This is a genomic window from Streptomyces sp. NPDC054849, assembly GCF_053610945.1.
The window spans coordinates 1-56,467 of sequence record NZ_JBSGZI010000034.1; the positions used below are offsets into that span (position 1 = coordinate 1).

Consider the following 56,467-nt stretch of genomic DNA (forward strand, 5'->3'; position numbering starts at 1 on the left):
GGGAGGGGCCGGACCTTTCGCGTTCGTACCGGGGCGGCTAGCGGCCGGTCAGGCCTCCGAAGAAGCCGCCGCCGCCGTTGTTGCCGCCGTTGTTGCCGCCCTGGCCCGCGATGGTGCCGACGTTGACGGCCTGGCCCGAGATGGCCGGGGTGCCGGGCTGCGGGTCTGTGGCCACCACGAGCGCGTTGTCGTCCGTCGGACCGCCGACGATGCCGACCCTCAGGTTGGCGCGCCGGAGATCGTCCTTGTACTGGCCGAGGGTCCGGCCCGCGAAGTTCGGCACCGCGGTCGGCGTCGTGGTCTTGGCGATGCTGATGTTCACCGTCTTGTTCAGCTCGAGCTGCTGCCCGGCCTCGAACTGCTGCTGAACGACCGTGCCCGGCACGGCTCCGGGCGAGTCGATCTCCGTCACGCTGCCGAGCCGGAGGTTGACGGCCTTGAGGGCCTTCTCCGCTTCGTCCTTCTTCTTGCCCTTGAGCTCCGGGACCTCGGCCTTGGAGAGTTCCTTCGCGACGGTCAGCGTGATGACGGTGTTCTTCTCCGCCTCGCCGCCCTTGGGGCTCTGATCGAGGACCGTTCCGGCGGCGCGCGCGGATTCCTGGAGCTTGCGGTCGACCTGGAAGCCCTTCTCCTTCAGCGCCTTCTCGGCCTGCTCGTACGTGAGGTCGACGACGTTGGGGACCGGCGCCTTGGGCGCGCCCGCGGAGATCGTCACCGTGACCGTGGAGCCCTCTTCGACCTTCACATCGGCTGCCGGGTCCTGCTTGCAGACGTTGCCCTTGGGCTGGTCCTCGCAGGGTGCGTCGGAGCCCTTGACCACCTTGAGGCCGACGTTGTCGCCGCTCTTCTGCGCCTGTTCGAGGGTCTGGCCGACGAGCCTGGGCACGGCGGGGCGGTTGTCGGCGGTTTCGCCGAAGAGGGAGCGGCCGATCAGGATCGCGCCCACCAGGACGAGGATGCCGGCCGCGACGAGCAGGATCGTGGAGGCCTTGCTCTTCTTCTGCTGGCGGCGGTTCGCACCCTGGTCGTAGCCGCCGTGGCCCTGGTCGCCGTAGCCGTACCCGCCGTCGCCAGGGGGCATCGGCGGCATCATCGCGGTCTGGCCGGCATCGGTGGTGCGCAGGGCGGTGGTGGGCTGGTCGTAGCCGGGCTGCCCGTAACCGTGGCCCTGGTCGGGGTAGCCGTAGCCGGCCGCGCCCATGGCGGCGGTGGCGGCGACGGGCTGGCCGTCGAGGCAGGCCTCGATGTCGGCGCGCATCTCGTCGGCCGACTGATAGCGGTAGTCGGGGTCCTTGACCAGGGCCTTGAGGACGATGGCGTCCATCACGGGCGTGATCTCGGGGTCGAAGTTCGACGGAGGCTGCGGCTCTTCCCGTACGTGCTGGTAGGCGACGGCCACGGGGGAGTCGCCGACGAACGGGGGCCGGACGCTGAGCAGCTCGTAGAGCAGGCAGCCCGCGGAGTAGAGGTCGGAGCGCGCGTCGACCTGCTCGCCCTTGGCCTGCTCGGGCGAGAGGTACTGGGCGGTGCCGATGACGGCGGCCGTCTGCGTCATGGTCATGCCGGAGTCGCCCATGGCGCGGGCGATGCCGAAGTCCATGACCTTGACCTGGCCGGTGCGGGTCAGCATCACGTTGGCGGGCTTGATGTCGCGGTGCACGATGCCGGCGCGGTGCGAGTACTCGAGGGCCTGGAGGATGCCGATGCACATCTCGAGCGTGCGCTCGGGCAGCAGCTTGCGGCCGGAGTGCAGCAGCTCGCGCAGGGTGGAGCCGTCGACGTACTCCATCACGATGTACGGGATGGAGATGTTGTCGACGTAGTCCTCGCCGGTGTCGTAGACGGCGACGATCGCCGGGTGGTTCAGCGACGCGGCCGACTGGGCCTCGCGCCGGAACCGGGCCTGGAAGGACGGGTCACGGGCGAGATCGGCACGCAGGGTCTTGACGGCGACGGTACGGCCGAGCCGGGTGTCGTGGGCGAGGTAGACCTCGGCCATGCCACCACGGCCGAGCACGTGGCTCAGCTCGTACCGGCCGCCGAGGCGACGCGGCTCTTCCATAACGTTGCAGCCCTCTCCGTCAGTCCCGACCGCACCTGTGTGTGGTCCGGCGGTGTGCTGTTCGCGCAAAGGCTACCGGCCGATCGTCCGTGATCGGTTCGTGGCCACAGGCTGATACTGGACCGGTACCGTACGCTCGGATCCAGGCGGAGTTCAGTGATGTGCGTCACTCCGCACCGCCCGTCATCCGTTGGTCACTTCTGGCTCTTGAGCACCGCGTCCATCACGGCCTTGGCGACGGGAGCGGCGAGACCGCCACCGCTGATGTCCTCTCGGGCCGCGCCGCTGTCCTCGATGACGACGGCGACGGCGACGGGCGAGGTGCCGTCCGCGTTCTCCGCGTAGGAGATGAACCAGGCGTAGGGGCGCTTCTTGTTGCCCTCGCCGTGCTGGGCGGTACCCGTCTTGCCGCCGACCCTCACGCCGTTGATCTGGGCCTTCTGGCCCGTGCCCTTCTCGACGACGTTGACCATCATCTGCTGGACCTTCTGGGCGTTGCCGGCGGACAGGGGCCGGCTCATCTCCGACGGGTCGTGCTTCTCGATGATGTCCAGGTTGGGGGCCGTGAGGTGGTCGACCATGTAAGGCTTCATCAGCTTGCCGTCGTTGGCGATCGCGGCGGTGACCATGGCCATCTGCAGCGGGGTGGCGGCGGTGTTGAACTGGCCGATGGAGCTGAGGGCGTTGCCGTCCTTGGCCATCTTCTTGTCGTAGATGCTGGCGAACGCGCGGACCGGAATGTCGATCTTGTCGTTGTTGAAGCCGAACTTCTCCGCGGTCTCCACCATCTTGTCGCGGGTGACCTTGTCGCCCAGGTTCGCGAAGACGGAGTTGCAGGAGACGCGCATCGCCTCGTTGAGGCTGGCCTTCTCGCAGCCCGAGGCGTGGTTCTCCATCGCGGTCCTGGTGTTGGGCAGGAAGTAGGGCTCCGGGGTGTCCGTTGGGTCGTCGATCCCCTGGACGACGCCGTGCTCCAGGGCGGCGGCCGCAGTGACCACCTTGAAGGTGGAGCCCGGCGGATAGGTCTCGCGCAGCGCGCGGTTGACGAGCTTCTTGTCCTCGCTGTCCTTCAGCTCGACCCAGGCCTTCTCGTCCGCCTTGGAGTTGCCCGCGAAGCTGGAGGGGTCGTACGAGGGGGTGGAGACCAGGGCGAGGATCGCTCCCGTGCGCGGGTCGATGGCGGCGACCGCGCCCTTGTTCTTGCCGAGCGCGTTGAAGGCGGCCTTCTGCGCCTCGGGGTTGAGCGTGGTGACGACGTTGCCGCCCTGCTTCTTGTCCCCGGTGAACATGCCGACGGTGCGGTCGAAGAACAGCCGGTCGTCGTTGCCGGTGAGGATGCCGTCCTCGAGCGATTCCAGCTGGGTGGCGCCGAAGGCCTGCGAGGCGTACCCGGTCACGGGCGCCCAGAGCGGGCCGTCCGTGTAGGTCCGCTTGTACTTGTAGTCGCTGCCGTCGGTGACCGCGGAGCCGGTGATCGGTACGCCGTTGACGATGATGTTGCCGCGCTCGGTGGCGTACTGGGCGATCTGGACCCGGCGGTTCTCCTTGCGCGTGCTGAGTTCCTCGGCCTGCACGTACTGCAGCCAGTTGGTGCGGATCAGCAGTGCGAGGACGAGCAGCCCGCAGAACAGCGAGATGCGGCGCAGGGGCTTGTTCATGACGGGCGGACCACCTGGGTCATCTCGGAGTCGGGGGACGGGGCGGGGGCCGGGGCAGGTCGGCGTGCGGTGTCGCTGATCCGGATGAGCACGGCGATGAGGATCCAGTTCGCGAGGACGGAGGAACCGCCGGACGCGAGGAAGGGCATCGTCATGCCGGTGAGGGGGATGAGGCCCATCACGCCGCCGGCGACCACGAAGATCTGGAGCGCGAAGGCGCCGGAGAGGCCGATGGCGAAGAGCTTGCCGAAGGGGTCGCGGGCGGCGAGGGCGGTGCGGACGCCCCGCTCGATGATGAGCCCGTAGATCAGGAGGAAGGCCATCACGCCGGCGAGGCCGAGCTCTTCACCGACCGTGGAGAAGATGAAGTCGGAGTTGGCGGCGAAGCCGATGAGGTCGGAGTTGCCCTGGCCCCATCCGGCGCCGAGGACGCCGCCGGAACCGAAGCTCATGATCGACTGGCCGACCTGCTCGCAGGCACCCGAGGTGGTGTAGCAGCCGAAGGGGTCGAGCCAGGCGTTGACGCGGGCCTGGACGTGGCTGGCGAAGGAGGCCACGACGACGGCGCCGCCCACCGACATGAGCAGGCCGATGACGATCCAGCTGGTGCGCTCGGTGGCCACGTACAGCATGATCACGAACATGCCGAAGAAGAGCAGCGAGGTGCCGAGGTCGTTCTCGAAGACCAGGACCAGCAGGCTCATCGCCCAGATCATCAGGATCGGGCCGAGGTCGCGGCCGCGCGGCAGGTAGAGGCCCATGAAGCGGCGGCTGGCCAGCGCGAGCGCGTCGCGCTTCACCATCAGGTAGCCGGCGAAGAAGATCGCGATGACGATCTTCGCGAACTCGCCGGGCTGGATGGAGAACCCGCCGACGCTGATCCAGATCTTGGCGCCGAAGACGTCGGCGCCCAGGCCCGGCACGACGGGCAGGATCAGCAGCACCAGGGCGCCGGCCATGGAGATGTACGTGAACCGCTGCAGGACGCGGTGGTCCTTGAGGATCAGCAGCACGGCGGCGAACAGGGCGATCGCCAGCGCCGTGTACATCATCTGGCGGGGCGCGGAGGGCGAGAAGTCGCCGAAGCTGCGCTTGGCGAGGTTCTGGAGCCGCTCCGACTGGTCGAGGCGCCAGATCAGGACGACGCCGAGCCCGTTCAGGAGGGTGGCGAGCGGCAGCAGCAGCGGGTCGGCGTACTTCGCGTACCGGCGCACGACGAAGTGCGCGATGGCGGCGAGGACGGCGAAGCCGAGCCCGTAGACGAACATGCCGGGGGGCAGCTCGCCGTGGATCGCCAGACCCACGTTGGCGTAGGCGAAGATCGGGATGACCACGGCGAAGCCGAGCAGCAGGAGCTCGGTGTTCCGCCGGCTCGGCAGCTCGATGGCGCCGATGGTGGTCGTGTTGGTGACAACGCTCATGGTGTGGCAGGCCCCCTGTGCCCGCGTGTGTCTACTGCTTCCCGCACAGGCCGACCAGCTGCTGCTCCTCGGGAGTCAGGCTGGGGCCGGGTGGCTGGCTGTTCTGTGCCTCGGCGGTGCGGCGTTCCTCGTCCTTCTTGCAGGCGGAGACCTGGACGCCGAGGTCGTCGAGCTTCTTCCGGGCGCCGACGAGGGTGCCTTCGCTGATGGTGGCCTCGACCAGCTTGCGCTTGAAGGGCGGGAGGTACTTCAGTTCGATGTCGGGGCGGTCGGTCTCCACCTTGGAGAGCTCCAGCGGCCCCAGCTTGGGGCTGATGCCGCGGAAGAGCGCGACGTGCCCGCCCTTGACGCCGACGTAGTACTGGGTCTGGGTCCAGCGCCAGCCGGCGTAGAGGCCGCCGCCGATGACGCCGACGACGAGCAGCAGGGTCAGCGTACGGGTGGTCCACTTGCGCCCTTTGCTGCGGCGCCTGCGGGGGTGGTCGTACGTGTCCTCGTAGCCGGGGTCGGCGTCGTAGCCGTCGGCTTCGCCGAAGCTGCCGTAACCGCCGCCCTGGGCCTGGCCCTGGTCGGCGTACCCGTAACCGGGGGCGTCGCCGCTGCCGGGGGGGCCGAAGGCTCCGGCGGGCGGCGGGGCCTGGCGGCCGAGGCCCGAGGCGCGGCCCGCCGGGGTCTGCATGGCGTTGCCGCCGTCGAAGAGCTGGTGCTGGTTCTCGGCGACCGCGCCGACGACCACCGGGGTGTCGCTGACCTGGGCGGCGAGGGTGTCGCCGCTGTCGGTGTCGAGGACGTCGGCGACGATGCAGGTGATGTTGTCCGGGCCGCCGCCGCGCAGCGCGAGCTGGATCAGGGACTGCACGGTCGCGCGGGGACCGTGGTAGTCGGCGAGGGTCTCTTCCAGGGTCTGGTGGGAGACCACGCCGGAGAGCCCGTCGGAGCAGATCAGGTAGCGGTCGCCGGCCCGGACCTCACGGATGGAGAGGTCGGGTTCGACGATGTCGCCGCTGCCGAGCGCGCGCATCAGGAGCGAGCGCTGCGGGTGGGTGGTCGCCTCCTCCTCCGTGATGCGTCCCTCGTCGACGAGGCGCTGCACCCAGGTGTGGTCCTGGGTGATCTGGGTGAGGACCCCGTCGCGCAGCAGATAGGCGCGGGAGTCGCCGACGTGCACGAGCCCGAGGCGCTGTCCGGTCCACAACAGAGCGGTCAGGGTGGTGCCCATACCCTCGAGCTGGGGGTCCTCCTCGACCATGACCCGCAGCTGGTCGTTGGCGCGCTGCACCGCCGTGGCCAGGGAGGTGAGGATGTCGGAGCCCGGGACGTCGTCGTCGAGCTGCACGAGGGTGGAGATCACCTCGGAACTCGCGACCTCACCGGCGGCCTGGCCTCCCATGCCGTCGGCGATCGCGAGGAGACGGGGGCCGGCGTAGCCGGAGTCCTCGTTCCCCTCGCGGATCATGCCCTTGTGGGATCCGGCTGCGAACCGCAGGGACAGACTCATGCGCACCTGCCCTGTCGACGAAGCTTCCTCCGGGTACAACCGGTCTCGAGCCACACTGCCCACCCTCCGGTCGGGAGCGCGCTCGTGTCCGTGTCCTCGGTGGGACGGATCGCCGCCGCGCGCTCGCTCCGCTCGCTCATTCTCGTACTACTTCCGCAGCTCGATGACGGTCTTGCCGATGCGGATCGGTGCGCCCGGCGGAATGGGCGTCGGGGTGGTCAGCCGGGTCCGGTCGAGATACGTGCCGTTGGTGGACCCGAGATCCTCGACGATCCACTGGCCGTCACGGTCGGGATAGATCCTGGCATGGCGGCTGGACGCGTAGTCGTCGTCCAGCACGATCGTGGAGTCGTGGGCGCGGCCCAGCGTGATCGTCTGGCCTGCGAGGGCCACCGTGGTTCCGGTGAGGATGCCCTCGGAGACGACGAGCTTGGTCGGCGCACCACGGCGCTGGCGCTGCTGTGGCGGGGCAGCCTGGCGGCCCGCCTGCTGCGGGGCGCCGCCGGCGCCGCCGCGGCGGGAGCCGCGCTGGGTCACTCTCGTTCCGAAGAGATCGCTGCGGATGACCTGGACGGCCACGATGACGAACAGCCACAGAACGGCTAGGAAACCCAACCGCATGACCGTCAGGGTCAGCTCTGACATTGCCCCCGCTTCACCCTTCGGCTTGCCGGTAAATGATGGTGGTACTGCCCACGACGATCCGCGAGCCGTCGCGGAGCGTAGCGCGGGTGGTGTGCTGCCCGTCCACCACGATGCCGTTGGTGGACCCGAGATCCTGGATCGTCGAGGGCGTTCCGGTCCGGATCTCACAGTGCCGGCGGGATACGCCGGGGTCGTCGATCCGCACGTCGGCTTCCGTGCTTCGGCCGAGTACGAGCGTGGGGCGCGAGATCTGGTGGCGGGTGCCGTTGATCTCGATCCAGTGGCGCCGGGGACCCCCGGGGCTCGCCACAGGGGCCGCTCCGACAGGTCCGCCGGGAACGGGCCGCCGCGCGCCGGGTCCGCCGGGAGGCGGGGCGCTGGGCATGGGCGGGGCGGCGACCGGCGGGTAGCCGTAACCGCCCTGCGGGCTCTGCGGGGCCTGACCGTGTGGTGACGCCCCTGCCTGCGGCTGGGAGGTGCTGGAGGCGAGGGTGCGGCTGCGGACCCGGTAGAGCCCGGTGTCGAGGTCTTCGGCCTTCTCCAGGTTGACCTTGATGGGGCCCATGAAGCTGTAGCGCTGCTGCTTGGCGTAGTCGCGGACGAGGCCCGCGAGCTCGTCGCCGAGCTGCCCGGAGTACGGGCTCAGGCGGTCGTAGTCGCCGGCGCTGAGCTCGACGATGAAGTCGTTGGGGACGACGGTCCGCTCGCGGTTCCAGATGGTGGCGTTGTTGTCGCACTCCCGCTGGAGGGCGCCGGCGATCTCCACCGGCTGGACCTCGGACTTGAACACCTTGGCGAAGGTGCCGTTCACCAGACCTTCGAGTCGCTGCTCGAACCGCTTCAGAACTCCCATGGGGCACCTCCTCCGTCGTTGTCGCCCTGTACTGCTTACTGATCGTATCCACGCGTGGCGGATTCGGGTGGTTCCCCATCGCTCCTGTGAGGACGAGTGTTGGTCCTCACAGGCGATCGTAGGGGCGCCCCAAGGACAGTGTCCCGCACCGGGCGCGGAGCGCGGGAGGGGGCCGTCCACGCCGGGTCCGGGGGTGCGGGGAAAGCGATGTGAAACCACCCCGTCCGCCGTGCTAATGTTTCGACGTCGCCAGGGGAACGGCCCGAAAGGGAAGAGCCACTGGGACGCTGCTCGGGCGAGTGGCGGAACGGCAGACGCGCTGGCTTCAGGTGCCAGTGTCCTTCGGGACGTGGGGGTTCAAATCCCCCCTCGCCCACATCGACGAAACGGTCGTCATCGCGAAAGCGGTGGCGGCCGTTTCGCATTGGCCGTATTTCGGGGAGGGCTCGGGCGGGCGCGATGTTCGGCCCCGCCCCGCCCCCGACTTCGCTTTCCTCGCGACGCCGGCTCCGCCCATCGGCCCGCGGGGTGCCGATGTGGAGGGGGACCGGCTTCGCCATCCGTTCCCCTTCCTGCCGGTTTCCTTTGCAATCGAGATGTACGACACCTCGACGTCTTCTCCACGGAGCCCGGCGGCCGTTCCGACTTTCGTCGAACGGGGTGCGACGAAAGAGGGCAGACGGCGGGAGGCGCGGGTGTTTAGGGTCGCGGCGTGGATGTGAAGGCGAAGACGCGCGCGGGCCTGCAGTGGCTGAGGGGGCCGGAGCCGTGGACCTGGCGGATGCTGGCGGGGGACCTGGCCCTGGCCGGGTTCGTGGCCCTGCTGGGCCTGGGCATCGAGGAGCTCGACGGCGGCTCCGGGCCGCGGATGCTGGCCGGCTCCCTCACCGTCCTCGCGCTGACCCTGCTGCGTCGGCGCCTGCCGGCGGCGGCCCTCGTGGCGGCTGCGGCGGTGGGCCCGTTCCTGCCAGGGACGGCCTTGATCACGGCGGTGCTGGGCTGGTCGGCGGGACGACGCATCGTCGGCGTGGGCCGGGCGGGGGCCGCCTTCACCCTGGCCTTCCTCGCGTCCGTCGGCCTCGGGGTGGTGAACGAGTGGTCGCAGATGCGACCTCTGCTGGTGGTCGTCTTCACCACTCTGATGTTCCTGGCGACGACGGTGATACCGGGCCTGGCCAGCCGCTACTGGTCGCAGCGCCGGACCCTGCTGAGCGCGCTCCAGGAGCGCAACGGACAGTTGATGCGCGAGCGCGCCATGGTCGCCGGGCAGGCCCGGCTGCGCGAGCGGCAGCGGATCGCCCAGGACATGCACGACAGCCTCGGCCACCAGCTGGCCCTGATCTCCGTGCACACCGGCGCGCTGGAGGTGGATCCGCAGCTCACCGATCGCCAGCGCGAGGCGGTGGGCGTGCTGCGGCAGGCCTCGGTGGCGGCGATGCACGAGCTGCGCGAGGTCGTCGGGATCCTGCGGGACGGGGTGGAGGCGCCGGTGCCCGCCGAGGAGCCGGCCCAGCCTGCGGCGCGCGGGGTGGCCGGGATCGCGGGGGTCGTGGAGGCGGCCCGGGGTGCGGGCACCGACGTACGGCTGACGACGACGGGGCAGCCGCGGCCGCTGGTCGCGGCATGCGACCACGCGGCGTACAGGATCGTGCAGGAGGCCCTGACCAACGCGTACAAGCACGCCCCGGGGGCGCCGATCACCGTCGAACTGCGCTACGAGGAGGACTCGTTGGTGGTGGAGATCGCCAACGGGCCGGCGGCTGGTCCGGGTGCCGGCGAGGTGGTTTCCGGCGGGCAGGGGCTCACCGGGCTGCGCGAACGGGCGCGGCTGGTCGGCGGGATGGTGCACGCGGGCGCGGCCGAGGGCGGCGGCTTCCGGGTGGCGGGGGTGCTGCCGTACGGGGCGGAGCCGGCCGGAGTGGCGGACGTCGCCGACGACTTCGGCCAGCAGGCGCAGGCACAGGCTCTGGGGCTGCACGGGGCGCCGCCGATGGACTGGGCCGCGGTGGACCGGGAGCTGGCGGTCCGCGGGCGCAGCCGGTTCGGCGGGGCCGCGCTGGGCTGCGGGATCGCGGTGGCGGCGGTGGTGCTCCTGGTGATCGTGATCGGGGCCTTCACGGTCCTGCTCGTGGGCTCGGTCAACAAATCCATGATCGACCGGGCCGACTACGACGCCGTGCACGTCGGGGACTCGGAGCAGACGGTACGAGGCCGGCTGCCCGAGGGGGACAGCATCATGACCTCCGGCATGGACCGGAAGGGGCCGCAGCGGCCGGAGGGTTCGAGCTGTCTGGCCCTGCTGTCGACGGAGGAGTCGGACCTGACCACCGATACGGTTTTCCGGTTCTGCTTCAAGGACGGCAAGCTCGTGGACAAGCAGGCGTACGAGGTCAAGCAGTAGGAGCGCGGGTGGCACCCGAAGTGATCCGAGTGGTGATCGTCGACGACGAGCCACTGATCCGGGCCGGGATCAGGATGATCCTGACCTCGGCGCCGGACATCGAGGTCGTCGCGGAGGCGGCGAACGGCAGGGAGGCGGTGGCGCTGGCCCGTTTGCACGCACCCGACGTGATGCTGCTCGACATCCAGATGCCGGTCATGGACGGGCTGACCGCACTCGGCGAACTGCGGCGGGCCGCGCCGGAGGTGCGGGCGCTGATCCTGACCACCTTCGGTGAGAAGGAGAACGTGCTGCGGGCCCTGGGCCAGGGCGGCGCGGGATTCCTGCTGAAGGACTCCGCGCCGGGCGAGCTGATCGGGGCGGTCCGGGCGGCCGCGGCCGGGGACGCGTACCTCTCGCCGGGGGCGACCCGGCACGTGGTGGACCAGCTGGCGTCGGGGAAGGCCGCCGTGCGCGGCGAGGAGGCCCGGCGCCAGGTGGCGGAACTGAGCGAGCGGGAGCGCGGTGTGCTGGCCCTGCTCGGGGAGGGGTTGTCCAACGCGGACGCGGGTCGGCGGCTGCACATGAGCGAGGCGACCGTGAAGACGTACGTCAGCCGGATCCTGGCGAAGCTGGGCTGCGAGAACCGGGTGCAGGCGGCGCTGCTGGCCAGGGACGCCGGGCTGTAGATACGGTCGGCCCGTTCGGGCAGCGATCAACGAGCGGGTGGGGGCGGCGCCGATGGCGGCGGTAGCAGGACAGCGGATTCCGGACGTGGCGGGGTTCGCGCCGCGCGTGGCGGCGGGCTCGCCCAAGGAAGAGGGCAAGGCCCTGCGCGCCCGCGTGCCGCGGGCGGCGCACGCCGCCTTCGCGGCGCCGACCGGGCGGCCGGACGCCGTGCGGGCGGTGGAGGAGTCCAACGCCGGGCGGGTCGCCGAGCTGACTCCCATACGGGTGGGCCGAATGGCCGCGAACCCCTTCGCGTTCCTGCGCGGGGCGGCCGGGCTGATGGCCCACGACCTGTCCGGCGGTCCGGTGACCGGGGTCGGCGCGCAGATCTGCGGCGACGCGCACGCGGCCAACTTCGGCCTGTACGGCGACGCCCACGGGCGGCTCGTCATCGACCTGAACGACTTCGACGAGACCGTGTTCGGCCCGTGGGAATGGGACGTGAAGCGGCTGGCGACCTCGCTGGTGCTGGCGGGCCGGGTGGCCGGCGCGGACGAGGACACCTGCCGGACGGCCGCACTCGACTCCGTGGGCGCCTACCGGCGCACCATGCGGCTGCTGGCCAAGCTGCCGGCGATGGACGCGTGGAACGCCATCGCCGACGAGGAGCTGGTCTCGCACACCGACGCCCGGGACCTGATGGGCACGCTGGAGCGGGTATCGGAGAAGGCCCGCAACAACACCTCCGCCCGGTTCGCCGCCAGGTCGACGGAGATCGGGCCGGACGGCGGTCGCCGCTTCGTCGACGCGCTGCCCGTGCTGCGCCGGGTCGGGGACCGGGAGGCGGCGGCCGTGGCGGCCTCGCTCGGCCCCTACCTGCGGACGCTGCAGGGCGACCGGCTGCCGCTGCTGGCCCGGTACGCGATCCACGACGTGGCCTTCCGCGTGGTGGGGACCGGCAGCGTCGGCACCCGCTCGTACGTGGTGCTGCTGCTCGACCACCGGGGCGAACCGCTGGTGCTCCAGGTGAAGGAGGCACGGCCCTCGGTGCTGCTGCCGCACCTGCCCGGTCTGGGCTTCACGTCGCCGCCGGAGGAGCACGAGGGCCTGCGGGTGGTGGCCGGGCAGAAGCGCATGCAGGTGGTCTCGGACATCATGCTGGGCTGGACCACGGTGGAGGGCCGTCCGTTCCAGGTCCGGCAGTTCCGCAACCGCAAGGGCAGCGTGGATCCGGCGGCCCTGGCCGTCGAGCAGCTCGACGACTACGGCCGGATGACCGGCGCCCTCCTGGCCCGGGCGCACGCGCACAGCGTCGACCCGCGGCTGCTGGCCGGGTACTGCGGAAAGAACGAGGAGCTGGACGAGGCGATGGCGGCCTTCGCCGTGGCCTACGCCGACCGGACCGAGGCCGATCACTCCGACCTGGTGGCGGCGGTACGGGCCGGGCGGATCGCGGCGGAGGCCGGAGTCTAGGCCTGTCCGGGGGCTCCGGGGGCTCCGGGGGCTCCGGGTCCCTTGGGTGCCCGGGTGCCCGCTCGTGATGCCCGGGGCGCTCCGGCCGCTCCGGCTGCTCCTGGTGCTTCGGGTGATCGGGCTGCTCCGGGGCCGGTGACCGGGCCGGGGCCGCTGCCGGGCGGGCGATGTGGCGCAGGGACCGCTCCCCTGAGGGGGCCGGCGGGAAACCATCGCCCGCGCGGGGTGGCCGTAGGCTGGCCGGGTGAGCGAGCAGACCGAGCAGCCTGAGCAGACAGTCCCCGGTGGTTCCGGCGACTCCTCCGTCACTGGTGAGGAGCGCCCCGAGGCGCGCCTGGAGCGGGCCGTACGGGCCGCCGAGCAGGCACTGATCGAGTTCGAGATCGCGGTGGAGACCTTCCGGGTGGAGGTGGAGAACTTCTCCCGCCTGCACCACCAGAAGCTCGGCCCCATGTACTCGAGGCTCGACGAACTGGACGCGCTGATCGCCGAGGCGAAAGCGGCCCGCAGCGGCGATCCCGAGGACCTTCGCCGGGCTAAGGAAGCGCGCGCACTGGTCATGCCGATGCCCGGGGTGGACGAGCTGTTCCACGACTGGCTGGACTCGGACGGGATCTCCGACGACGCCTCGGCGATGCTCACCGACCGGCCCGTGCGGCCGCCGGAGCGGGTGCGGCCCTCGGAGGAGGTACGCCGCCTCTACCGCGACCTGGTCCGCCGGGCCCACCCTGACCTCGCCCAGGAGGACGCCGAGCGGGAGCGGCGCGATGCGTTCATCGCGCGGGTCAACGCCGCGTACGGGCGGGGCGACGAGGGGCTGCTGCGCGAGCTGGCCGAGGAGTGGGCGGCCGGGCCGGCGCCCGAGGCGGCGGCTCCGGGCGAGAGCGAGGAGCTGTACGCGCGGCTGGAGTGGCTGGCGCGCCGCAAGGAGCTGCTGTCGCTCGTGGCCCGGGAGCTGGAGGACAGTGCGATCGGCTCGATGCTGAGGATGGCGCCGGAGGATCCGGACCGGTTGCTGGAGGAGATCGCGGAGCAGCTGCTGGCGCAGGTGTCCGAGCGTGAGGCGGAGCTGGCGGCCGCGCTCGCCTCTGAGTGAGGGCGGCCCTGCCGCCCGGCAGGCGCGGCCCCGCCGCCCGGCCTCCCCCCCGACCCCGCGCCCAGAACGCCGCCGGGGCTGAATCGTTCGGCGGGGCGGATGGGGGCGTCGGTTAGGTTGGAAGCACTATCTGCGATGAGAGAAGGCGACGTATGAACTTCGGACCGCTTCCCTCGGTGGACGCCGCCGCGGTGCCCTCCGAAGGCTTTGTCCTTGACGTTCGTGAGAACGACGAATGGGCGGCCGGCCACGTCGAGGGCGCTCTGCACATCCCGATGAGCGACTTCGTGGCCCGCTTCGGCGAGCTGACGGAGGCCGTCGAGGACGGCCGCCGGGTGTACGTGATGTGCCGGGTCGGCGGGCGTTCCGCGCAGGTCACCCAGTACCTGGTGCGCCAGGAGATCGACGCCGTGAACGTCGACGGCGGGATGCAGGCCTGGGACGGCGCCGGGCGCCCGATGGTGACGGACAACGGGAACCAGGCCTTCGTGCTGTAGTCCCCGCTCCCTCGCTCCCCCGCTCCCTCGCTCAGGCGAGGGGGTGGGCGGCCAGCAGGTCGCCCAGGGCCTCCTCGTGCGCGGCGGCCGGGCCGAGCTGGAGTTCCAGCTGCTTGGCCCAGGCGTGATAGCGATGCAGTGGGTAGTCCGTGTCGGCGCCGAAGCCGCCGTGCAGGTGCTGGGCCGTCTGGACGACCCGCCGAACGCCCTCCGAGGCCCAGATCTTGGCGACCGCGACGTCGCCGGAGCTCGGCAGCGGACCGCCGGCGCCGCCGGTCGCGGCGTCGAGCCGCCAGGCGGCCTGCCACAGGGTGACCTCCATGGCGCGCAGGTCGATGTAGCGGTCGGCGGCCTGGACGGCGACGGCCTGGAAGGTGGCCACCGGGAAGCCGAACTGCTCGCGCTTGCTCGTGTACCGGCTGGTCATGCCGAGGACGCCCTCGCCGAGCCCGAGCGCCAGCGCGCAGGTCCCGGTGGAGAGGAGCCCGCGGAGCCGGTCCCAGGCATCGGGGCTGTCGATGAGGTGCGTCCGGTCCACCCGGACACCGTCCAGGGCGAGTTCGGCGAGCCGCTCGCCGCTGGTGGAGACCTGCTCGGCGAGGGCGAGGCCCTCGGCGGTGCGCGGGACGAACGCCAGGACGGCCTCGCCCTCGCCGGTATGGGCCGGTACGGCGATCCAGTCGGCGTTCTGCGCCCAGGGGACGGCGGTCTGCGTGCCCTCCAGGATCCACTCCCCGCCGTCGAGGCGGGCGGTGACGGCCAGTTCGGCCGGGTCGTGCCCCGAGCGGCCGTGCGCGGCGGCGGTGAGCACGAGCGTGCCGCGCCCCGCGCCGGGCAGCAGGGCGGCGGCCAGTTCGGGGCTGCCGTGGGCCTGGACGGCCATGGCGGTGGCGCAGTGCTCCAGCAGCGGGACCCGTGCCAGCACCCGCCCGGCCTCGCGCAGGACCAGGCACAGGGCGATGGCGTCCAGGCCGGCGCCGCCGTGTTCCTCGGCGAGGACCAGGCTCAGCAGGTCCGATCCGGCGAGCTTGGCCCACAGCGGGCGGTCGAAGTCGTCCGCGACGGCCCCCGGGGTCAGCGCGGGGCTGGGCACGCCGTCGGGGGTGACATCGGCGAACACGGCCCTGGCCGCCTCGACGGCCGCCTGCTGCTCCTCGGTGAAGGTGAAGTCCACTGCCTGTCCTCCCGCGCGCATTCAGGTCTGACGGGGCGTCAAGATAGAACACGTTCTGGTAATTGGACAGAGGAACTCCAGGAACCCCAGGAACTCCAGGGTTTACCTAGCGGTCGAAGTCGATCTCCACTTCCTCCGTCACCGGGTGCGACTGGCAGGCCAGCACGAACCCGGCCTCCGTCTCCTCGGCCTCCAGCGCGAAGTTGCGGTCCATCCGGACCTCGCCCGACACCACGAACGCCCGGCAGGTGCCGCAGACCCCGCCCTTGCAGGCGTACGGGGCGTCCGCGCGGTTGCGCAGCACCGCGTCCAGCAGGGATTCCCCGTCCTGGACCGGCCAGGTGCCGGAGCGCCCGTCGAGCCGTGCGGTGACCCGTCCGTGTGCCGTGGCCGCCGAGGCCCCCGTGCGGACCGGCGCCGTGGTGTCCTCGACGTGGAAGATCTCCTCGTGCACCCGGGTCCGTACGACGCCGAGCTCGCCGAGGGCCCGCTCGGCACCCTGCACCAGCCCGTAGGGGCCGCACAGGAACCAGCCCGTCACCTCGGCCACCGGCAGCAGCGCGGGCAGCAGGGCCGCCAGACGCTCCTCGTCCAGGCGCCCGGAGGGCAGCCCGGACTCCTGCTCCTCCCGGGACAGGACCGTCACCAGCTGGAACCGCGCCGGATAGCGGTCCTTGAGGTCGGCCACCTCCTCCAGGAACATCGTCGAGGCCGCCGTGCGGTCGCTGCGCACGAGGCAGAACCGGGCGTCGGGCCGGGCGGCCAGCAGGCTCGCGGCGATCGACAGCACCGGCGTGATGCCGCTGCCGCCGACGATCGCTGCATAGTGCCCCGAGACCGGGGCCGCGGCGGGCTCCAGTACGAAGCGGCCGGCCGGGACCATGACGTCCAGCACGTCCCCGGCCACGATCTCCTTGTGCGCGAACGTGGAGAACTCGCCGCCCTCCACCAGCCGCACCCCGACCCGCAGCTCCGCCGGTCCCGGGCCGTCCGGCGCCGGGGCCGGGGAGCAGATCGAGTACGTGCGGCGGATCTCCGTGCCGCCCTCGGGGGCGGTGCGGCGCAGGGTCAGGTGCTGGCCGGGAGCGTGCCGGTACTCCTCGCGCAGTTCGCCGGGAACCCGGAGGGTCAGCGCCACCGAGTCGTCGGTGAGCCGGTCGACTGCCGCCACCGTCAGCGGGTGGAACGCGCCGTGGCGGGGGGCGGCCATCTAGAGCTCCTTGAAGTGGTCGAACGGTTCGCGGCAGGCGGTGCAGCGGCGCAGCGCCTTGCATGCGGTGGAGGAGAACCGGCTGAGCAGTTCGGTGTCGGTCGATCCGCAGTTCGGGCAGCGGACCGACAGGGCGAGCGGGACCGGCCCGCCGGCCGCGTGCGGCCGGGGCGGGGCGATGCCGAACTCGGCGAGCTTGCGGCGGCCCTCGGCGCTGATGTCGTCGGTCGACCAGGCGGGGGCCAGCACGGTGGTCACCCGCACCTCGGGTATGCCGTGACCGGTCAAGACCCGCTCGATGTCGGCCGACATGGCCTCGATGGCCGGGCAGCCGGTGTAGGTGGGGGTGAGGGTGACCTCGGCGTGACCGTCCTCGTGCATCCGCACCCCGCGTACCACTCCGAGCTCGCCCAGGGTGAGCACGGGCAGCTCGGGGTCCGGGACGGATCCGGCCAGCTCGGTCAGCTCCGCCTCCAGGCGGGTCGTCCCGGCGTCGGTGCTCACCATGACGCCCCCGGGTGGCTGCGGTGCAGGTGCTGCATCTCGGCGAGCATCCGGCCGAACGGCTCGGTGTGCAGGCCCTGCCGGCCGGCCCCGGCCGCCCAGGCGCCGGTGCGCGGCCCCTCGGGCAGAGCGAGACCGGCCCGCTCCAGTACGCCGGTCAGCGCGGCCAGCCAGCGACCTTCCAGGGCTGTCGCGTCCAGGTCTGCGAGACCCTCCACCGGCTGGAACATCTCCCCGGTGAACTTCCACAGGGAGTCCAGAGCGGCCCGCATGCGGCGCCGGCTCTCCTCGGTGCCGTCACCGAGCCGCAGGGTCCACTGCTCGGCGTGGTCGACGTGGTACGCGGTCTCCTTCACGGCCTTGGCCGCGAGCCCCGCGAACGGGCCGTCCCCGCGGGCGAGGTCCGTGTAGAGCTCGTGCTGGTACAGGGAGAAGTAGAGCTGGCGGGCGATGGTGTGGGCGAAGTCGCCGTTCGGCTGCTCGACGAGCTGGAGGTTGCGGAAGGACCGCTCCTCGCGCAGGTACGCCAGCTCGTCCTCGTCGCCGGCCATGGACAGCAGGATGCGGGCCTGGCCGAGCAGGTCGAGGGCGATGTTGGCGAGGGCGACCTCCTCCTCCAGGACGGGGGCGTGCCCCGCCCACTCGCCGAGGCGGTGGGAGAGGATCAGCGCGTCGTCGCCGAGTGCGAGAGCCGCCACGTTCGTGGTGGTGTCGGTGCTGGTCACAGGTGGCTCACCCCCTCCGGGATGTCGTAGAAGGTGGGGTGCCGGTACGGCTTGTCGGCGGACGGGGCGAAGAACGGGTCCCGCTCGTCCGGGGAGGAGGCGGTGATCCCCGTGGAGGGCACCACCCAGATCGAGATGCCCTCGTTGCGCCGGGTGTAGAGGTCGCGGGCGTTGCGCAGGGCCATCTCCGCGTCGGGGGCGTGCAGGCTTCCCGCGTGCGTGTGCGAGAGGCCGCGCCGCGAGCGGACGAACACCTCCCACAGGGGCCAGTTCTGCGTCATACCCGTGCCTCCTCGTTCTGTCCGGCGAGCTTCGCCGCTTGCTGTGCCGCCTGCTTCTGCGCATACGCCGCGGCCGCGTCGCGCACCCAGGCGCCTTCCTCGTGGGCCGTGCGCCGCTGGCTGATCCGCTGCTCGTTGCAGGGGCCGTTGCCCTTGAGCACGTTCCAGAACTCCGCCCAGTCGATGGCGCCGAAGTCGTGGTGCCCGCGCTCCTCGTTCCACTTCAGGTCCGGGTCGGGCAGGGTCAGGCCGAGAGACTCGGCCTGCGGAACGGCTATGTCGACGAACCGCTGACGCAGCTCGTCGTTCGAGTGCCGCTTGATCCGCCAGGCCATCGACTGCGCCGAGTGCGCCGACTCGTCGTCCGGCGGGCCGAACATCATCAGCGACGGCCACCACCACCGGTCGACCGCGTCCTGGGCCATCGCGTGCTGGGCCTCGGTGCCCTGCGAGAGGGCGAGGAGCAGCTCGTAGCCCTGGCGCTGGTGGAAGGACTCCTCCTTGCAGATGCGGACCATGGCGCGTGCGTACGGCCCGTAGGAGCAGCGGCAGATCGGCACCTGGTTGGTGATCGCCGCGCCGTCCACGAGCCAGCCGATCGCGCCGACGTCCGCCCAGGTCAAGGTGGGGTAGTTGAAGATCGAGGAGTACTTCTGCTTCCCCGAGTGGAGCTTGTCGAGCAGCTCGTCACGGCTGGTGCCGAGCGTCTCGGCCGCGCTGTACAGGTACAGCCCGTGGCCGGCCTCGTCCTGGACCTTGGCCATCAGGATGGCCTTGCGGCGCAGCGAGGGCGCGCGGGTGATCCAGTTGGCCTCGGGCTGCATGCCGATGATCTCGGAGTGGGCGTGCTGCGCCATCTGGCGGACCAGGGAGGCGCGGTATTCGTCCGGCATCCAGTCGCGCGGCTCCACCCGCTCGTCGGCCGCCACGGCCGCGTCGAATGCCGCCGCGAGCTGTGCGCCCAGGTCAGCAGTCATGCCTGTCCCGTCCGTCCCGTCTGTCCCCAGGGCCGTGTCCGGTCCCGTTTCCGGGGTCACTGCCACCATTCCGGCCCCTTCTCAGAGTCTGCCGTCCGCCCGACCGACCGATCGTTCGGTTCATCCGCTTCAATGGTGAGACGGCGGCCCGTAGGGTGTCAACCTCTGTGGTCAACCCTGTGGACGCCGGACGATCGGGGCGGGATGGATTCGAACGAGCAGGAGCCCGCCGAAAGGGCCGCTCCGCCGGCCTCGCGGGCACCCGGAATCGCCGGCCTGTCCACCCCGTACCGCGTCGTGACCGCCCTGGCCCTGGGCGCCGTCGCCGTGGCCGCCTGCGCACACCTCGTGCTCGTCTTCCTCCACGTGGCCCCGTCCAACACGGTGAGCAAGCAGCACGCGCGGACGATCGACGACTGGATCTACCCCGAGTTCGAACAGAACTGGAAGCTCTTCGCCCCCAACCCGCTCCAGCAGAACATCGCGGTGGAGGTGCGCGCGGAGGTGCGGACGGCCGGCGGCGAGCTGATCACCACCGCCTGGCGGGACCTGAGCGCCGAAGACGGCGCGGCCATCCGGCACAGCCTGCTGCCGAGCCACACGGAGCAGAACGAGCTGCGCCGCGCCTGGGATTTCTTCACCGGTTCGCACGACGAGGACGACAAGCCGAACGGCGAGCGCGGCGAGCTGTCCGAGGAGTACCTGCGGCGGATCGCGGTCGACCGGCTCACGCCGGAGCACCGGGGCGGGCACATCCTGCGGATCCAGCTGCGCTCGGCGACGACCGCGGTTCCCGCGCCGAAGTGGAGCACCGAGACCACCGACACCCAGACCTACTACCGGGAGCTGCCGTGGTGGACGGTGTGAGGCGGGCCCGCGAAGCGGTGGGGCGGGCGGTCGCGAAGGTCACCGGGCAGGCGCTGGGCCCGCACCAGAGCGCCGTGGTCCGCATCGGCTTCGCCGGTACCTGGCTCTTCTTCCTGCTGCGCGAGTTCCCCCACCGTGCCGAGCTGTACGGGCCGGACGGTCCGTGGAGCTGGGCCCTGGCCGAGCGTCTGACCGCCTCCAACGGGGCCTTCACGGTGCTGATGTGGTCCGACTCGGCGCTCTGGTTCGAGATCGTCTACGCGGTGTCCGTGCTGGCGAGCGTGGGGCTGCTGCTGGGCTGGCGGACGCGGGCCACGTCCGTGGTGTTCATGATCGGGGTGCTGTCGCTGCAGAACCGCAGCGTGTTCATGGGCGACGGCGGCGACAACGTCATCCACCTGATGGCGATCTACCTGGTGCTGACCCGGTGCGCACAGGTGTGGTCGCTGGACGCGCGCAGGGCCCGGACGCGCGGCTCGGCGACGGCCGGGGCGGGCGGACCGGTGCTCTGGAGCGTCCTGGGGACGGTGTTCGCGTACGGGGCCGCGACCGGACGGTTCAGTCACGGCTGGCTGGCGGGGTTCGCGGCGGTGTGGGTGCTCTGCGCGCTGTGGTGGATGGTCGACCGCTACGAGCCGGAGGGGGAGGGACGAGCGGTCCTGGACGTCCTCGCCAACCTGCTGCACAACGCGGGGCTGCTGGTGATCATGGCGGAGGTCTGCCTGATCTACGCGACGGCGGGCTGGTACAAGATCCAGGGCTCGCGGTGGCAGGACGGGACGGCGCTGTACTACCCCCTGGGCCTGGACTACTTCACCCCGTGGCCGGGGCTCTCCGCGCTGGTGGCGGGGAGCGGGACGCTGGTGATGCTGCTGTCGTACGGGACGGTGGCGGTGCAGGTGGCATTTCCGTTCACGCTGTTCAACCGGCGGATCAAGAACGTGCTGCTGGCCGTGATGATGCTGGAGCACGCGGGGATCGCGGTGCTGCTGGGTCTGCCGTTCTTCTCGTTGGCGATGATCGCCGCCGACGCGGTCTTCCTGCCGACGGCGTTCCTGGTGTGGGTGGGCGCACGGAGCGCTGTGCTGCGGGCACGAGGGGCCGCGGCCGCCGCCCCGGCCGATCCCGCCCCGCTGGACGCCGAGCCCAGCCCCGTCCCGCGCTGAAAGATCGGGGCGGAGTCCGGGGAGCGGTGGAAGGGCGGGCTGGGGAGAGGCCCGCGCAGCGGCTCGGCCAGGGGCGGGCCGTAGGGTCGGGGCATGAGTGACGCTCAGGATTCCGAAGCGGTCGTGCGGCAATGGCGGGAGGCCGCGGCGCGGGGGGATCTCGTCCTGCTGGACGGGTTCCACGCGCTGAAGCACGCCCTGCGCTTCGGGGCCGACGTGCGGATGGTCGTCGCCGAGGACCCCGCCGCCGTACGGGCCCTGGCCGCCGAGCTGGCTTCGGACGTCGGGGCCGACGTGGCCCGGCTGGTGCGGCGGGCCACGCTCAAGGAGATCCTGCCCCGCGTGCATCCCACCGGCGTCGCGGCGCTCGCCGTACGGCCCGACCGGGCGGCGGGTGTCGCCGGGCTGGGGCGGATGCCCAGGTCCGCGCCCGTCGTCGTGCTCGACAATCCCCGCAACCTCGGCAACGTCGGAGCCGTCGTCCGCCTCGCCGCCGGCTTCGGTGCCACCGGCGTGGTCACCCGGGGCGACCTCGACCCCTGGCACCCGAACGTGGTCCGGGCCGGTGCCGGGCTGCACTACGCCACCACCGTCGAGCGCCTCGCCCTGGACGAGCTGCCGCCCGGGCCGCTGTACGCGCTCGACCCGGACGGCGAGGACATCCGCGCCCTCACCCTCCCGGACGACGCCCTGCTCGCCTTCGGCTCGGAACGCCACGGGATCTCACCGGAGCTGCGGGCCCGTGCCGACCACTTGGTCGCCCTGCCGATGCGCCCGCAGGTCTCCAGCTACAACCTCGCCACCAGCGTGGCCATGACCCTGTTCCACTGGGGCGGCCCGGCCCAGTAGCGCCGCGGCCGTACCGAGTGCGGCCGCCAGCAGGATCGCGGCGGACGCGCCCAGCGTGGCCCCGTCCGGGTGGATCAGCGACTGGCCCCGCAGGGCCTGCCAGGTCAGCAGGGCGAGCACGGCCGCGTACACCCCACCGGCCACGAAGACCAGCCGTACCCGCACCCGCTCGTCGCGCAGCCGGGCGAAGCGCGGCGCCAGCGCGGCGAGGACGAGCACGAGGAGCGGGAGCAGCTGCAGGGCGTGCATTCCGAAGAAGTGCGGGATGCGCAGGTCTCCGCCGGTGGTGGACCAGCCGGTCAGGAACATTCCGGGGCCGCCGTCGGGCACTGCGACGCTGTGCCCGCCGTTTTCCAGGCCCTCGAGACCGGCCGCGTCCAGGCGCTGCTGCTCGGCGGTGGGCAGGGTCATCAGGACGGCGAGTGCGGCGCCGGTCAGCGCGAGGACCGTGGAGATCCGGATCGACCAGGCCGTGGCCCGGTCGGCGGTCCGGGCGCGCCAGAGCAGGGCCGCGACGACGAGCGTGCCGAGCCACAGCACGACCACGGTGTTGCCCATGAGGGCGTAGACCTGGGCGTCGAAGGCCGTCGCGTTGTTGAAGTGGCTGCGCACCCCGCGGACCACCTGCAGGGTGATCAGCAGCATTTCCCCGGCGCTGGCGGCGACCACGACCGTGCCGGCCCACCAGGCGGTCCGGCGCAGCCGCGGCCGGGCCGCGCCCAGCAGCGAGATCATCCAGGCCAGGCTGAGGCAGTAGGCGACGAACGAGATCGAGAACTTGAACGGCTTGGCCCAGATCGGCGCCCCCGTCAGCACGCGGTCGTCGACCAGGAGCCCGACCGCGGAGCCGAGCGCCCACACGGCCATCGCCAGGGCGAACACCACCAGCGGGCGGTGCCATGTACGCCAGGAGGACCTCATCATTCATACCCCCGTAATGAATGGATAGCGACACTCTCCGCTATCTGATAGCGCCACTATCTATGATGGGGGTGGACAGGGCAAGAGGAATCGGGTGAACGCACGTGCGCATCGGAGAGTTGAGCCGGCGGACCGGGGTGCCGGTACCGACGATCAAGTACTACGTACGGGAGGGTCTGCTGCCGCCGGGGGAGCTGACCAGTCCCAACCAGGCCAGCTACGGGGACGTGCACGAGCGTCGGCTGCGGCTGGTGCGCGCACTGCTGGAGGTCGGCGGACTGTCGGTGGCGGCCATCGGCGAGGTGCTGGGGGCCATCGACGACAAGGAGCAACCGGTGCACAAACTGCTGGGTGCGGCCGCCCGGAGCCTGGTGCCCGAATTCGGCGACGGCCGCGGCGACGGCGGCGGCGCACCTGACGCGGAGACCGTGCTGGCCCGGGAGCGCGTGGCGCGGCTGATCGAGGAGCGCGGCTGGCGGGTCGAACGCGGGAGCAAGGCCGCCGAGGCGCTGGTGTCCGCGCTCGCCTCGCTCGCGCGGGTGGGGCACGGCGGCTTCGTGGACGTGCTCGACGACTACGTGGAGGCGGCCGAGCGCGTGGGCCGCGCGGACCTGGACTACACCGCCCGCAGGGTGGCCCGTGAGGACCTCGTGGAGGCGGTGGTCGTCGGCACGGTGCTGGGCGACGCGGTCTTCGCCGCCCTGCGCAGGATGGCCCAGGTGGACGCCTCCGCCCGCACCTTCGGAGAGGAGACGTCCACGGCCTGATCAGGTGGACCGCTTACGCCTGGCGGCGGACCTCCACCACGCGGAAGCGGTTTGCGACGAAGGCTCCGTCGCACAGTGCCGCGTTGGCCGCAGGGTTGCCGCCCGAGCCGTGGAAGTCCGAGAACGCCGCGGTCTGGTTGACGTAGACCCCGCCGGTCAGGTTCAGGGAGAGCTGCGCGGACTCCTCCAGGCAGACCTCCTCGATCGCCCGCTCGGTGTCCGCCGACGTCGTGTACGCGCCCACCGTCATGGCGCCCTTCTCCCGCACCGTGCGGCGCAGCAGGTCGAGGGCGTCGGCGGTGGTGTCCACGGCCACCGCGAAGGCGACCGGGCCGAAGCACTCCGAGAGGTAGGGCGCGTCCGGGTCCGGCTTGGCCGCGTCCAGCTTGACCAGGACGGGGGTGCGGACCACCGCGTCCGGGAATTCGGGGTTCACGACCTCCCGGGAGGCCAGCGCGACCTCGCCCAGTCCGGCCGCCGCCTCCAGACGGGCCTTGACGTCCGGGTTGACCAGCGCGCCGAGCAGCGCGTTGGCCCGGGCGTCGTCGCCCAGCAGGCCGCCGACCGAGGCGGCGAGGTCGGCGACGACCTCGTCGTACGTCCTGTGGCCGGCGTCCGTCGCGATGCCGTCGCGCGGGATCAGCAGGTTCTGCGGGGTGGTGCACATCTGGCCGCTGTAGAGGGACAGGGAGAACGCGAGGTTCGCCAGCATGCCCTTGTAGTTGTCGGTGGAGTCGACGACCACGGTGTTGACGCCGGCCTTCTCCGTGTAGACCTGCGCCTGGCGGGCGTGGGTCTCCAGCCAGTCCCCGAACTCCGTGGACCCGGTGTAGTCGATCAGCTTGATCTCGGGGCGGACCGCGAGGTCCTTGGCGATGCCCTCGCCCGGGCGCTCGACGGCGAGCGCCACCAGGTTCGGGTCGAAGCCCGCCTCGGCGATGACCTCCCGGGCGACCTGGACGGTCAGCGCGAGCGGCAGCACGGCCCGGGGGTGCGGCTTGACCAGCACCGCGTTGCCGGTGGCGAGGGAGGCGAACAGGCCGGGGTAGCCGTTCCACGTCGGGAAGGTGTTGCAGCCGATCATGAGGGCGACGCCGCGCGGCACCGCGGTGAAGCGCTTGCCGAGCTGCAGCGGGTCCTTCTTGCCCTGCGGCTTCGACCAGTCGGCCTGGCCGGGGACCCGGGTCTGCTCCTCGTACGCGTAGGCCACGGCCTCCAGGCCGCGGTCCTGTGCGTGCGGGCCGCCCGCCTGGAACGCCATCATGAAGGCCTGGCCGCTGGTGTGCATGACCGCGTGCGCGAACTCGTGGGTCCGGGCGGAGATGCGGGCCAGGATCTCGATACAGACCAGGGCGCGCGCCTCGGGCCCCGCGTCACGCCAGGCACCCATGCCGGCCTTCATCGCGGGGAGCAGCACGTCCGGGTCCACATGCGGGTACTCGACGCCCAGCTCCAAGCCGTACGGGGACACCTCGGCGCCCGTCCAGCCGTCGGTGCCGGGCTGCCCCAGGTCCAGCCGCGTGCCGCGGACGGCCTCGAAGGCGGCGAGCCCGTCGGCCGGGGCGGTCTCGCCGTACGCCTTGGGGTGTTCGGGATGCGGCGACCAGTAGGCGCGGCTGCGGATCGCCGACAAGGCCTGGTCCAGGGTGGGCCGGTGCTTGGCGGACAGCTGGGGGACGGTGAGCTCGGCGGCCATCAGGGACCAACTCCTCGTTGAGCCGGGCGAAGAAGAGCAGACTGGAGTTAGAGTAACCGAACGATCGGTCGGGACAAGAGGGCCCGGCGGACCTGTGGATAAGTCGGTGCGGGAGGATCAGGACATGACAGCAATCGAGCGGTCTCGCACTGTGGCGGTCGTCGGCGCGGGCACCATGGGCCAGGGCATCGCCCAGGTCGTCCTTCTCGCAGGTCACCGCGTGCTGATCTACGACATCAATGCCGCTCTCGCCGCCGACGGCGTCGGTTTCGTGCAGGACCGCGTCGAGCGGATGGCCGCCAAGGGCCGCCTCGATCACGCCGAGGCCGAGGACGCGATCGGCAGGATCGGTGCCGCGGGCGACCTCGCGGACCTCGCCGGTGCCGGGCTGGTCATCGAGGCGGTGGTCGAGAACGTCACCGTGAAGCAGAGCCTCTTCGCCGCGCTCGAAGAGGTGGTGGCGCCGGACGCGCTGCTGGCCACCAACACCTCCTCCCTCTCCGTCACCGAGCTCGCCGCCGGGCTCGCTCACCCCGGCCGCTTCCTCGGCCTGCACTTCTTCAACCCGGCCCCGCTGCTCCCGCTCGTCGAGGTGGTCAGCGGTTCCGCGACCGACCCGGCCGCCGCCGAGCGCGCGTACCGCACCGTCCTCGGCTGGGGGAAGACGCCGGTCCGCTGCGCCGACACCCCCGGTTTCATCGTCAACCGGATCGCCCGCCCCTTCTACGCCGAGGCCTTCGCGGTGTACGAGGAGCAGGGCGCCGACCCGGCCACCATCGACGCCGTGCTCCGCGAGAGCGGCGGCTTCAAGATGGGCCCGTTCCAGCTGACCGACCTGATCGGCCAGGACGTCAACGAAGCCGTGACCCGCTCCGTGTGGGAGTCCTTCTTCCGCAGCCCCAAGTTCACCCCCTCCCTCGCGCAGCGCCGGCTGGTCCAGTCGGGCCGCCTCGGCCGCAAGTCGGGGCACGGCTGGTTCCCGTACGGCCCGCAGGCCGCCGCCGCGCAGCCGCACACCGCGGGACCCGAGGAGGCCCCGGCCAAGGTCACCGTCGTCGGCGACCTCGGACCCGCGGCGGAGCTGGCCGACCTGCTGGAGGAGGCCGGGATCGCGGTCACGGCCACCGAGCACGGGGGCCCGTACATCCAGCTGCCCGGCGAGGGCCAGCTGGTCCTCGCGGACGGGAAGACCTCCGTCGAGTTCGCGGACGTCGTGTACTTCGACCTCGCGCTCGACTACCGCGGCGCCACCCGGATCGCGCTCTCGGCCAGCGACGACACCAGCGAGCGGACCCTCGCCGAGGCGATCGGCCTGTTCCAGAAGCTGGGCAAGCAGGTCTCCGTCATCGGCGACGTCCCCGGCATGATCGTCGCCCGGACCGTCGCGATGCTGATCGACCTCACGGCCGACGCCGTCGCCCGCAAAGTAGCCTCCGCCGAGGACATCGACACGGCCATGCGGCTCGGCGTCAACTACCCGGTGGGACCGGCCGAGTGGCACGACCGGCTCGGCCGGGACTGGGCCTACGACCTCCTGCACCACCTCGACGAGCGCTGCCCCGGAGGCCGGTACGCGCCCTCGCTGGCCCTGTTCAAGCTGGGCTACGCCGCCGGTGACGACGAGGGGGACCGGTGACCACGGCCAAACGGGACACGTACACCCCCGAAACGCTGCTGTCCGTCGCCGTCCAGGTCTTCAACGAGCGTGGCTACGACGGCACCTCGATGGAGCACCTCTCCAAGGCCGCGGGCATCTCGAAGTCCTCGATCTACCACCACGTCGCGGGCAAGGAGGAACTGCTGCGGCGGGCCGTCAGCCGCGCCCTCGACGAGCTCTTCGCGGTGCTGGAGGAACCGGGCGCGGTACGGGGCCGTGCGGTCGAGCGCGTCGAGTACGTCACGCGCCGCACGGTCGAGGTGCTGGTCTCCGAGCTGCCGTACGTGACGCTGCTGCTGCGCGTGCGCGGCAACACCCGGACCGAGCGCTGGGCCCTGGAGCGCCGCCGCGAGTTCGACCACCAGGTCGCCGACCTGCTGGGGGCGGCCGCGGCGGACGGCGACCTCCGGGCGGACGTGGACATCCGGCTGGCCACCCGTCTGCTCTTCGGCATGGTGAACTCCCTGGTCGAGTGGTACCGCCCGCATTCGGGCACCGGCGCCGACCAGCTCGCGGACGCGGTCGTCCACATGGCCTTCGACGGCCTGCGCACGGCCCGCTGAGGCTCCGGGGGGACCCCTCCGGCCACGGTCGGAGGGGCTCTGTACGCTGATCAGGATTTCCGTCCTGAGCGCGTTCAAAAAGTCGCTTTTGCAAAGAAAATGGGGGGCCGGTGCGCAACCGCCGTCTCGTAATCTCCGCTGCCGCCATGGTCGCGGCAGGTGTTGGCCTCATCCCGGGCGTGGCCCAGGCCGATCCGGCCAAGCCCGACGCGCACGGTATGACCAAGCCCGACCTGGACCTGGGCCTCGGCAAGGCGTCCAAGTCCAAGGAGCACACCTTCACCAGCCCCGCGGACCGCACGGTCCGCAAGGCGCTGGCCTCCGCCAAGACCGGCGCCGCCGCCGCGCAGACGCAGTCCATCGCAGCCAACCAGGATCTCGCGATCGGCCTGACCGTCTACGGCACCACGGCGCACTCCGTGGAGCTGGACACGTCCTTCACGAGCGTGGACGCCACGCTCGACGTCACCATCGACTGGGGCGACGGGAAGACGGAGACGGTCACCAGGAAGGTGGAGAACGCCCTCCCCGAAACCACCGTCCTGACCTCGCCGCACACCTACGCCGAGGTCGGCTCCTACACGGCCAAGGTCACCGTGAAGGACGTCGCGAACAACGTGACGGCCACCAACACGATCGCGCTCGTCACCCCGGGCTCGGACTTCACCCCGTACGCCCCGACCCGTCTCCTGGACACCCGGAACGGGACCGGCGCGGCGCAGGGCATGGTCCAGCCGTACAGCTCGACCCGCGTGAAGGTCGGCGGCAACGGCGGGATACCGGCCGGGGTCACCGCCGTGGTCCTCAACGTCACCGTCACCGACACCAACAGTGACGGCCACATCATCGCCTTCCCCGAGGGCACCGAGCGTCCGACCACGTCGAACGTCAACTTCAAGGCCCGTCAGACCGTCCCGAACCTGGTCATCGTGCCGGTCGGCAAGAACGGCTACGTCGAGCTGGCCAACCGCAGCTCGATGCCGGTCAACCTGATCGCGGACGTCACCGGCTACTTCAGCCACACCGCCTCCAGCGGCTACACCCCGGTCACCCCGTCCCGCTTCGTCGACACACGCGAGGGCCTCGGCACCGTCCAGGGCCAGCTCGGCGGACGGAAGACCTTCTCCACGCAGATCAGCGGCCTGCGCGGCGTGCCCCAGGGCATCAGCGCCGTGGCGCTCAACGTGACGGTCACCAGCCCGAGGGAGGCCGGCCACCTGTCGGTCTTCCCGGGCGGGGCGCAGACCCCGACCGCGTCCAACCTGAACTTCTCCGCCGGTCAGACGATCGCCAACTCGGTGATCGTGCCCGTCGGTTTGGACGGCAAGATCAGCGTCTTCAACGGTGCGTGGGCGGGCACCGACGTCATCGTCGACGTCGTCGGCTTCTACAGCGCCGACAGCAAGGGCGCCTTCCTGCCGCTGTCGCCGGAGCGTCTGCTCGACACCCGTGACCCCGCGAGCTGGGACGGGGGCCCGCTGGGCCCTCGCAGCTACATCTACATGCCGCTCTCCTACGACGACCCCGGCATCTCGGGTTTCGTGATGAACGCCACGGTGACCAACACCAGGGGCGACGGTTTCCTCACGGTCACCCCGGACCCGAACTCGATGGACGACTACATCAACGAGGCCGAACACTGGCCGACGCCGCCCAACTCCTCGAACCTGAACTGGACGAAGGGCGCCACCGTCCCGAACCTCGTCCAGGCGAGCACCGGGTCCACCGGCATCGTCGACTTCTGGAACCAGGGCTGGGAAGACACCGACCTGATCGTCGACATCTTCGGCTACTACGACACCAAGTGATCCACCGGTAGCACCGCAGGGGCACACAGCCGACGCCCCGGGGACGGCCCGTACAGGCCGTTCCCGGGGCGCTGTCGTACCCGGACGGCCCCGGCCGCCACCGCCCCTGGTGGCCGCCTACTCCTCGGCGATGGCCGGGGCGCCGGCCGGGCCCGGGCCGGCGTCCTGCAGGTCCGTCTCCTCGAAGACCAGCAGGGTGCGTGTCGAGAGGACCTCCGGGATGGCCTGGAGGCGCGTCAGGACCAGTTCACGCAGGGTCCGGTTGTCCGGGGTGTGCACCAGGAGCAGCACGTCGAAATCTCCGCTGACCAGGGCGATGTGGGCGGCGCCCGGGAGTTCGCGGAGCTGCTCGCGGACCGTGCGCCAGGAATTCTGGACGATCTTCAGGGTGATGTAGGCGGATGCGCCCTGGCCTGCGCGTTCGTGGTTGACGCGAGCCGTGAAGCCGCGGATCACCCCGTCGTCGATGAGCCGGTTGATGCGGGCGTAGGCGTTAGCCCGTGAGACGTGCACCTGCTCCGCCACCGATCGTATCGACGCGCGGCCGTCCGCCTGGAGCAGCCGCATGATCGACCGGTCGATCGGGTCCAGGGGGCGCGGCGCCGCGGGAGGGACTCCGGAGGCGCCGGGGGCGCCCCCCGGCGGTACCGGTAGGGAACCCGCTCCGGCCATTTGTTCATCCGGCATTGCCCGATGCCTCCCTCTCCTGGACGTCCTGCATCCATCCCAGGGCCCCGGCGCCAGTTTGTCCACAGCCTGGAGCCGCCTGTAGCCAAATTGCGCAGACAACCGAACAATCGGTAGGTGAGGGGCCTCACATCCGGGGCACCCCCTGCCCGCTTCCCACGAGGAGGTGTACGCCGCCATGACGGTCCAAGAGCTGCCCGGTGCCGGTGCGTCCCACCGTCCCACCCCGCCGCCCGCCTGGAGGCCCCGTACGGACGCCGCCCCGCTGCTCCCGGACGCCGAGCCCTACCGGGTCCTCGGCACCGAGGCGGCCGACCGGCTCGACCCCGCGCTGATGCGCCGGTGCTACGCCGAGCTGGTGCGCGGTCGCCGCTACAACGCCCAGGCCACCGCGCTGACCAAGCAGGGCCGGCTCGCCGTCTACCCCTCCACCGTCGGCCAGGAGGCCTGCGAGATCGCGGCCGCCCTGGTCCTGGAGGACCGGGACTGGCTCTTCCCGAGCTATCGCGACACCCTGGCGGCCGTGGCGCGCGGACTGGACCCCGTACAGGCGCTGACCCTGCTGCGCGGCGACTGGCACACCGGATACGACCCGCGTGAGCACCGCATAGCCCCGCTGAGCACCCCGCTCGCCACCCAGCTGCCGCACGCGGTGGGCCTGGCGCACGCGGCCAGGCTGCGCGGCGACGACGTCGTCGCCCTCGCCATGGTCGGCGACGGCGGCACCAGCGAGGGCGACTTCCACGAGGCGCTGAACTTCGCCGCCGTCTGGCAGGCCCCGGTGGTCTTCCTCGTGCAGAACAACGGCTTCGCGATCTCCGTCCCGCTCGCCAAGCAGACCGCGGCCCCGACGCTGGCCCACAAGGGCGTCGGCTACGGGATGCCCGGCCGGCTGGTCGACGGCAACGACATCGCCGCGATGCACGAGGTGCTGGCCGAGGCGGTGCGGCGGGCCCGGGCCGGCGGCGGGCCGACCCTGATCGAGGCCGTCACGTACCGCATGGAGGCCCACACGAACGCCGACGACGCGACCCGCTACCGCGGCGACGCCGAGGTCGAGGCCTGGAAGGCGCACGACCCGATCGATCTGCTCGAGCGCGAGCTGACCGCGCGCGGGATCATCGACGAGGCGGGCATCCAGGCGGCGCGCGACGAGGCCGAGGTGATGGCGGCGTCGCTCCGCGAGGGGATGAACGCGGATCCGGTGGTGGACCCGATGGACCTGTTCGCGCACGTGTACGCGGAGCAGACCGACCGGCTGCGGGAGCAGGCGGCCATGCTGCGCGCAGAGCTGGAAGCCGAGGACCAGGCGTGACGACGGTGGCGGCGAAGTCCGCGAAGTCGGGGGTCAAGCCCTCGACGATGGCGCAGGCCCTGACCCGGGCCATGCGCGACGCGATGGCCGAGGACCCGACGGTCCACGTCATGGGCGAGGACGTGGGCACGCTCGGCGGGGTCTTCCGGATCACGGACGGGCTCGCGAAGGAGTTCGGCGAGGAGCGCTGCACGGACACCCCGCTCGCCGAGGCGGGAATCCTGGGCGCGGCGGTCGGCATGGCCATGTACGGGCTGCGGCCGGTGGTCGAGATGCAGTTCGACGCCTTCGCGTACCCGGCCTTCGAGCAGCTCATCTCGCACGTGGCCAAGATGCGCAACCGCACCCGCGGTGCGATGCCGCTGCCGATCACCATCCGGGTGCCGTACGGCGGCGGGATCGGCGGCGTGGAGCACCACTGCGACTCCTCCGAGGCGTACTACGTGGCGACCCCCGGTCTGCACGTGGTGACCCCGGCGACGGTCGAGGACGCGTACGGGCTGCTGCGCGCGTCCATCGCCAGCGACGACCCGGTGATCTTCCTGGAGCCGAAGCGGCTCTACTGGTCGAAGGCCGACTGGTCGCCCGAGGCGCCGACGGCCGTCCCGGCCATCGGGAAGGCGCTGGTCCGGCGGACGGGCGCGAGCGCGACGCTGATCACCTACGGGCCCTCGCTGCCGGTGTGCCTGGAGGCGGCCGAGGCGGCGCGCGAGGAGGGCTGGGAGCTGGAGGTCGTCGACCTGCGCTCGCTCGTCCCCTTCGACGAGGACACGGTCATGGAGTCCGTACGCCGTACGGGGCGCGCGGTGGTCGTCCACGAGGCGAACGGCTTCGGCGGACCGGGTGCGGAGATCGCCGCTCGCATCATGGAGCGGTGCTTCCACCACCTGGAGGCGCCGGTGCTGCGGGTGACGGGCTTCGACATCCCGTATCCGCCGCCGATGCTGGAGAAGCACCACCTGCCGGGAGTGGACCGGATCCTGGACGCCGTGGCCCGCCTGCAGTGGGAGAACTGATGCCGCAGGTAATGGAATTCAAGCTCCCCGACCTCGGGGAGGGCCTGACCGAGGCCGAGATCGTCCGCTGGCTGGTGGCCGTGGGCGACGTCGTCGCCATCGACCAGCCGGTGGTCGAGGTCGAGACGGCCAAGGCGATGGTGGAGGTTCCGTGCCCCTACGGCGGGGTGGTCACCGCCCGCTTCGGGGAGGAGGGCACGGAACTCCCGGTCGGGGCGCCGCTGATCACCGTGGCGGTGGGCGCGCAGACGCTCCCGGAGGCCCCGGCGGACGAAGCCGAGGGCTCCGGCAACTCGCCCCGGCCCCTGATCGGTTACGGCACGGACCACTCCCGCCCGGCGCGTCGGCGACGGGTGCGACCCGTCACCGCCGAGGTCTCGTCGCCGGCCGTCGCTCCGGCCGCGGCGCCCGTCGCTCCGGCCGCGGCGCCCGTCGCTCCGGCCGCGGCGCCTGTCGCGTCCGTCGCGGCCGTCCCGGCCGGGCCGGTGCCCGTGATCTCGCCGCTGGTGCGCAAACTGGCGCGGGACGGCGGGGTCGACCTGCGCGCGCTGCACGGGTCCGGACCCGAAGGCCTGATCCTGCGGGCGGACGTCGAGGCGGCGCTGGCCGCGCTGCGGGCCCCCGAGCCGGCTCCCGTCGCGGCTGCGCCCGTGGCGGCGCAGGGCGAGCGGATCCCGCTCAAGGGTGTGCGCGGGGCGGTCGCCGAGAAGCTGTCGCGCAGCCGCCGGGAGATCCCGGACGCCACCTGCTGGGTCGATGCCGACGCCACCGAGCTGATGGCCGCCCGCGCCGCGATGAACGCCGCGGGCGGACCCAAGATCTCGGTGCTCGCGCTGCTGGCACGGATCTGCACGGCCGCGCTGACCCGGTACCCGGAGCTCAACTCCACCGTGGACCTCGCGGCCAAGGAGATCGTCCGGCTCCCGTCGGTGCACCTGGGCTTCGCCGCGCAGACCGAACGGGGCCTGGTGGTCCCGGTGGTCCGGGACGCGCAGAACCGCAACCCCGAGTCGCTGTCGGCGGAGTTCGCCCGGCTGACCGAGCTGGCCCGCGCCGGGAAGCTGGCCCCGTCCGACCTGACGGGCGGCACCTTCACCCTGAACAACTACGGGGTGTTCGGGGTCGACGGCTCCACGCCGATCATCAATCACCCCGAGGCGGCGATGCTCGGGGTCGGCCGGATCATCGCGAAGCCGTGGGTGCACCAGGGCGAGCTGGCGGTGCGGCAGGTCGTGCAGCTGTCGCTGACGTTCGACCACCGGGTCTGCGACGGCGGCACGGCGGGCGGCTTCCTGCGCTACGTCGCCGACTGCGTCGAGTCCCCGGCCGTCCTGCTGCGCAGCCTGTAGCCGCGCAGCGCGGGGCGGATACGGCGTCGCCGCCGTGGCCGCCCCGCGCCCCAGGCCCCAAACATCGGCAAAGTCGGATCGGGGCTGGATTTTCAGCCCGTCCGGCGTTCGAAGACCCGGGTCCGGGCAGAGGCCGGGAAACGGTGAAGGGGCGAGGCGGGGAGAGGGCTCCGCACTGCGGGGCGCGCCCGGGCTCAGACCGTGAGCAGGAGTTTGCCCACGTGGGCGCTCGACTCCATGACCCGGTGCGCCTCGGCCGCCTCCCGCATCGGGAACGACGCGTGCACCACCGGACGGACCCGCCCCGCGGCCACCAGCGGCCACACGTGCTCCCGTACGGCCGCGACGATGGCCGCCTTCTCCTCCAGCGGGCGGGCCCGCAGGGAGGTGGCGGTGATCGCCGCCCGCTTGGCCAGCAGCGCCCCGAGGTTCAGCTCGGCCTTGACGCCGCCCTGGAGCCCGATCACGGCGAGGCGGCCGTTCACGGCCAGCGCGTCCACGTTCCGGGCCAGGTACTTCGCGCCCATGATGTCCAGGATCACGTCCGCCCCGGCACCGCCCGTCGCCGCCCGCAGCTCCTTCACGAAGTCCTGCTCGCGGTAGTCGATGAGGATGTCCGCGCCCAGCTCCTTGCAGCGCGCCAGCTTCTCCGGGCCGCCGGCCGTCACGGCGACCGTCGCGCCCACCGCCTTCGCCAGCTGGATCGCCATCGTCCCGATCCCGCTGGACCCGCCGTGCACCAGCAGAGTCTCGCCCGGGCGCAGTCCGGCCACCATGAACACGTTGGACCACACCGTCGTGACGACCTCGGGCAGCGCGGCGGCCGTCAGCAGGTCCACGCCCGCCGGGACCGGCAGCAGCTGGCCCGCCGGAGCGGCCACCCGCTGCGCGTACCCGCCGCCGGCCAGCAGGGCGCACACCTCGTCCCCGACCGACCAGCCGGACACTCCCGGCCCGACCGCCGCGATCCGCCCGGAACACTCCAGGCCCGGATACCGCGAGGCGCCGGGCGGCGGGTCGTAGAACCCCTGCCGCTGGAGGACGTCGGCGCGGTTCACGGCGCTCGCCGCGACCTCGACGAGGACCTCGCCCTCGCCCGGCACCGGATCGGGTACGTCGGTCCAGACGAGGGCCTCGGGGGCGCCGGGCTGCTCGATGGTGATCGCATGCATGGCCCGGAGGCTACGCCAACTCGCGCCTACTCGGCAGGACCCAGCGTCACCTGCGGCGTCGTGGGCGGCACCGCCCGCACGATGGTGATGAGACGGTCCGTCAGCTGGATCGGGCTCGCGTGCGGGTCGTCGTACGCGAGCAGCCGGTGCCCGCGCAGCACGTTCACCACCAGGTCGTCGGTGTCCCGTACCGACTTGCCGACCTCGGACTTCTTGGCAGGGCGTTCGATCAGGTCGAGGCCGCTGCCCTGATGGATCAGGTCCTCCATCACGGTGCCCGCGCTCGGGCTGAGCACCGAGAGGCCCAGCAGTCGGCCGGCCGCGCTCGCGCTCGTGATGACGGCGTCCGCGCCGGACTGGCGCAGCAGCGGGGCGTTCTCCTCCTCGCGCACCGCCGCGACGATCTTCGCGCCGCGGTTGAGCTGCCGGGCCGTCAGCGTGACCAGGACCGCCGTGTCGTCCCGCTGGGTGGCGATGACGATCTGACGGGCCTTCTGCACCTCGGCGCGGAGCAGTACGTCGGAGCGGGTGGCGTCGCCGACCACGCCCGTGAAGCCCTCCGAGTTGGCGATGTCGATCACCTTGGTGCTGGGGTCGACGATGACGACCTGCTCCTTGGAGAGGCCGGTGGCCAGCAGCGTCTGCAAGGCCGAGCGGCCCTTGGTGCCAAAGCCGACGACGACCGTGTGTTCACGCAAGTTCTTCCTCCAGCGCTTCAGCCGCCACTCTTCCCTCGTCCGCTCCGTGAGCACTTCCAGGGTGGTACCGACCAGGATGATCAGGAACAGCACGCGCAGCGGGGTGATCAGCAGGATGTTGATCAGCCGTGCGCTGTCGCTGTACGGGACGATGTCGCCGTAGCCGGTCGTCGACAGCGTGACGGTGGCGTAGTAGAAGCAGTCGAGGAGATCGACCGTCTCGTTGGCGTTGTCGTGATAACCGTCGCGGTCGAGCCAGACGATCAAGACCGTCAGGAAGAGCACGAACAGGGCCATCAGCAGGCGCTTGGTGACCTGGCTCAGCGGCTGCTCGACGATCCGTTTGGGCAGCTTGACGCGCCGGGAGACGAGTTTCTCGTCGGCGGCGCGGGCCATGGCGTCCTGACCGTGAAGTTTCACGTGAAACATCCTCCTGAAGCCCACGGCAGATCGAGAATTTCCAGCTCCTGCCCGGACCGCGCGCCTTTGGGCGGTACGACGGCCAGCGCGTCGGCGGCCGCCACGCCGCGCAGCATCGCGGGGCCGTGGAAACGCAACGGTACGGCGTGCTCCTCGCTCAGCTGCACGGGGACCAGCCGGGTGTCGTACGGGTGGCCCGGTACGTCGCTCTGGACCGGCGCGGTGTAGCGGGGGCGCCTGCTGCGGCCGGCGAGGGCCCGCAGCAGGGGTTCGGCGAGGGTCAGCAGGCCGGACACGGCGGCCAGCGGGTTGCCCGGCAGCCCGACCACGTGCCGGCCGTCCGCACGGGACCCGATGCGGGCCAGCAGCATCGGATGCCCGGGGCGCACGGCGACCCCGTCGACCAGCAGGTCGGCGCCGGCCTGGCGCAGCACGGGGTGGACGTGGTCGACGGGTCCGGACGCGGTGCCGCCGGTGGTCACGAGGACGTCCGCGGTGGACGTGGTGACGGCCTCCAGCAGCGCCGCGGCCCCCGCCGGATCGTCGCCGAGCCGTCGCACGGCGACGACGTCGGCGCCGAGGCGCGTGAGCCAGGGCCCCAGCATGGGGCTGAGGGCGTCGCGGATCAGCCCGTCGTGCGGGAGGCCCTCGGTGAGCAACTCGTCCCCGAGCACCAGGATCTCCACGCTGGGGCGCGGCCGGGTGGTCAGCTCGTCGTACCCGGCGGCCGCGGCGAGTCCGAGGACGGCCGGGGTGACCAGGGAGCCGGCGGGCAGCAGCAGGTCCCCGGAGCGGCACTCCTGGCCGCGGGGACGGATGTCCTGGCCGGTGAGGACGGGCCGGTCGGCGAAGAGCTGGGTGCCGGCCTCGCGGCAGTGCTCGCTGCGGATGACGGCGGTGGTGTCGGCTGGGATCCGGGCGCCGGTGGCGATCCGTACCGCCTCGCCGTCGGTGAGCGGCTCCGGCCGGTCGGAGCCGGCCAGGACGCCGCCGCTGCGCATGCTCCAGGGGCCCGGGCCGGCGACGGCCCAGCCGTCCATGGCGGACGTGTCGAAGGACGGCAGGTCGGTCAGCGCCTCCAGGGGGGCGGCCAGGACCTCGCCGAGGGCCTCCGCGAGGGGGACCAGGTGGGTACGGGGCCGCACCCCGGCCCCGGCGTGCACGGCGGCGTCCCGGGCCCGGGGCCAGGAGGCCGCGCGGTGACCGCCCCCGCCGCCGCCCTCCGGGGCGCGGCTGACCAGGGCCAGGGCCTCGTCCAGGGCCTGATCGGCGGAGTTCGTCGGGGTCATCCGGAGCCGTTCTGTTCGGCGGCGTCGTCCTCTGCCTCGGCGGCCCAGCGCAGCGCCAGGTCGGCGGCCTTGCGGGAGGCCTCGGCGACGGCCTGGGCGGGGTCGGCGCCGGTGGCGGCGGCGTGGGCGGCCGCGTAGCCGACCAGGAAGGTGGTCAGCGGGGCGGCGGGCCGGGCGACGCCGTGGGCGGCGTCCCGGGCGAGGTCGAGCAGGGTCTTGGTGTCGACGGCGAGGTCGATGCCCAGCTCGTTCTTGACGGCGGTGATCCATTGGTCCAGCACGGTCCCATGGTCCCTGATCCGGGCGCGGGCGGCGGCGAGATCGTCCCAGGTGTCGCAGTCGAAGGAGGCCAGCGGCTGCGCCGTGACGCGGGCGAGGTCGAGTTCGGCGGTGAGTGCGCGCAGCGGCAGCCCGGTGAGGTTGCCGTGTTCGGCGGCGAGCAGGGCGATCTCGCGGCGCAGGGGCTCGGCCCGGTAGGCGGCGACCAGCGGCTGGTCCCGGCCGTCGGGGTCCCGCAGCATCGCCCCGTCCGCCCCGGGTGTTCCGTGGGTACCGGGCGCGTCCAGCAGGGTCCGCACGGTGTCCCGGTCGAGGAACGGCAGATCTGCGGAGAGGACGAGGACCAGCGCGGCGGTGCTCTGGCGCAGTCCGGCGTCCAGCGCGGCCACCGGGCCGCCGCCGGGAGGCTCCTCGCGGGTCCAGCGGACCGGGCGGGCGGTGGGGCGGCGGGCGCCGACCACGACGGTGGTGCGGGCGTCGGGGCAGGCGTCGAGGACGCGGTCCAGGAGGGCGCGGCCGCCGACGCTCAGCGCGGGCTTGTCCGCCCCGCCGAGTCGCTGCGCGGCGCCGCCGGCCAGCACGATCGCGTCGTAGCTCATGCCCCAGAGTATGCGTCGGCCATGTCCCTTGCGGGGAGCCCCGATTACCGGAGGCGCATCCCGGATTCCCGGGCTCCGCCCCGGACCCCGCGCCTCGATCGCCGGCGGGGCTGGATGCCGTCGGGGGGGGGGCGGAAGAGAGGCGGGTCCGGATGCACAGGGCATCCCGACCCGCTTCGTCTGCAGACCCGCCCTAGAGGTAAGGGCCCGAGCGGATCGCGCCGTGGCCGCCGTCTTCGTCGTCGTCGTGCGGCCCGCCCGGCGGGAGGGCGCGGCGCATCTGTTCCAGCTGGGCCCGCGCCGCCATCTGCTGCGCGAACAGAGCCGTCTGGATGCCGTGGAAGAGGCCCTCCAGCCAGCCCACCAACTGGGCCTGGGCGATGCGCAGTTCAGCCTCGGAGGGAATGGCCTCCTCCGTGAACGGGAGGGACAGGCGCTCCAGTTCCTCCACGAGCTCGGGGGCCAGACCGTCCTCCAGCTCCTTCACCGAGGCGGCATGGATGTCCTTGAGCCGGACCCGGCTCGCCTCGTCGAGAGGCGCGGCACGTACCTCTTCCAGGAGTTGCTTGATCATGCTGCCGATCCGCATGACCTTGGCGGGCTGTTCGACCATCTCCGTCACCGGGACCTCGCGCGACTCGTCATCGGCGTCGCCGACCGCCGTCCCGTCCTGTCCCACGATCAGGACGTGCGGGGGGTTGTCCTGCGACCGTTCACTCCTCGGCATCTCCATGCCGTCATTCTCTCGCACACCTCCGTACTCACACGGTGTGCCCCCGTACAGGCGTGATCCAACCTGTACGGGGGCACCGACATCAGCCGGCCGCGCGGCGGGCCAGCGCGCCGCTGGAGCGCGTGACCAGCGCCGCCAGCAGTGCCGCGCCCAGCGGGACCACGATGATCAGCCCGCCGAGGGTCTCCCACGGCACGGCGATCGGCACGTAGGGCAGGGAGTCCGCCGTCGGCAGGTAGCCCTCGGCGAGGGAGCGGTCGTAGAGCTGTTCCCGTTCCCGCCGCTGGGTGAGGCGCAGTCCGACCGCGGGCAGGATTCCGGCCGCCGATCCCAGGACGACGCCCATCAGGGCCACCACCCCGCACTGGAAGCCGCTCAGCGTCCGCCGCACGCGCGGCGCCGCGCCCACCGCGGCCAGGGTCTTCAGATCGGCCTCGGCGTCGGCCTGGGCGAGCCCGGTGGCGATGCCGGCGGCGCCGATGGTGACCAGGCCCGCGAAGACGGTCAGGACGAGCAGGGCCAGGTCGTCGTTGCCCTGGTAGCCGGCCTCGATGCGCAGGGACACCTCGACGCCCATCCGGTCGATCTCCCCGGCCAGCTTCTGGCGTTGCTCGCTGGAGACGGCCCCGTCGGTGCTGAAGTACGAGCCGGACGGTGCGGTGGCCAGCCCCGCGGCCTTGACCGCCGCCTGCGGCAGGACCAGATCGACGCCCCAGCTCTCGACGCCGTCGGGTGCGAGGTGGACGGCGATGACCTTGTCCTCACCGGGAGGCTCCTGGCCCATCCCCTGGAAGACGTCGGCCCCTTCCGGGCCGCTGACGACCCGCAGGGTGAGCTTGCCGTCCTTCACCTGCCGCTTGTCGAAGGCGACGGGCTTGCCCGCCTTGAGGGCGGCCACGGTGCCCGGGTCGGTGACCGCCAGCACGGTCAGCAGCTTCTCGTCGGCGACGACGGTGGCGTGCTGCGTGCCGAACCGGGAGTCCTCGCAGCGCCAGTCCTGGCGCAGTTTCCGTGTCTCCGCCTCACTGAAGGCGTCGGGGCCCTTGGGGTTCTCGTAGAGCGGGCAGCGCTGCTCCTTGGGCTTGATGATCTCGACGCGGCCGCAGCCGGGTTCCGGCGAGAACGTCTCGCAGCTGGGCTTGCCGACGACCAGCCGGTCGACGTCCGCCCGCAGCGCCAGCGGCAGGTCCCTGGCGAGGGCCTCCCGCAGGGCCGGCACCTCCTTGTAGGCGTCGTTCTCGTTGGTCTCCAGCAGTCCGGTGCCGTGCGGCAGCTCCGCCACGTACTCGTGGCGCAGCTGCACGTCGCGGCTGTGCTCGTAGGTGGCCACGGCGACGGTGCCGGCGACGGCGGCCAGTACGGCGGCCACCGCGGGCGCCGTACGCCCCCGGTTGCGCACGGCGTCGCGCAGCGCGAGCCGCGGGGACAGCGGCAGCCACCGCCCGAGCCGCCCGAACAGGCCGACCAGGACGGGGGTGAGGGCGACGATGCCGAGTTCGGCGAGGGCGCTGCCGCCCGCCACGACGGTGGAGCCCATCTCCGACGTGCTGCCGTACAGGGCGATCGCGGCGCCGGCGCCGACGGCGAGCAGGCCGATGACCGGCAGCACACGGTTGGCGCGGCGCACCCCGCGGCGTCCGGTCAGCGAGGCCAGCACGGTCTGCCGCGACGCGGTGATCGCCGGGACGATCGCGGACAGCAGCCCGGTCACGACGGCGAGCAGGGCGATGGCGGCCAGTTCCAGCGGGCGGAAGTCGAAGCCGCCGAAGCGATTGCCGAGCTGCTCCTCGAGCACCGGACGGAGTGCGACGGTGAGCACCACGCCGATCGCGGTGCCGGCGACGGCGGCCACGGCGCCGATGACCAGGCCGCCGGAGAGCACGATGGAGCGGATGTGGCGCCGGTCGCCGCCGTTGGCGCCGACGAGGCCGAGCTGGCGGCGCGAGCGCCGGGCGCCGACCGCGAAGGCCGGTCCGGCGAGCAGGCAGATCTCCAGCATGGCGAGGCCCACGATGGTGGCCAGGACGGCCATTTCGGCGGTGTCGCCCGCGCTCCGGTCGATCCGGAAGGAGGGGTCCTGCTCGTAGAGGGGCACTTCGGAGTCGGCTGGCGGGTCGAGGAGGACGGCGCGGGAGAACACGAGCAGACCCTTGGTGTTGGCCGCCTTGACCTCGTCCCACGTGAGACCGTCGCCGCCGACCTTGACCAGGTAGGCGTCCTCCCCCCGCACCTCGCGCGCTCCGGAGGCCCGGAGCGCCTGGTCGAGCGGTTCGATCAGGGTTCCCGGCGGGGCGATGAGCTCCTCCCGGTCGAGTTGGCTGGGGAGCTCGTACGCACCGACGATCTTGTACGAGGAGTTCGCGCCGCGCGGGGTGACCGAGGAGCCGACGAAGAGGCCGGAGTTCTCCAGGAAGGCATGGGTGGCGATGACCTCGCCCGCACCCTCGGGCAGCCTGCCGCGGTCGAGCGTGATCAGGCCCGCCGCCAGCGGGCTGTGCGTGTCTATTTCGCGTAGTTCGGTGTCGAGCAGCCCGTGCGCGGTGCGCACCTTGCCGTAGCCGGCGGAGTCCTTGAGGATCTGCGTCCCGGCCGGGAATGCGGACAGGTCCGGCTCGGGCCGCTTGTCCCTCGCCGTCGGGGGGCCGTCGTAGGCGTCGTGGCCGCCGACGGGCGAGTAGCCCGTGCCGTCGGGCTTCTGGTAGATGCCCTTGGCGATGTGGGTGGAGTTCACCCGGGCGTCCGCTGCGCCCATCAGGCGGGTGGCGGACTGCTCGGGAGAGAGTTCGGCGCTGCGCAGCGTGAGGTCTGCGGCGCTCACCCCGACGATCGGCAGGGCGATCATCGCGAGGACGAGGGAGCTGCGGCCCTTGGCGCGCCAGGCGTCGCGGCGGGCGATGCGCAGCGCCGCGACCCAGGAGTGGTACCAGCCTTGGAGCGAGGTCACCGGTCGGCCACCTGACCGGACAGGAGGGAGTCGGCCTGGCTGCGCAGGGTCTCGTCGACCACGCTGCCGTCGCGCAGGAAGACGACGCGGTCGGCCCAGGCGGCGAACCGCGGCTCGTGCGTGACGAGGATGCCGGCCGCGCCCGCGTCGCAGCGGGAGCGCAGCAGGCCGAGGACGGACTCGCCGGTCTCGGAGTCGAGCGCGCCGGTGGGCTCGTCGGCGAGGACCAGGCGGCGGTCGCCCACGAGGGCGCGGGCGATGGCCACACGCTGCTGCTGGCCGCCGGACATCTCGTCGGGGAAGCGGTCGGCGAGTGCGCCGAGGCCCATCTCCTCCAGCGCGGCGAGGGCGGAGACCCGGGCCTTGCGGGCGGAGGTCCCGTCGAGCTCGCGGGGCAGGGCCACGTTCTCGGCGGCGGTGAGGGCCGGGATCAGGTTGTAGTCCTGGAAGACGTACCCGATGCTGCGGCGGCGCAGCGCGGTCAGCTGCTTGCGGCTCGCCGCGGTGATGTCGGTTCCCTCGACGATCACCCGGCCGCTGCTCGGGGTGTCGAGGCCGCCCGCGAGGGTGAGCAGCGTGGACTTGCCGGAGCCGGACGGGCCCATGACGGCGACGAGTTCGCCGGGGAAGACGGAGAGGTTGATCCCGCGCAGGGCGTGCACTTCGGTGGCACCGCTGCCGTGGGTGCGTACGAGTTGGTCCAACTGCAGGACGGGCTGCCGGGGCTGGGGCTGGTCAGGCATGAAGGGGTCCCCCCTGGAACGGTGGTTCAGCCACGCCGCGTGCGGGCGGTGTGGGGCCGGGCGGTGGTGGTCGGGGCCGGAGCTTCGGCCGCGGCGGCCTGGGGCGGTTCGGGTGCGGCGGCTCTCCCGTCGGCCGGCAGGGAGAGCCGGACCAGCCGGGCTTCGCAGTGGTCGAGCCAGCGGGCCTCGGCTTCGGTCTGGAAGATCAGCTGTTCCAGGACGAGCAGCCAGGCCACGTCGTCGCGTTCGCGGGACTGCCCGCTCTCGACCGCGGCGAGTGCCGTGGCCTTGAGCCGGGTGTAGTCCTGCATCGCCTTGATCGTGGCGTGCCGCTGGGACTGGATGACGGCGCGGATGTCCACGCCGGGGGCGCCGACGGCCATGGCGAGCTTGATGGACAGCTCGTCGCGGGGCGGGTTGGCCCGGTCGACGGGCCGCTCGTACCACTGGTGCAGTTCGGCACGCCCGGTGTCGGTGATGGCGTACAGGGTGTGGCCGGCGGCGTCCTCACCGCCTGGGGCGACGAGGCCGTCGCGTTCGAGGCGGGCCAGGGTCGTGTAGACCTGCCCGACGTTGAGCGGCCAGGTGGAGCCGGTGCGGGATTCGAACTCGGTGCGCAGCTGTGAGCCGTACCGAGGACCCCGTTCCAGCAGGGCGAGAAGCCCGTGACGGATCGACATACTCGGTATGTATACCGAGTATGTTCACTCAGGGCAACCATCCTGAGATGTACGCCGGAAGGGGGACACGGGGACCGAGCGGGATGCGGAGCACGCCGTGGGGCGGCCCTAGATGCTGCGGCGCAGGCGCATCCCCATGTAGCCCAGACCCAGCCCCATCAGGGCGAATCCGGTGCCCAGTGGCAGTATGTGCGCGGCCAGATCGGCGGCCCGGTCGTTCGGCTCGGTTCCGATGGCCCTGATCACGGCTGTCGGCGGGGCCGGAGGTGTCGGGGCGGTGGTCGGCGGGGCCGTGCGCCGGGCGCGGGGGTGGACGGGCAGCGGCCGGGAGGCCACCGCCAGCTCCGGGTTGGCGCGCTCGGCCGCCGGACGTCCGGGCCGCTCCCGCCCGACTCCGGGGACACTGCCGGCGAGCTCCTCGTACGGGTCGTCCCCGGCGGGGCGGGCGGGGGAGTGGCGGGCCGGGGCGAGGGGCCCGGCATAGGCGGAAGCGGCGGGCGCGAGGACGGCGGCGACGAGTGCCGCGCAGGCCAGCCAGCGCGGCGGGCGGAAGCCTTGGATCATGGAGAGCCCCTCCCGTCCCGAGCGACCGAGCTGCTCGCTGAGCGTCGGAGATATGGGCTCAGATTTACATAGTGGGGCAAAACCGGCATCCCGGGTGCCCCATCGGGGTGCCCGGGATGCCGGTGTGTCGCGCTGTGCCTCGTGTGGGGCGGCGGCGGTCCGCTATTCGGGGTTGCCGGTCGACACGGTCAGGGTGTACTCCGTGTTCTCCTTGGAGATCTTCTCGCCGGCGGCCGGGGACTGGACCAGCACCGTGTCCTTGCCGTAGACGGCCTCGTCCTTCGGAACGATCGTGTACTTGCCGCCCGAGGCCTGGATGCACTCCTTGACGGAGAGCAGGTTCTTGTACTTGAAGTCCGGCGCCGAGTACTTGCCGGCCTCGCTGTAGTGCTTCACCGGCTCCGTGCACTTCTTCGGGTCGATCGTGCGCGTGATGTCGGGACCCTTGAACCCGGGCTTGGCGGAGGCGGACGCGGAGGTCCCCGGATCCGCCGTGGTCTTGCCCTTGTCGTCGTCACCGTTCATCGCGATCGCCGCGATCAGGCCGCCGACGGCCAGCAGCGCCACCGCGATCGCGCCCACGACCACCGGCGTGTTCCGCTTGCCGCCGCCGGCCGTCGCCGACAGGCCCGCCGAGCTCGACGGGGAGATCGTGTACGGCGGCGGGGTCTGCGGCCCGTACTGCTGCTGCGGCGGGGGCGTGTGCGGGTAGGCGTAGCCGCCCTGCGCGTGCTGCTGCGGTGCGGGGGCCGGCGTCGGCGCGTACGGGGCCGGGGTCGGGGTGTGCGGCGCCTGATAGGGCTGCTGCACCGACTGCGGCGGCGCCTGGAAGCCGGAGTCCACCGGCGGGAACACGGCCGAGGACACGCCCGCGCCGCTGCTGAGCGGCCCGTGGCCCTGCACGATGACCGGCGCCCCGCTGTGCCCGGAGCCCAGCACCCGCGCGACCTCGTCCCCCATGGCCGCGGCCGTGGGGAAGCGCTCGTTCGGGTTCTTCTTCAGGGCCCGCGCCACCAGCGCGTCCATCGCCGGGGTCAGCGAGCGGTTGATGGAGGAGGGGGCGACCGGCTCCTCCTGCACGTGGGCGTACGCGATGGCCAGCGGCGAGTCCGCGTCGAACGGGATCCGCCCCGTCAGCAGCTGGAACAGCATGATGCCGACCGAGTACAGGTCGGAACGGGCGTCGACCCCGCGCCCCAGCGCCTGTTCGGGCGACAGGTACTGCGGGGTGCCGACGACCATGCCGGTCTGCGTCATCGAGGTGACGCCCGACTGCATGGCGCGCGCGATGCCGAAGTCCATCACCTTGACCACGCCGCGCTTGTTCACCATGACGTTGCCGGGCTTGATGTCGCGGTGGACGAGCCCCATCTCGTGGCTGGTCTCCAGGGCGGCCAGCACGTCGGCCGTCACCTTCAGCGCCTTGTCCGCCGGCATGGCCCCGTACTGCCGGATGTCCGCCTCGAGCACCGAGCCGAGCGGCCGGCCCTCCACGTACTCCATGACGATGTACGGCATCACCGCGGCGTCGCCCGCGGCCGCGCCGTTGAACGTCACTTCGCCTTCACCGGTATCGAATACCGAGACGATGTTCGTGTGCGACAGTTTCGCTACAGCCTGGGCTTCGCGGCGGAATCGCTCGCGGAAGGACTGCTCGCGGCCGAGATCGCTGTGCAGGGTCTTGATCGCGACCTGCCGGTCGAGCGCCGAGTCGTACGCCAGGTATACGGAGGCCATGCCGCCGGCTCCCAGCAAGTCCCTTAGCTGGTAACGGCCACCGGCCAGAGAGCCGCCCGCGTACTGGCCCTGAGTGCCGTCCTGGCTCATGACTGTTGCTTCCCCTCGGGATGTGTCCCTACGCCTCTGGCCGGGCGCATATGGCGCCCAGTCTGCCCGAGGGCAAGCACCAGTCAAGCCAGGTGCCCGTTCCGTGACCACACGGGTACAGGTGGCTTTGTCCGAACGGTGACCGGTTCCGAGGCTGTAGCGTTCGTCGGAGCACCGAGACGAGGACTACCGCTCCGCGGCGGCCGAGAGATACGACGGCGAGGACTGATGGCACCCGAACCCGAGGGAAACGGCGCCGGGATGACCGATGGTCCTGAGCACTGGGGCGCCGGCGGTCTGGTGGGCGACGGCCGTTACCGGCTGACGCACCGGCTGGGACGCGGCGGCATGGCCGAGGTGTTCGCCGCCGAGGACGTGCGGCTCGGCCGCACCGTCGCCGTGAAGCTGCTGCGCGCCGACCTCGCCGAGGATCCGGTGTCCAAAGCCCGCTTCACCCGCGAGGCGCAGTCCGTCGCCGGACTCAACCACCATGCCGTCGTCGCCGTGTACGACTCGGGCGAGGACCGGGTCGGCCCCAACACCGTCCCGTACATCGTCATGGAGCTGGTCGAGGGCCGCACCATCCGCGACCTGCTGATCAGCGCCGAGGCCCCGGGCCCCGAGCAGGCGCTCATCATCACCTCGGGCGTGCTCGAGGCCCTCGCGTACTCGCACCAGCACGGCATCGTGCACCGCGACATCAAGCCCGCGAACGTCATCATCACCGAGACCGGCGCGGTCAAGGTGATGGACTTCGGCATCGCCCGTGCCCTGCACGGCGTCCAGTCGACGATGACCCAGACCGGCATGGTCATGGGCACCCCGCAGTACCTGTCGCCCGAGCAGGCCCTCGGCAAGGCCGTGGACCACCGCTCCGACCTGTATGCGACCGGCTGTCTGCTGTACGAACTGCTCGCGCTGCGGCCCCCGTTCACCGGCGAGACTCCGCTGTCCGTGGTCTACCAGCACGTCCAGGACGCGCCTGTCCCGCCTTCGCAGCTGCCCGAGGGCCGGCACATCCCGCAGGAGCTCGACGGTCTGGTCATGCGCTCCCTCGCCAAGGACCCGGACGACCGGTTCCAGAGCGCCGAGGAGATGCGCGGGCTGGTCCAGTACGCGCTCCAGATGCTGCACGACCAGGGGGCGAACACCGGCACCTGGAACACCGGTCCGGTCACGATGGCCCTGCCGCACGGGCGGGGCGGCGCCACCACGGCCATGCCCGTCAGCGGCACCGGCGGGCAGCAGCGGTACCCCTCGCACCACTCGACTTCGCAGTTCCAGCAGCCGATGGTGCCGGCGCTGAACCCCGACGACGGCTCGGCCTTCCCCGGCGGGCACGGCGGCCCGGGCGGCAACGGCGGCGGCTACGACGGCTACGACGACCGCGGCGGCAACGGCAGCCGCTGGAAGATGTGGCTGTTCGCGGTGCTCGCGATCGTCGCGGTCGCGGGCGGCGCGGCCTACGCCGTCAAAACCGTGGGCGCGAACGGCAACGAGAAGAAGCCGGAGATCACGCAGAGCACGCCCAGCGGCGAGCAGAGCAAGCCCGGTTCCCCGGACACCCTGCCGACGCAGAAGACCGCGGACAGCCCGTTCCCGACCAACGAGACCCAGCCCACGGCGACCCGCTCCCGGACGCAGAGCTACAGCCCGCCGCCGTCGCCGACGGCTTCGGCCTCGGCCTCGGCGTCCGCCTCGCCGTCCAAGAGCACGTCGGCGTCCCCGTCGGCGACGAAGTCGGCGCCGCCGTCGCCGACGGCGACCAAGCCCGTGGAGCCGCCGGGCCCGAACTCCCAGGAGTGACGTACGAGGACGGGCCCGGCGCAAGCGAGTACGCCGGGCCCGTTCCCGTATCCGTATCCGCACAGCATCTGCACAAAAGCCGGTCGGAGCGCGCGCTGGAACTGGCGGTCCGGAGGGCCGGCAGGCGAGTGCACGGTGTCAGGCGACGACGCTGTACGGGTGCCCGCCGGTCAGCGGTTCTCGGCCTGCAGGCGGGCCACGTAGGCGGCGGCCTGGGAGCGGCGCTCCATGCCCAGCTTGGACAGCAGGCTGGAGACGTAGTTCTTGATCGTCTTCTCGGCCAGGTGCAGCCGCTCGCCGATGACGCGGTTGGTCAGGCCCTCGCCGATCAGGTCGAGGATCCTGCGCTCCTGGTCGGTGAGGTGGGAGAGGCGGTCGTCGCCCCTGCCGCCCTTGCCGTCGCGCAGCCGCTCCAGCACGCGGGCGGTGGCGACCGGGTCGAGCAGCGACTTGCCGGCGGCGACGTCACGCACGGCGCTCAGCAGCTCGTTTCCGCGGATCGCCTTGAGCACATACCCGGAGGCGCCGGCCATGATCGCGTCGAACAGCGCCTCGTCGTCAGCGAACGAGGTCAGCATCAGGCATTTGACGTCCTCGTCCTGGGAGCGCACCTCGCGGCACACCTCCACGCCGCTTCCGTCGGGCAGGCGCACGTCGAGGACGGCCACGTCAGGGCGGGTGGCGGGGATGCGGACCAGAGCGTCCGCGGCGGTACCGGCCTCGCCGACGATCTCGATGTCCTCTTCGACCGACAACAGCTCATGGACGCCGCGTCGTACCACTTCGTGGTCGTCCAGGAGGAATACCTTGATTTTTCCGTCTTCGCGCACGAAGTCAGTTTCACACACTCACCCCTTCCCTGCCGGGGTTACCCGGGATAACGTGCCGTTGTTCCCGGCCCCTGCAAGGCTGTGACCAGTGGTTGTTCCCGCGGCCGCGGATTTACTTGGAAATCCAAGCAAAAACGCAGGTCAAATGGGGTTTCGCAGTAATGCGGCGCACTGGGTAACGTGCATTGCGCAGGGCACTCGCCGGGGCACCTGTCACGCCTGAATCCCGAACGCGACGCGCACCCACCCCGTGCGCTCGTTACGGATGCAGGTGAGCCGCACTGGACCCCGGAGAACCCGGGTGCCGGACCGACGGAGGAGCACACGTGACCGTGGAGAGCACTGCCGCGCGCAAGCCGCGACGCAGCAGCGGCACCAAGCGGGCGGCAGGCGCGGCGAGCGCCGCCAAGCCCGCCGCCGCTGCCACTGCGCAGACGCAGGACGCCGTACCTCAGCTCGTACAGCTGCTGACGCCCGAGGGGGACCGGGTAGACAACGCGGACAACGCGGAATTCGCCCCCTTCGTCGCAGACATCACCACCGAGGACCTGCGCGGGCTGTACCGCGACATGGTCATGACCCGCCGGTTCGACGGCGAGGCGACCGCCCTGCAGCGCCAGGGGGAGCTGGGCCTGTGGGCCTCGCTCCTCGGCCAGGAGGCCGCGCAGATCGGCTCCGGCCGGGCCCTGAACGACGAGGACTACGTCTTCCCGACCTACCGTGAGCACGGCGTGGCCTGGTGCCGCGGGGTCGACCCGACCAACCTGCTCGGGATGTTCCGCGGCGTGAACCACGGCGGCTGGGACCCGAACACCAACAACTTCCACCTCTACACGATCGTCATCGGCTCGCAGACGCTCCACGCGACCGGTTACGCGATGGGCGTGGCCAAGGACGGCGCCGACTCCGCGGTCATCGCCTACTTCGGCGACGGCGCGTCCAGCCAGGGCGACGTCGCGGAGGCCTTCACCTTCTCGGCCGTCTACAACTCCCCCGTGGTGTTCTTCTGCCAGAACAACCAGTGGGCGATCTCCGAGCCGACCGAGCGCCAGATGCGCGTGCCGCTCTACCAGCGTGCGCAGGGCTTCGGCTTCCCCGGCGTCCGCGTCGACGGCAACGACGTGCTGGCCTGCCTGGCGGTGACCCGCTGGGCCCTGGACCGGGCGCGCCGCGGCGAGGGCCCGACCCTGGTCGAGGCGTTCACGTACCGGATGGGTGCGCACACCACCTCCGACGACCCGACGAAGTACCGGCGGGACGAGGAGACGGCGGCCTGGGAGGCGAAGGACCCGATCCTGCGCCTGAAGGCACACCTGCTGGCCACCGGCGGGGCCGACGAGGCCTTCTTCGCCGAGCTGGAGGCGGAGAGCGAGGCGATGGGCAAGCGCGTGCGCGAGGCCGTGCGCGCCATGCCCGACCCGGACACCATGGCGATCTTCGAGAACGTCTACGCGGACGGGCACGCGCTCGTCGACGAGGAGCGCGCCCAGTTCGCGGCCTACCTCGCGTCCTTCGAGGAGGGTCACTGATGGCTGTCGAGAAGATGTCGATCGCGAAGGCGCTCAACGAGTCGCTGCGCAAGGCCCTGGAGCAGGACCCGAAGGTCCTGATCATGGGCGAGGACGTCGGCAAGCTGGGCGGTGTCTTCCGGATCACCGACGGCCTGCAGAAGGACTTCGGCGAGGAGCGGGTCATCGATACCCCGCTCGCCGAGTCGGGCATCGTCGGCACCGCCATCGGCCTGGCCCTGCGCGGTTACCGGCCGGTCGTGGAGATCCAGTTCGACGGGTTCGTGTTCCCCGCGTACGACCAGATCGTCACGCAGCTCGCGAAGATGCACGCCCGCGCCCTGGGCAAGGTCAAGATGCCGGTCGTCGTGCGCATCCCGTACGCGGGCGGCATCGGCGCGGTCGAGCACCACAGCGAGTCCCCGGAGGCGCTCTTCGCGCACGTGCCGGGCCTCAAGGTGGTCTCCCCGTCGAACGCGAGCGACGCGTACTGGATGCTCCAGCAGGCGATCCTCAGCGACGACCCGGTGATCTTCTTCGAGCCGAAGCGCCGCTACTGGGACAAGGGTGAGGTCGACTTCGACGCCATCCCCGGTGAGCTGCACAAGGCGCGCGTGGCCCGCGAGGGCTCGGACCTCACCCTGGCCGCCTACGGCCCGATGGTGAAGGTCTGCCTGGAGGCGGCGGCCGCGGCCGCCGAGGAGGGCAAGTCGGTGGAGGTCGTCGACCTGCGCTCGATGTCCCCGGTCGACTTCGACGGGATCCAGGCGTCGGTGGAGAAGACCCGCCGGCTCGTGGTCGTCCACGAGGCGCCGACCTTCCTCGGCATGGGCTCGGAGATCGCCGCTCGCATCACGGAGCGGTGCTTCTACCACCTGGAGGCGCCGGTCCTGCGCGTGGGCGGTTTCCACGCCCCGTACCCGCCGGCCCGCCTTGAGGACGAGTACCTGCCGGGCCTGGACAGGGTGCTCGACGCCGTCGACCGCTCGCTGGCGTACTGAGGAGCCACGTTCATGACCATCCGCGAATTCAAGATGCCCGACGTGGGCGAGGGCCTCACCGAGGCCGAGATCCTCAAGTGGTACGTCCAGCCGGGTGACACGGTCACCGACGGTCAGGTCGTCTGCGAGGTCGAGACGGCCAAGGCCGCCGTGGAACTGCCGATCCCGTTCGACGGCGTCGTGCACGCGCTCCTCTTCGAGGAGGGCACCACGGTCGACGTCGGCCAGGTCATCATCTCGGTGCAGACCGCCGGCGCCGCGGCCGAGGCCCCGGCCCAGGAGGCGGCCGCCCCGGCCGCCACCCCGGCCGCGGCCGCGCCCGCCGCCGAGCCCGCCCCCGAGGCGCGCCAGCCCGTCCTGGTGGGCTATGGCGTCTCCACCGCCTCGACGAAGCGCCGCCCGCGCAAGGCCGCGGCGCACACCGCCGCGCAGAACGGCTCGGCGGCCCCGGTCGCCGCTGCGGCTCCGGCGGCCCCCGCGGCCCCGGCCGCACCGGTGCTCCCCGCGGTACCGGCGCAGCCGGCCGGCGAGCGGCCGCTGGCCAAGCCGCCGGTGCGCAAGCTCGCCAAGGACCTCGGCATCGACCTGGCCTCGGTGGTCCCCACCGGCGACGGCGGGGTCGTGACCCGGGAGGACGTCCACGCGGCAGCCGCCGCGTCGATCGCCCCGCAGGCCGCGCCGGCCGCCGCCGTCCCGGCTGCGACTCCGGCGGCCGTGCCCGCCGCCGCGGCCCCGGCGGCCGAGACGGGAGCGCGGGAGACCCGTATCCCGGTCAAGGGCGTCCGCAAGGTCACCGCCCAGGCCATGGTCGGCTCCGCCTTCACCGCGCCGCACGTCACCGAGTTCATCACCTTCGACGTGACCCGCACGATGAAGCTGGTGCAGGAACTCAAGGCCGACCCGGACCTCGCGGGGCTGCGCATCAACCCGCTGCTCCTCATCGCGAAGGCCGTCCTGGTGGCCATCCGCCGCAACCCGGACGTCAACGCGTCCTGGGACGAGGCGGCCCAGGAGATCGTGCTCAAGCACTACGTCAACCTGGGCATCGCGGCGGCCACGCCCCGCGGGCTGATCGTCCCGAACATCAAGGACGCCCACGCCAAGACGCTCGGCGAGCTGTCGGAGTCCCTGTCGTCGCTGGTCGCCACGGCCCGCGACGGCAAGACCTCCCCGGCCGACATGCAGAACGGCACCATCACCATCACCAACGTCGGCGTCTTCGGCGTCGACACCGGTACGCCCATCCTGAACCCCGGCGAGTCCGCGATCCTCGCTGTCGGTGCGATCAAGCTCCAGCCGTGGGTCCACAAGGGCAAGGTGAAGCCGCGCCAGGTCACCACCCTGGCCCTGTCGTTCGACCACCGCCTCATCGACGGCGAACTGGGCTCCCGCTTCCTGGCCGACATCGCGGCGGTTTTGGAACACCCCCGCCGCCTGATCACCTGGGCGTAGCGGCCCGCACGACGCCCCACCCGATGGCCGGTCTCCCCTGCGGAGGCCGGCCATCGGCCTTGCCGGGAACCGTGCGACCCCCGCGCGTCTCACGCCTTCGGCCGCCCCGTCACCGTCAGGGCCCCGCTCGGCAACACCGCCCGACCGACCTGGAAACCGAGGGCACACAGAAGGCGGCGACCATCACCTGTCCTACGAGAACGGTGGCTGAGGATGACAGACGAACACAGCGGGAGCGCCCCGGCGCCGCAGCCGGCGAAGGCCGGTCTGGAGGTCGTGGCCCAGGGCGTCGCCGAGGGGCTGCCCTCGTACGCGCGGGCCTTCAAGGCCGTCGTCAACGTCGAGGTGCCCCCGCGGGCCGCTGTGGCGCGCACGGCACCGGGGGCGCTGCAGGAGGCCGACCGGCTGTGGCTGGAGCACGCGCGTACCGCTGCCGTCATCGATGACGAGGACTGCTTCCTGGTCCGGGGGGCCGATCGCGACTGGGTCCGGGTGCGCCGCACCGCGCACACCGCGCTCTCCGCCGCCCTCGTACCCGGCGCCGGCTCCATGGTCATCGCGATGTCCCCGGACGGCCGACGGCTGTGCGCCCTCACCGAGGAGGACGACGACTACTGGATCGTCGTGCACCACTTCGAGGACGGTCCCATGTGAGCCCCCTGACCGTGTGCGCAGAGGCGCGACCCGGCGCTGACGCGGGAGGAATCCCCTGGCCGGGGGATTCGACCTATGTGATCATCGCCGGATGTTCTTCCGTGCTGCCACCGCAGACCCCATGGATCCGGACCGCGCCGTCGCCTACCCGGCCGACGGCCCCGTCCCCGCCCTGACCGCCGACAGGATCCGGGAGGAGCTCGCCGGTAACCGGTTCCGGCCCGAGTGGATCTGGTTCGCCGAGGACGAGGACGGGGAGGTCCTGGCCCGCGCCCTGTGGTGGGGCCGCGCCGACAGCGAGCAGCCCATCGCGCTCGACTGCCTGCAGGTGCGGGCCTGCGTGGCCGACCCGGCCGCCGTGGCCGCCGGGCTGCTCGCGGCCGGGCACGCCGCCTTCGGCAAGCTGCCGGGCTACAACATCTCCCTGCCCCGCGGCTGGCGGGAGGACCCGGAGCTGGTCGCGGCGGTCGCCTGGCGTCAAGAGGCCGCGTCCAAGACCGGCCTGACGCGCGAGATCGAGCGGCTGCGCTACGAGTGGACCCCGGCCGCCGGGACGGCGGAGCCCACCGGCCGGCTCGTCTTCCGCGACGGCACCGACGAGGAGTTCCTCGACGCGTTCGTCCGGCTGTCCGCCGGCAGCCTCGATCTGCACACGCAGACCGAGCTCCAGTCGATGGACGCGGAGCAATTGGCCCGTGAGGACGTCGAGTTCTACCTCGACTGCCCCGGCGAGCGCTCCTGGTGGCGCCTCGCGCACCTCCCGGACGGCACGCTCGCCGGCATGGCCATCCCGTCGGCGACCCCGTACCACCGCAACGTCGGCTACCTCGGCGTCGTACCGGAGCAGCGCGGCCAGGGCCTCATCGACGAGATCCTCGGCGAGATCACCCGCTTCCACGCGGCCGAGGGCGCCGAGCGGATCACCGCCACCACCGACACCGTCAACGTCCCGATGGCCGCCGCCTTCGACCGCGCGGGCTACGAGGTCACCGAGATCCGCCTCGTCCTGGAGGAACCGGCCGGGGCCTGAGAGGCGTTCTCCCCCAGAGCCCTGATCGCAGGGATTCGATCGACGCGAAGTCGCCGCCCCCGAAGGACGATGAAGTGAATGAGTAGCCCCGGCCCCGCACCCCGGAATCCCGAACCCGGCTGGCCGGGCTACCACGCCGAGCCGTCCTACGACCCCGGCCGGAGTTGGGTCTTCCCGGCCCCCGTGCCGACCGAGCGGAGGGCGCTCGGCGACGAGGTCCGGGCGGCCGACTGGCCGGTGCGGCTCGCCTTCCGCCGCTACAGGACCGCCCTGCTCGACACCCTTTGCCGCTGGCAGACCCTGCGCGCGCTGGCGTACGTCCACCTGCTGGCCGCCCGCACGGGGGACGAGCGGCTGCCGGCCGACCTCAGGGTGGTCCCCGGCCGGGACACGGCCGGCGATCCGGGCCTGCCCGAGCTGCTGGCGCGGCTGGAGCGGACCGCCCTAGACCTCCCGGCGGACCTGCTGGACGCGGTCGTCTGCGACAGCGGCAGGCTGCTCACCGACAACCGGTTCGCGGCCTCGGTGCTGGCCGCCGGGCTCACCACCGATTCCCGGCCGGGAGACCCGGACGAGGCCGTCTCCCGCGCCGTGGTGCTCACCAGCTACTGGTACGAGGTCCCGGAGCTGCGCGGCGCGCTGGCCCTGGCGTGGCGCGCGAACCTGTTCGTCCGGTCCTGGCTGTGGTGGTCGCAGCAGTTCGTCCACGGTGACCCCGCCGGTGGCATCGGCATCACCTCGGACCCCCGCCCGCCCCGCCCGGGGGCGTCCGCGCTCCCGGACTGGGCGGCGCCCCTGCTGGACCGCATCGGGCCGGGTACGGGGGCGGCCTCGTGACCTGGACCGACTTCGTCGTGAACGACGAGCCCTTCGCGCCGTACTACGACGAGGCGCCCGAGCTGACGGGGGTCCGGCTGCGGTCGGTGCATCTGGACGGCTGGGGCTCGTCCGTCCTCCTGCGCCTGGACCTGCCGAGGTTCCCCGACCGCTGGGACGGCGGGCCCGGGGACACGATGCAGTGCCAGCTCGCCTTCCACTGCGTCGAGGACTTCGTGATGGAGGGCTGGCGGCCGCCGGTGACCGCGGACCTCGTGCTCACCGCGCTGCCCGGGGACCGGCTGGCCGTGCGCGCCGCGGCGCCGGGGACCGGGGTCTCCTTCACGGCGAACGCCTGGGTGTCGGCGGGGAAGCTCAGTGTCTTCACGCGGGACGCGGACGGCGGCGACGGAGGACCGCGCCGGTTCACCAAGGCGATCGAGAACCGGCTGTACCCGACGCTGCCGCCGACGTACGTCAACACCTTCTACGAGCGGGCCTGAGATGAACGACGTCCTGTGGCCGGAACTGACGGCGCTCTACGCGACGATCCCGCCGGACCTGTCCTCCTGCCCGCTCTACTACGTCCACGTGGACGAGCGGGACACCTCGGTCACCCTCGGCTTCGAGACCGGGCGGCTGCCGGACCACCCCCGGCCGGAGTGGGAGGAGAAGGCGTACAACACCCTGTACTTCTTCATCATGTTCACCGGCGTGGACGACCTGCGGATGACCGGCGTCGCCGCCGAACACCCGGACCGCCGCGACCGCACGGTCCGCGTCACCAGGACCGACACCGGACGCCAGCAGGTCTCGGTGACCGGTGACAACCGCACCCTCGCCTTCTCGGCCGCCGCCTCCGCCGTCACCCGGGCCCGCGTGTACCTGCAGGGCTCGATCTGACCGGGGGCGGACTCCCTGCGCCTCCGCGCGCCCCGGAAGCGCAGGGGTACGGCTCGGGCGGTAACCTCCCGGCCGGGGAAGGGGGTCGGGGTGTCCATCGCCGAACTGCAGGTGTACTCCGTCGAGGAGGCCGACGTCACGGGCGGCGTGTGCGTGGTCCGGTGCGTCGGCGGGGTGGCGCGGGCCGGGCAGGTCTACGCCGTCGGGGAGTCGAGGTTGGGCCTGCGCCACATCGAGCGGTACGGGCGGCCCGTCGGCTCCTTCGACGCCGGGCACGTCGCGAAGGTCCACCTCACGGGCGCCATGGTCGCGCTGCTCACCCGCGGTCAGGTACTGACCTCGGTGCCGCCCGTCGGGCATGCGCTGGAGGACCTGGAGGCCTGGCTGGCCACCGGCCCGCCGCTGCAGGACGAACCCCAGCCGCGGACGCTGCGCGTCCTGGCCGGCGTGCGGATGCGGGACGAGCGGCTGGCGGACGCGGTCCGCCTGCGCTGGGGCCGGGTGGCGCTGACCGCCACCGACCGCTGCGCGCAGGCCGAGGGTGTGCCCGATCTGGCCAGCGCGCCCGAACGCGCCTGCGTGCAGGTGTACTTGATCCAGCAGTTCGGCCCCGGCCGCGGCGGCGACCCGGCGGCCCTGTGCCGGGAGCTGCTGGCACTGATCGACCTGACCCCGGCGCAGGCGGCGGCGCAGGGCAGTGTCTGGCGCGACCTCCCGCACCACCGCATCCGGCAC

Annotated in this window: 50 protein-coding genes, 1 tRNA gene and 1 pseudogene (1 of these 52 cut by a window edge); 26 read left to right on the forward strand and 26 right to left on the reverse strand. The window is 72.1% G+C overall.

The features are described from left to right. Positions 1 to 37: 37 nt before the first annotated feature. From pknB to ACWGIF_RS17260, 6 genes are all read right to left on the reverse strand, one after another. Entirely contained in the window at positions 38 to 2,062 is a 2,025-nt protein-coding gene (gene pknB / locus ACWGIF_RS17235; protein WP_453497712.1) for a Stk1 family PASTA domain-containing Ser/Thr kinase, read from the reverse strand. A 194-nt stretch (positions 2,063 to 2,256) separates the two neighbouring features. Next, entirely contained in the window at positions 2,257 to 3,720 is a 1,464-nt protein-coding gene (locus ACWGIF_RS17240; protein WP_453497714.1) for a peptidoglycan D,D-transpeptidase FtsI family protein, read from the reverse strand. Then, entirely contained in the window at positions 3,717 to 5,141 is a 1,425-nt protein-coding gene (locus ACWGIF_RS17245) for an FtsW/RodA/SpoVE family cell cycle protein (RefSeq protein ID WP_453497717.1), read from the reverse strand. The genes ACWGIF_RS17240 and ACWGIF_RS17245 overlap by 4 nt, the downstream gene beginning before the upstream one ends. 31 nt (positions 5,142 to 5,172) lie before the next feature. Beyond that, the gene (locus ACWGIF_RS17250) at positions 5,173 to 6,693 is read right to left on the reverse strand and encodes a PP2C family protein-serine/threonine phosphatase (RefSeq protein WP_453497720.1); all 1,521 of its coding nucleotides are present in this window, start codon (positions 6,691 to 6,693) and stop codon (positions 5,173 to 5,175) included. A gap of 93 nt (positions 6,694 to 6,786) precedes the next feature. Then, positions 6,787 to 7,284, reverse strand: a complete 498-nt coding sequence (locus tag ACWGIF_RS17255; protein ID WP_326589091.1) for an FHA domain-containing protein FhaB/FipA — start codon at positions 7,282 to 7,284, stop codon at positions 6,787 to 6,789. Between the two features lie 10 nt (positions 7,285 to 7,294). Further along, positions 7,295 to 8,137 (reverse strand): FhaA domain-containing protein, encoded by an 843-nt coding sequence (locus ACWGIF_RS17260; protein ID WP_453497723.1) that lies wholly within the window; start codon positions 8,135 to 8,137, stop codon positions 7,295 to 7,297. Between the two features lie 293 nt (positions 8,138 to 8,430). Here ACWGIF_RS17260 and ACWGIF_RS17265 point away from each other — a divergent pair. The 6 genes from ACWGIF_RS17265 to ACWGIF_RS17290 all read left to right on the forward strand — a co-directional run bounded on the left by ACWGIF_RS17265 (position 8,431) and on the right by ACWGIF_RS17290 (position 14,252). After that, positions 8,431 to 8,513, forward strand: a tRNA-Leu gene (locus ACWGIF_RS17265). A 336-nt stretch (positions 8,514 to 8,849) separates the two neighbouring features. Then, on the forward strand, positions 8,850 to 10,538 hold the full coding sequence (locus tag ACWGIF_RS17270; RefSeq protein ID WP_453497726.1) for a sensor histidine kinase: 1,689 nt from the start codon (positions 8,850 to 8,852) through the stop codon (positions 10,536 to 10,538). Between the two features lie 20 nt (positions 10,539 to 10,558). Then, a complete protein-coding gene (locus ACWGIF_RS17275) occupies positions 10,559 to 11,206 on the forward strand; it encodes a response regulator (protein ID WP_453497886.1) in 648 nt (215 codons plus the stop codon). A gap of 52 nt (positions 11,207 to 11,258) precedes the next feature. Further along, the gene (locus ACWGIF_RS17280) at positions 11,259 to 12,659 is read left to right on the forward strand and encodes a DUF2252 domain-containing protein (RefSeq protein WP_453497729.1); all 1,401 of its coding nucleotides are present in this window, start codon (positions 11,259 to 11,261) and stop codon (positions 12,657 to 12,659) included. Between the two features lie 334 nt (positions 12,660 to 12,993). Continuing rightward, on the forward strand, positions 12,994 to 13,755 hold the full coding sequence (locus ACWGIF_RS17285; protein WP_453497889.1) for a J domain-containing protein: 762 nt from the start codon (positions 12,994 to 12,996) through the stop codon (positions 13,753 to 13,755). Between the two features lie 152 nt (positions 13,756 to 13,907). Then, positions 13,908 to 14,252, forward strand: a complete 345-nt coding sequence (locus tag ACWGIF_RS17290) for a rhodanese-like domain-containing protein (RefSeq protein ID WP_453497732.1) — start codon at positions 13,908 to 13,910, stop codon at positions 14,250 to 14,252. 31 nt (positions 14,253 to 14,283) lie between these two features. Here the strand turns inward: ACWGIF_RS17290 and ACWGIF_RS17295 are convergent, their stop codons facing one another. From ACWGIF_RS17295 to paaA, 6 genes are all read right to left on the reverse strand, one after another. Then, entirely contained in the window at positions 14,284 to 15,426 is a 1,143-nt protein-coding gene (locus tag ACWGIF_RS17295) for an acyl-CoA dehydrogenase family protein (RefSeq protein WP_453497735.1), read from the reverse strand. 106 nt (positions 15,427 to 15,532) lie between these two features. After that, the gene (locus ACWGIF_RS17300) at positions 15,533 to 16,636 is read right to left on the reverse strand and encodes a 2Fe-2S iron-sulfur cluster-binding protein (RefSeq protein ID WP_453497737.1); all 1,104 of its coding nucleotides are present in this window, start codon (positions 16,634 to 16,636) and stop codon (positions 15,533 to 15,535) included. Next, positions 16,637 to 17,143, reverse strand: coding sequence for a 1,2-phenylacetyl-CoA epoxidase subunit PaaD (gene paaD / locus ACWGIF_RS17305; protein WP_453497740.1), 507 nt, complete (start codon positions 17,141 to 17,143; stop codon positions 16,637 to 16,639). Further along, on the reverse strand, positions 17,137 to 17,865 hold the full coding sequence (gene paaC / locus ACWGIF_RS17310; protein WP_453497743.1) for a 1,2-phenylacetyl-CoA epoxidase subunit PaaC: 729 nt from the start codon (positions 17,863 to 17,865) through the stop codon (positions 17,137 to 17,139). Before paaC ends, paaD begins: the two co-directional genes overlap by 7 nt. Continuing rightward, entirely contained in the window at positions 17,862 to 18,146 is a 285-nt protein-coding gene (gene paaB, locus ACWGIF_RS17315) for a 1,2-phenylacetyl-CoA epoxidase subunit PaaB (protein WP_453497746.1), read from the reverse strand. Before paaB ends, paaC begins: the two co-directional genes overlap by 4 nt. After that, complete coding sequence (gene paaA, locus ACWGIF_RS17320; RefSeq protein WP_453497749.1) at positions 18,143 to 19,192, reverse strand: 1,2-phenylacetyl-CoA epoxidase subunit PaaA; 1,050 nt, start codon at positions 19,190 to 19,192, stop codon at positions 18,143 to 18,145. The genes paaB and paaA overlap by 4 nt, the downstream gene beginning before the upstream one ends. Before the next feature lie 135 nt (positions 19,193 to 19,327). On the opposite strand from paaA, the gene ACWGIF_RS17325 reads away from it, so the two are divergent. The 3 genes from ACWGIF_RS17325 to ACWGIF_RS17335 all read left to right on the forward strand — a co-directional run bounded on the left by ACWGIF_RS17325 (position 19,328) and on the right by ACWGIF_RS17335 (position 22,005). Then, complete coding sequence (locus ACWGIF_RS17325) at positions 19,328 to 19,990, forward strand: DUF5819 family protein (RefSeq protein ID WP_453497752.1); 663 nt, start codon at positions 19,328 to 19,330, stop codon at positions 19,988 to 19,990. Further along, positions 19,975 to 21,156, forward strand: a complete 1,182-nt coding sequence (locus ACWGIF_RS17330) for an HTTM domain-containing protein (protein ID WP_453497755.1) — start codon at positions 19,975 to 19,977, stop codon at positions 21,154 to 21,156. The genes ACWGIF_RS17325 and ACWGIF_RS17330 overlap by 16 nt, the downstream gene beginning before the upstream one ends. 93 nt (positions 21,157 to 21,249) lie before the next feature. Then, on the forward strand, positions 21,250 to 22,005 hold the full coding sequence (locus ACWGIF_RS17335) for a TrmH family RNA methyltransferase (RefSeq protein WP_453497758.1): 756 nt from the start codon (positions 21,250 to 21,252) through the stop codon (positions 22,003 to 22,005). Here ACWGIF_RS17335 and ACWGIF_RS17340 read toward each other — a convergent pair. Next, positions 21,985 to 22,929 (reverse strand): annotated as a pseudogene (locus ACWGIF_RS17340) (hypothetical protein); the annotation flags it as partial. The gene ACWGIF_RS17335 and the pseudogene ACWGIF_RS17340 sit on opposite strands and share 21 nt — an antisense overlap. 101 nt (positions 22,930 to 23,030) lie before the next feature. Between ACWGIF_RS17340 and ACWGIF_RS17345 the strand changes: the two are divergent. Continuing rightward, complete coding sequence (locus ACWGIF_RS17345) at positions 23,031 to 23,693, forward strand: MerR family transcriptional regulator (protein WP_453497761.1); 663 nt, start codon at positions 23,031 to 23,033, stop codon at positions 23,691 to 23,693. Between the two features lie 13 nt (positions 23,694 to 23,706). Here ACWGIF_RS17345 and paaN read toward each other — a convergent pair whose 3' ends face one another. Next, on the reverse strand, positions 23,707 to 25,389 hold the full coding sequence (gene paaN / locus ACWGIF_RS17350; RefSeq protein WP_453497764.1) for a phenylacetic acid degradation protein PaaN: 1,683 nt from the start codon (positions 25,387 to 25,389) through the stop codon (positions 23,707 to 23,709). 124 nt (positions 25,390 to 25,513) lie between these two features. Between paaN and ACWGIF_RS17355 the strand changes: the two genes are divergently transcribed. The 3 genes from ACWGIF_RS17355 (at position 25,514) to ACWGIF_RS17365 (ending at position 29,417) form a co-directional block, all read left to right on the forward strand. Continuing rightward, positions 25,514 to 27,025 (forward strand): 3-hydroxyacyl-CoA dehydrogenase, encoded by a 1,512-nt coding sequence (locus tag ACWGIF_RS17355; protein ID WP_453497767.1) that lies wholly within the window; start codon positions 25,514 to 25,516, stop codon positions 27,023 to 27,025. Then, on the forward strand, positions 27,022 to 27,609 hold the full coding sequence (locus tag ACWGIF_RS17360) for a TetR/AcrR family transcriptional regulator (protein ID WP_453497770.1): 588 nt from the start codon (positions 27,022 to 27,024) through the stop codon (positions 27,607 to 27,609). Before ACWGIF_RS17355 ends, ACWGIF_RS17360 begins: the two co-directional genes overlap by 4 nt. A 146-nt stretch (positions 27,610 to 27,755) precedes the next feature. Beyond that, positions 27,756 to 29,417, forward strand: coding sequence for a hypothetical protein (locus tag ACWGIF_RS17365; protein WP_453497773.1), 1,662 nt, complete (start codon positions 27,756 to 27,758; stop codon positions 29,415 to 29,417). Positions 29,418 to 29,534: 117 nt separating this feature from the next. Here the strand turns inward: ACWGIF_RS17365 and ACWGIF_RS17370 are convergent, their stop codons facing one another. Next, positions 29,535 to 30,104: an Lrp/AsnC family transcriptional regulator gene (locus ACWGIF_RS17370; protein ID WP_453497776.1), complete on the reverse strand. Its 570-nt coding sequence runs from the start codon at positions 30,102 to 30,104 to the stop codon at positions 29,535 to 29,537. A gap of 178 nt (positions 30,105 to 30,282) precedes the next feature. Here ACWGIF_RS17370 and pdhA (ACWGIF_RS17375) point away from each other — a divergent pair, with 178 nt between their 5' ends. From pdhA (ACWGIF_RS17375) to ACWGIF_RS17385, 3 genes are read left to right on the forward strand one after another with little or no spacing between them, the layout of a single operon-like run. Then, a complete protein-coding gene (gene pdhA, locus ACWGIF_RS17375; protein ID WP_453497778.1) occupies positions 30,283 to 31,419 on the forward strand; it encodes a pyruvate dehydrogenase (acetyl-transferring) E1 component subunit alpha in 1,137 nt (378 codons plus the stop codon). Positions 31,420 to 31,466: 47 nt separating this feature from the next. After that, the gene (locus tag ACWGIF_RS17380) at positions 31,467 to 32,435 is read left to right on the forward strand and encodes an alpha-ketoacid dehydrogenase subunit beta (RefSeq protein WP_453497892.1); all 969 of its coding nucleotides are present in this window, start codon (positions 31,467 to 31,469) and stop codon (positions 32,433 to 32,435) included. Further along, positions 32,435 to 33,784 (forward strand): dihydrolipoamide acetyltransferase family protein, encoded by a 1,350-nt coding sequence (locus ACWGIF_RS17385; RefSeq protein WP_453497781.1) that lies wholly within the window; start codon positions 32,435 to 32,437, stop codon positions 33,782 to 33,784. Before ACWGIF_RS17380 ends, ACWGIF_RS17385 begins: the two co-directional genes overlap by 1 nt. 194 nt (positions 33,785 to 33,978) lie before the next feature. On the opposite strand, the gene ACWGIF_RS17390 is transcribed toward ACWGIF_RS17385, so the two are convergent. The 10 genes from ACWGIF_RS17390 to ACWGIF_RS17435 all read right to left on the reverse strand — a co-directional run bounded on the left by ACWGIF_RS17390 (position 33,979) and on the right by ACWGIF_RS17435 (position 45,732). Next, a complete protein-coding gene (locus ACWGIF_RS17390; protein WP_453497784.1) occupies positions 33,979 to 34,956 on the reverse strand; it encodes an NAD(P)H-quinone oxidoreductase in 978 nt (325 codons plus the stop codon). A gap of 26 nt (positions 34,957 to 34,982) precedes the next feature. Then, positions 34,983 to 36,083, reverse strand: a complete 1,101-nt coding sequence (locus ACWGIF_RS17395) for a potassium channel family protein (protein WP_453497787.1) — start codon at positions 36,081 to 36,083, stop codon at positions 34,983 to 34,985. Then, positions 36,071 to 37,363, reverse strand: coding sequence for a molybdopterin molybdotransferase MoeA (locus tag ACWGIF_RS17400; protein WP_453497790.1), 1,293 nt, complete (start codon positions 37,361 to 37,363; stop codon positions 36,071 to 36,073). Before ACWGIF_RS17400 ends, ACWGIF_RS17395 begins: the two co-directional genes overlap by 13 nt. Then, entirely contained in the window at positions 37,360 to 38,241 is an 882-nt protein-coding gene (locus tag ACWGIF_RS17405) for an NTP transferase domain-containing protein (RefSeq protein WP_453497793.1), read from the reverse strand. Before ACWGIF_RS17405 ends, ACWGIF_RS17400 begins: the two co-directional genes overlap by 4 nt. 193 nt (positions 38,242 to 38,434) lie before the next feature. Beyond that, positions 38,435 to 38,974: a bacterial proteasome activator family protein gene (locus ACWGIF_RS17410; RefSeq protein ID WP_453497795.1), complete on the reverse strand. Its 540-nt coding sequence runs from the start codon at positions 38,972 to 38,974 to the stop codon at positions 38,435 to 38,437. An 82-nt stretch (positions 38,975 to 39,056) separates the two neighbouring features. Continuing rightward, on the reverse strand, positions 39,057 to 41,816 hold the full coding sequence (locus ACWGIF_RS17415) for an FtsX-like permease family protein (protein WP_453497895.1): 2,760 nt from the start codon (positions 41,814 to 41,816) through the stop codon (positions 39,057 to 39,059). 98 nt (positions 41,817 to 41,914) lie between these two features. After that, the gene (locus tag ACWGIF_RS17420; protein WP_453497798.1) at positions 41,915 to 42,661 is read right to left on the reverse strand and encodes an ABC transporter ATP-binding protein; all 747 of its coding nucleotides are present in this window, start codon (positions 42,659 to 42,661) and stop codon (positions 41,915 to 41,917) included. Positions 42,662 to 42,687: 26 nt separating this feature from the next. Further along, positions 42,688 to 43,341 (reverse strand): PadR family transcriptional regulator, encoded by a 654-nt coding sequence (locus ACWGIF_RS17425; protein ID WP_453497801.1) that lies wholly within the window; start codon positions 43,339 to 43,341, stop codon positions 42,688 to 42,690. A 108-nt stretch (positions 43,342 to 43,449) separates the two neighbouring features. After that, positions 43,450 to 43,905: a hypothetical protein gene (locus tag ACWGIF_RS17430; protein WP_453497804.1), complete on the reverse strand. Its 456-nt coding sequence runs from the start codon at positions 43,903 to 43,905 to the stop codon at positions 43,450 to 43,452. Positions 43,906 to 44,067: 162 nt separating this feature from the next. Continuing rightward, complete coding sequence (locus ACWGIF_RS17435; protein WP_453497806.1) at positions 44,068 to 45,732, reverse strand: protein kinase domain-containing protein; 1,665 nt, start codon at positions 45,730 to 45,732, stop codon at positions 44,068 to 44,070. Positions 45,733 to 45,960: 228 nt separating this feature from the next. Between ACWGIF_RS17435 and ACWGIF_RS17440 the strand changes: the two genes are divergently transcribed. Further along, positions 45,961 to 47,538: a protein kinase domain-containing protein gene (locus ACWGIF_RS17440; RefSeq protein ID WP_453497809.1), complete on the forward strand. Its 1,578-nt coding sequence runs from the start codon at positions 45,961 to 45,963 to the stop codon at positions 47,536 to 47,538. Positions 47,539 to 47,708: 170 nt separating this feature from the next. On the opposite strand, the gene ACWGIF_RS17445 is transcribed toward ACWGIF_RS17440, so the two are convergent. Continuing rightward, positions 47,709 to 48,368, reverse strand: coding sequence for a response regulator (locus ACWGIF_RS17445; protein WP_453497812.1), 660 nt, complete (start codon positions 48,366 to 48,368; stop codon positions 47,709 to 47,711). 326 nt (positions 48,369 to 48,694) lie between these two features. On the opposite strand from ACWGIF_RS17445, the gene pdhA (ACWGIF_RS17450) reads away from it, so the two are divergent. The 9 genes from pdhA (ACWGIF_RS17450) to ACWGIF_RS17490 all read left to right on the forward strand — a co-directional run. Further along, positions 48,695 to 49,897, forward strand: a complete 1,203-nt coding sequence (gene pdhA, locus ACWGIF_RS17450) for a pyruvate dehydrogenase (acetyl-transferring) E1 component subunit alpha (RefSeq protein ID WP_453497815.1) — start codon at positions 48,695 to 48,697, stop codon at positions 49,895 to 49,897. After that, complete coding sequence (locus ACWGIF_RS17455; RefSeq protein ID WP_453497818.1) at positions 49,897 to 50,877, forward strand: alpha-ketoacid dehydrogenase subunit beta; 981 nt, start codon at positions 49,897 to 49,899, stop codon at positions 50,875 to 50,877. Before pdhA (ACWGIF_RS17450) ends, ACWGIF_RS17455 begins: the two co-directional genes overlap by 1 nt. Positions 50,878 to 50,889: 12 nt before the next feature. Further along, positions 50,890 to 52,329, forward strand: a complete 1,440-nt coding sequence (locus ACWGIF_RS17460; protein ID WP_453497821.1) for a dihydrolipoamide acetyltransferase family protein — start codon at positions 50,890 to 50,892, stop codon at positions 52,327 to 52,329. A 213-nt stretch (positions 52,330 to 52,542) separates the two neighbouring features. Next, a complete protein-coding gene (locus ACWGIF_RS17465; RefSeq protein WP_453497824.1) occupies positions 52,543 to 52,983 on the forward strand; it encodes a hypothetical protein in 441 nt (146 codons plus the stop codon). Between the two features lie 91 nt (positions 52,984 to 53,074). After that, positions 53,075 to 54,013: a GNAT family N-acetyltransferase gene (locus ACWGIF_RS17470; protein ID WP_453497827.1), complete on the forward strand. Its 939-nt coding sequence runs from the start codon at positions 53,075 to 53,077 to the stop codon at positions 54,011 to 54,013. Positions 54,014 to 54,091: 78 nt separating this feature from the next. After that, a complete protein-coding gene (locus tag ACWGIF_RS17475) occupies positions 54,092 to 54,850 on the forward strand; it encodes a hypothetical protein (protein WP_453497830.1) in 759 nt (252 codons plus the stop codon). After that, on the forward strand, positions 54,847 to 55,332 hold the full coding sequence (locus ACWGIF_RS17480) for a hypothetical protein (RefSeq protein ID WP_453497832.1): 486 nt from the start codon (positions 54,847 to 54,849) through the stop codon (positions 55,330 to 55,332). The genes ACWGIF_RS17475 and ACWGIF_RS17480 overlap by 4 nt, the downstream gene beginning before the upstream one ends. Position 55,333: 1 nt before the next feature. Then, positions 55,334 to 55,732: an Imm50 family immunity protein gene (locus ACWGIF_RS17485; protein WP_453497835.1), complete on the forward strand. Its 399-nt coding sequence runs from the start codon at positions 55,334 to 55,336 to the stop codon at positions 55,730 to 55,732. Between the two features lie 90 nt (positions 55,733 to 55,822). Continuing rightward, positions 55,823 to 56,467 carry the 5' portion of a hypothetical protein gene (locus ACWGIF_RS17490; RefSeq protein ID WP_453497838.1) on the forward strand. The gene runs 120 nt beyond the window's last position, so the window shows 645 of its 765 coding nt (coding positions 1-645); it begins with the start codon at positions 55,823 to 55,825; its stop codon lies off the right edge, out of view.

Coding starts and splice junctions, on each gene's coding strand:
- ACWGIF_RS17370 (WP_453497776.1), bottom strand. CDS start 30,104: ATGCCGGATGAACAAATGGCCGGAGCGGGTTCCCTACCGGTACCGCCG.
- ACWGIF_RS17410 (WP_453497795.1), bottom strand. CDS start 38,974: ATGGAGATGCCGAGGAGTGAACGGTCGCAGGACAACCCCCCGCACGTC.
- ACWGIF_RS17425 (WP_453497801.1), bottom strand. CDS start 43,341: ATGTCGATCCGTCACGGGCTTCTCGCCCTGCTGGAACGGGGTCCTCGG.
- ACWGIF_RS17460 (WP_453497821.1), top strand. CDS start 50,890: ATGACCATCCGCGAATTCAAGATGCCCGACGTGGGCGAGGGCCTCACC.
- ACWGIF_RS17465 (WP_453497824.1), top strand. CDS start 52,543: ATGACAGACGAACACAGCGGGAGCGCCCCGGCGCCGCAGCCGGCGAAG.
- paaN (WP_453497764.1), bottom strand. CDS start 25,389: ATGGCCGCCGAGCTCACCGTCCCCCAGCTGTCCGCCAAGCACCGGCCC.
- ACWGIF_RS17355 (WP_453497767.1), top strand. CDS start 25,514: ATGACAGCAATCGAGCGGTCTCGCACTGTGGCGGTCGTCGGCGCGGGC.
- ACWGIF_RS17380 (WP_453497892.1), top strand. CDS start 31,467: ATGGCGCAGGCCCTGACCCGGGCCATGCGCGACGCGATGGCCGAGGAC.
- ACWGIF_RS17255 (WP_326589091.1), bottom strand. CDS start 7,284: ATGTCAGAGCTGACCCTGACGGTCATGCGGTTGGGTTTCCTAGCCGTT.
- ACWGIF_RS17395 (WP_453497787.1), bottom strand. CDS start 36,083: ATGTTTCACGTGAAACTTCACGGTCAGGACGCCATGGCCCGCGCCGCC.
- ACWGIF_RS17385 (WP_453497781.1), top strand. CDS start 32,435: ATGCCGCAGGTAATGGAATTCAAGCTCCCCGACCTCGGGGAGGGCCTG.
- pdhA (WP_453497778.1), top strand. CDS start 30,283: ATGACGGTCCAAGAGCTGCCCGGTGCCGGTGCGTCCCACCGTCCCACC.
- ACWGIF_RS17415 (WP_453497895.1), bottom strand. CDS start 41,816: ATGATCGCCCTGCCGATCGTCGGGGTGAGCGCCGCAGACCTCACGCTG.
- ACWGIF_RS17485 (WP_453497835.1), top strand. CDS start 55,334: ATGAACGACGTCCTGTGGCCGGAACTGACGGCGCTCTACGCGACGATC.
- ACWGIF_RS17335 (WP_453497758.1), top strand. CDS start 21,250: ATGAGTGACGCTCAGGATTCCGAAGCGGTCGTGCGGCAATGGCGGGAG.
- ACWGIF_RS17455 (WP_453497818.1), top strand. CDS start 49,897: ATGGCTGTCGAGAAGATGTCGATCGCGAAGGCGCTCAACGAGTCGCTG.
- paaA (WP_453497749.1), bottom strand. CDS start 19,192: ATGGTGGCAGTGACCCCGGAAACGGGACCGGACACGGCCCTGGGGACA.
- ACWGIF_RS17290 (WP_453497732.1), top strand. CDS start 13,908: ATGAACTTCGGACCGCTTCCCTCGGTGGACGCCGCCGCGGTGCCCTCC.
- paaB (WP_453497746.1), bottom strand. CDS start 18,146: ATGACGCAGAACTGGCCCCTGTGGGAGGTGTTCGTCCGCTCGCGGCGC.
- ACWGIF_RS17430 (WP_453497804.1), bottom strand. CDS start 43,905: ATGATCCAAGGCTTCCGCCCGCCGCGCTGGCTGGCCTGCGCGGCACTC.
- ACWGIF_RS17240 (WP_453497714.1), bottom strand. CDS start 3,720: ATGAACAAGCCCCTGCGCCGCATCTCGCTGTTCTGCGGGCTGCTCGTC.
- paaD (WP_453497740.1), bottom strand. CDS start 17,143: ATGGTGAGCACCGACGCCGGGACGACCCGCCTGGAGGCGGAGCTGACC.
- ACWGIF_RS17280 (WP_453497729.1), top strand. CDS start 11,259: ATGGCGGCGGTAGCAGGACAGCGGATTCCGGACGTGGCGGGGTTCGCG.
- ACWGIF_RS17475 (WP_453497830.1), top strand. CDS start 54,092: ATGAGTAGCCCCGGCCCCGCACCCCGGAATCCCGAACCCGGCTGGCCG.
- ACWGIF_RS17400 (WP_453497790.1), bottom strand. CDS start 37,363: ATGACCCCGACGAACTCCGCCGATCAGGCCCTGGACGAGGCCCTGGCC.
- ACWGIF_RS17325 (WP_453497752.1), top strand. CDS start 19,328: ATGGATTCGAACGAGCAGGAGCCCGCCGAAAGGGCCGCTCCGCCGGCC.
- ACWGIF_RS17300 (WP_453497737.1), bottom strand. CDS start 16,636: ATGGCCGCCCCCCGCCACGGCGCGTTCCACCCGCTGACGGTGGCGGCA.
- ACWGIF_RS17470 (WP_453497827.1), top strand. CDS start 53,075: ATGTTCTTCCGTGCTGCCACCGCAGACCCCATGGATCCGGACCGCGCC.
- ACWGIF_RS17420 (WP_453497798.1), bottom strand. CDS start 42,661: ATGCCTGACCAGCCCCAGCCCCGGCAGCCCGTCCTGCAGTTGGACCAA.
- ACWGIF_RS17435 (WP_453497806.1), bottom strand. CDS start 45,732: ATGAGCCAGGACGGCACTCAGGGCCAGTACGCGGGCGGCTCTCTGGCC.
- ACWGIF_RS17440 (WP_453497809.1), top strand. CDS start 45,961: ATGGCACCCGAACCCGAGGGAAACGGCGCCGGGATGACCGATGGTCCT.
- ACWGIF_RS17405 (WP_453497793.1), bottom strand. CDS start 38,241: ATGAGCTACGACGCGATCGTGCTGGCCGGCGGCGCCGCGCAGCGACTC.
- pknB (WP_453497712.1), bottom strand. CDS start 2,062: ATGGAAGAGCCGCGTCGCCTCGGCGGCCGGTACGAGCTGAGCCACGTG.
- ACWGIF_RS17245 (WP_453497717.1), bottom strand. CDS start 5,141: ATGAGCGTTGTCACCAACACGACCACCATCGGCGCCATCGAGCTGCCG.
- ACWGIF_RS17390 (WP_453497784.1), bottom strand. CDS start 34,956: ATGCATGCGATCACCATCGAGCAGCCCGGCGCCCCCGAGGCCCTCGTC.
- ACWGIF_RS17365 (WP_453497773.1), top strand. CDS start 27,756: ATGGTCGCGGCAGGTGTTGGCCTCATCCCGGGCGTGGCCCAGGCCGAT.
- ACWGIF_RS17260 (WP_453497723.1), bottom strand. CDS start 8,137: ATGGGAGTTCTGAAGCGGTTCGAGCAGCGACTCGAAGGTCTGGTGAAC.